This is a genomic window from Caldimonas mangrovi, from assembly GCF_023721835.1.
Taxonomy (GTDB): Bacteria; Pseudomonadota; Gammaproteobacteria; order Burkholderiales; family Burkholderiaceae_C; genus Caldimonas; species Caldimonas mangrovi.
The window spans coordinates 333502-388813 of sequence record NZ_JAMKFE010000001.1; the positions used below are offsets into that span (position 1 = coordinate 333502).

Here is a 55312-nt window from a genome sequence, read left to right on the forward strand (position 1 = left end):
TGGCTGCGAGCACCCGCGAAGGCGAGGAAGAGCCGCTGCTGGCCGCCTGGCGCGCACGGGCCTCTCCTCGCCCGCTGCTGCTGCTGGTGCCGCGTCATCCGCAGCGCTTCGACGAGGTCGCGGCGATGGTGCGCAACGCCGGCCTGCGGGCCGTTCGGCGCAGCGAATCGAAGAACCCGCCTGCTGAAGAGGTAGACGTCTGGCTGGGGGACTCGATCGGCGAGATGCCGGCGTACTACGCGGCCGCCGATGTGGCGCTGCTCGGGGGCAGCTTCGCGCCGTTGGGCGGGCAGAACCTGATCGAGGCGGCGGCTTGCGGTTGCCCGGTGGTGATGGGGCCACACACGTTCAACTTTGCCGAGGCGGCCGAGCTGTCGCTGGGGGCCGAAGCAGCGGTGCGCGCCGACGACCTGGCGGCGGCCGTGCCGCTGGCTTGCGGCCTGGCCGCTTCACCTGAACGCGAGGCGATGTCGCAGCGCTGCCTGGCCTTTGCGACAGCGCATCGCGGTGCGGCGCGCGCGATGGCACAACGCATCGCGGCGCTGGCCGAGCTTACGGCGTCAACAGCGAATTGATCGGCGCAAGATCGTCGGGCGCCAGTTGCCCGGCCACCTGGCGCAGGCGCAGGTTGCCGACCAGCACGTTGTAGCGCGCCTGCGCCAACTCGGTCTGCGTGTCGAACAGCTGCGTCTGGGCGTTCAGCACGTCGAGGTTGACCCGCACACCGACCTTGTAGCCGAGCTGCGTCGCTTCGAGCGCCAGCTTGCTCGACGACTCGGCGGCTTCAAGCGCCTTGACCTGGGCCAGGCCGGATTGCACGCCGGAGAAGGCCTGGCGCGTCGCCAGCGCCACGGCGCGCCGGGCGGCTTCGAGGTCGTTGCGAGACTTCTGTTCGAGCAGCAAGGTTTCTCGCACCCGGTTTTGCACCGAGAAGCCCGCGAACAGCGGCATCTTCAGTTCGATCCCGATGTTGGCGCTGCGGTAGGTGCCGGTTGGTTGCGTGGGTGATTCCGGGCTGTAACTGTTGCGGCTGCGGCCGACGCCGCCCACCAGGTCCACCGTCGGCAGGTGGCCGGCACGTGCTTTCTCGGTCTCGAGCTCCGCGATCTCGAGCGCAAGTTGCGCCTGCTGCACCGACGGCGATTGCTCGCTGCGCATCACCCATTCCTGTTCGTTCGCAGGCATCAGCGCGGGCAGCGTGACGGGGGCCGCCAGCGGGTGCGGGTCGACGTCGGTGCGGCCCACCAACTGGTTGAGGGCCGCCTGTGATGTCTGCAGGTTGTTCTGCGCGGCGATCTCCTGCGCCGTAGCGAGATCGAAGCGCGCCTGCGCTTCGCGTGTGTCGGTGATCGTTGCCGTGCCGACCTCGAAGTTGCGCTTGGCCGATGCCAGCTGCTCGGAGATCGCTGTCTTGTTCGACTGCGCCGAGGCCAGCGTGTCTCGGGCGGCGAGTACGTCGAAGTAGGCCTCGGCGACGCGCACGATGAGGTCCTGCTCGGCGTTGCGCAGTTCGGCCTGGGCGATCGCCAGCGAACGCTCGGCCTGCTCGATGCTCACACCGTTGGCACGGTTGAACAGCGGCTGCAAGGCGGAGATGCCCGCCTGACGGGTCGTGGTGTCGCGTTCGCCCACCGGTGACTTGCTTTCGTTGCGCTCTACAGTTGCCGACAGCCCGACGCTCGGCCGCCGCAGCGCATAGGCCTGCTCGGTCGCGTATTCGGCAGATTCCGCCTGTGCACGTGCTGCGAGGTAGGTGGCGTCGTAGCTGCGCGCCGCGTTGTACACGTCCACCAGCGTCTGTGCCTGCGCAAGGCCGGCTGCACCGAGCAGCGAGCCGAGGCCGATCGCGATCGAGAGCATCAGGCGGGTCGGCCGCAGGCGGGCGGGACGTGAGGAGGACTTCAGGGCGCGCTCGGACATGGTGCTTCCTTGTTGTTGGGTTCCGCTTCGGGCATGAGACTGCTTTAATAACGCGGCACGCCGGGGTCGATCTGTTCGGACCAGGCGTCGATGCCGCCCTGCAGGTTGATCACGTCTTCGTAGCCTTGCTGAACGAGGAAGTGCGCGACCTGCAGGCTGCGCATGCCATGGTGGCAAACGCAGATGACGAGGCGTTGCGCGTCAATCTCGGCCAGGCGGGCCGGAATCTCGCGCATCGGGATGTGCAGTGTCTCGGCCCCGGCCGAGCGGATGGCCGCCAGCGAGAACTCCCACGGTTCGCGTACGTCGAGCAACAGGGGCGCTGCACCGGCGTGGGCGGCGTCGATCAGTCGCGCGACGTCTTGTACGGACAACTCTCTGAGCATGTCGATGACCTAGTGCGCGTAGCGCTCGACGACCCGCGCATACCGAAGCTGGCCAAGCGGACGCCGCGGATCCGGCTCTGCCGGGCCGCTGGTGGCGCCCCCTTGAGGGGGAGCGCCGAAGGCGCTTCGGGGGTGGGTCATCAGAACTTGAATTTCGCAGGCTCGTCAAAGCCCTGCAGTCGGGGAGCGACGGTGTCGAATATCTCGACGGTGCGGAAAGCGCGCTCGTCGATGCGTGTGACGACGACGGCTCGCATGATCGGCTCCATGCCGACGATGGCCGCGAGCCGGCCGCCGACCTTCAACTGGTCCAGCAGCACCTGCGGCACGCTGGCGACCGAGCCGGAAGCGATGATCACGTCGAACGGGCCTTCGGCCTGCGCGCCGTTGGAGCCGTCGGCATGGCGCACGTCGGCGTTGACGACAGCCGCGCGCTTCAGGTTTTCCGAGGCGAGCTTCGCGAGATCGGGGTCGATCTCGAGCGTCAGCACGCGTTGCGCCTTGTGCGCGAGCAACGCGGCCATGTAGCCCGAGCCCGCGCCGATCTCCAGCACCTTCTCGTGCTTGTGCACGGCCAGTTCCTGCAGCAGCCGTGCCTCGACCTTGGGCTCCAGCATGCAGCGGCCCCTGGAGCCGCCGTCGATCAGCGGCACCGACAGGTCCATGAAGGCCCTGGCCCGATAGGCGGCGGGCACGAAGTCTTCACGCTTGACGACGGCCAGCAGCGACAGTACGGACTGATCCAACACGTCCCAGGTGCGGATCTGTTGTTCGATCATGTTGAAGCGAGCTTGTTCGATGTTCATGGCAGCCGTCCTGGCGTGGTTGGGGGCGGGGGAGGAAACGCGCATTTTATTTCGCCTCTCCCGGCAGGACGGGAACGGCCGAACGGGCGCGGCCGGTGATCTTGCGCTTGAACCAGGCGCCCAGGTCGTCCAGGTAACAGTAGACGACGGGCACCACCACCAGCGTCAGCAGCGACGAGGTGATCACACCGCCGATCACCGCCTGTCCCATGGGAGCGCGCTGCTCCGAACCTTCCGACAGCGCAAAGGCCAGCGGCACCATGCCGAACACCATGGCCAGCGTCGTCATCAGGATGGGGCGCAGCCGCACGCGGGCGGCCATCAGCAGCGCCGCTTCACGGTCGAGCTTCTCGCCGTCCAGGCCTTCGGCGCCGTGGCCGTCGCGGGCGCGGTTGGCGAAGTCGACCAGCAGGATCGCGTTTTTTGTCACCAGGCCCATCAGCATGATCACGCCGATGATCGAAAACAGGTTCAGGGACGAGCCGAACAGCAGCAGGATCAGCACCACGCCGATCAAGGTCAGCGGCAGCGACGACATCAGCGCGATCGGCTGCAGAAAGCTCTTGAACTGCGATGCCAGGATCATGTAGATGAAGATCACCGCCAGCGCCAGCGCCGAGAGGGCGAACCCGAACGACTCCTGCATGTCCTTGGTCGAGCCGCCGAAGCGCGCGCGGTAGCCGGGCGGCAGGGGTTCGGCGTCGAGCACACGGCGGATGTCGGCCGACACTTCGCCGAGCGAGCGGCCCGAGACGTTGGCGGTGATCTCGACCTCACGGCTGAGGTCGCGCCGATTGATCTGGTTGGGGCCGAACGACGGCACCACCTCGGCCACCTGCGACAGCCGCACGATGCGCGTGCTGCCGTCGGCGGCCGTCAGCGCCAGGCCCAGGCGCTCGATGTCGGGCAGCACCTGTCGCGCCTCGGGCTGCAAACGTACCTTCACGTCGTAGCTCTGGTCGTCGGCCGCGCGCCAGTTGCCGGTGGTCTGGCCGGCCACCAGCGCACGCAAGGTGCTGGTGATGCTGCCGACGCTCAGGCCCAGGTCGGACGCCGCCTCGCGCCGCACCTTCACATCGACGGTCGGCTTGTTCGGCTTCATCGTGGTGTCCAGGTCCACCAGGCCGGGGACCTGCTGCAGCTGCGTCGTCAGCTGCAGCGTCAGCCGCTGCAGTTCCAGCAGGTCGGTGCCCTGGATCGACAGCGAGATCGGCTTGTTGCCGCCGACGGCATCGAGCAGGCCGACGTGCGTGACGGTGATGCCCGGCACGCGTGCCAGGCGCTCGCGCAGCACCACCGACATCTGGTCGACGTTGCGCTGACGCTGCTCGCGGTCGACCAGCCGCACGTAGGCGTTCGCGTAGTTCTTGCCTTGCGCTGCACCGGTGTTGACGGTCATGACGGTGTAGCGCACCTCGGGGAACTCGCGCAGGATCGCGTCGACCTGGCGCGCCTTGGCTTCCGTCACTTCGATCGACGAGCCGGTCGGGGTATGGAAGCTGACGGTGGTCTCGGAGAAGTCGGCCTTGGGCACGAACTCGGTGCCCAGCACCGGCACCAGCGCAAAGCTGGCAACCAGCGTGGCGGCCGCGATGCCCAGCGTGGCGGCCTTGTGTGTCAGCGACCAGGCGAGGATGTCCTGGTAGATGTCGCCCAGGCGGTGCGAGAGGCGATCCACCGCACCGGTGACGCGGCCCAGCGTGCGGTCGTACAGCGACTTTCGACCGGGCTGGCCGTTCGGGTGCACGGCCGGGTCGTGCCACACGCTGGACAGCATCGGATCCAGCGTGAAGCTGACGAACATCGAGATCAGCACCGCCGCGACGATGGTGATGCCGAACTGGTGGAAGAAGCGGCCGATGATGCCGCCCATGAAGCCGATCGGCAGGAACACCGCGACGATGGACAGCGTGGTGGCCAGCACTGCCAGCCCGATCTCGTGCGTGCCGTCCAGCGCCGCCTGGTGGGCGTCCTTGCCCATCTGCACGTGCCGGACGATGTTCTCGCGCACGACGATGGCGTCGTCGATCAGCAGGCCAACGCACAGGCTCAGCGCCATCAGCGTGATCATGTTGATCGAGAAGCCGAACCAGTACATGAACAGGAAGGTGCCGACCAGTGCGATCGGCAGCGTGAGCCCGGTGATGACGGTCGAGCGCCAGGAGTTGAGGAACAGGAAGACGATCAGCACCGTCAGCACCGCCCCTTCGATCAGCGTCTGCCGCACGTTCTTGACCGCCACCCGGATCGGCCGCGAGTTGTCGCGCACGACGTCGACGGCGACGCCGGGCGGCAGCTGCGGCTTGAGTTCCTCGACCACGCGGTTGAGCCCGTCGACGACGTCGATGGTGTTCTCGCCCTGGGCCTTCAGCACGTCGAGCGCGAGCGTGCGCCGGCCGTTGTACAGCGCCAGGCTCTCGATCTCTTGCGGGCCGTCGACCACGTCGGCGACCTGCCACAGCTTGACCGGTACCGTGCTGCCGGCCGTCCCCTTGCGCGCGACGACGAGTTGCTTGAAGTCTTCGGGGCGGCCGACGCGACCGGCGATCTGCACCACGCGTTCGCTTTCGCTGGAGCGCAATGCGCCGGCGGGCAGGTCCTGGTTCTCGGTGCGTACCGCGTTGACGACCTGGTCGACGCCGACGCCCAGGGCTTCCATCGCATCAGGCCGCAGGTAGATGTTGATCTCGCGCTTGACGCTGCCGACCAGCGTGACCGAACCCACGCCGCGCACGTTCTCGAGCCGTTTCTTGACGACCTGGTCGGCATAGGTGGTCAGGTCGACCGGACTGCGCGAGCCGTCTGGAGAGGTGAGTGCGAGTGTGTAGATCGGGCGTGAGGCCGGGTCGAAGCGCAGCACCCGCGGCTCCTCGACCTCGTCGCGCAGCGACGGACGGATCGCCGCCACCTTCTCGCGCACGTCTTCGGCGGCCTTGCGGCCGTCGGTGTCGAGGTTGAACTGGATGATGACGACGGAGCTACCGTCATAAGAGCGCGAATAGAGCTGGTTGATGCCGGCGATCGAGTTGACCGCTTCTTCGACCTTCTTGCTGACCTCGGTCTCGACGATCTCCGGCGAGGCGCCTGGGTAGTCGACCTGCACCACCACGACGGGAAACTCGACGTCCGGGAACTGGTCGACCTTCAGCCGCTGGTACGAGAACACGCCGAGCACGACGAAGGCGAGCATCACCATCGTGGCCAGCACGGGGTTGCGGATCGAGACGCGGGTGAACCACATGGTGGGGTGCTGTGGCCGTCGTCAGGGGCCGGCCGGCGCCGCGATCGCGGTCAGCCGCACCGGCGTGCCGTCGCGCACCAGGCCGACACTGCCGGCGAGCACCTGTTCGCCGGCGCGCAGGCCGGCGCGGACAGCCACGAGGCCCGGGCCGCCGACCTGGGCGTAGCCGCGCGTACCGAGGGTGACACCGCGCTGCATCGCCTTGCCGTCGCCGACCACCAGCACATAGGGCAGCGGCTGGTCCAGGCGCACGGCCGATTCAGGCACGGCCAGCACGGCCTGGCGCTCCAGTTCCAGCCGGCCGGTGGCGAACAACCCGTGCCTCAGCGCGGGGTGCGGTTCCACCGCGAAGTACACCATCACGGCCCGGGTACCGGCCTGGGCGCTCGGGTTGATGCGTGCCACGCTGGCCGGGACCGGCTCGGGCAAGCCGTCGATCTTCAGCTGCGCCTGCTGCCCGACGCGCACGGCGCCGACGTCCTCGGGCGCCACCGCGGCTTCCAGCTCGATGCGTGTCAGGTCCACCACTTCGAGCAGCTTGGCGTCGATGCCGACGCGTTCGCCCGGCTGTACCAGCCGCTGCGAGACGTGGCCGCTGATCGGCGCACGCAGCACCGTGTCGTCCATGGCCTTGCGTGCGAGATCGGCGTTGGCCTGCGCCGCCAGCAGCGTCGCGCGTGCGGCGGCGGCGTTCGACACCGACGTGTCGAGCGCGTTCTTCGAGATGAACCCCTGGTTCACCAGTGCGCGATTGTTCTCCAGCGTGCGCTCGGCAATCTCGAGCTGAGCCTCGGCCGATGCCGCCTGCTCGCGGGCCTGCCGCAGCCGCGCCGCGTATTCGGTCGGGTCGAGGTGGCCGATGACCTGACCGGCCTTCACCGCGTCACCTTCGCGTACCGCCAGGTCGCGGACCTCGGCGGCGACCTTGGCCTTCACGACCGCGGTGTTGACGGCCTTCAAGCCGCCGGAGACCGCCAGCGTGCGCACCAGTTGCTGCTCCCGCACCTCCAGCACGTCGGTGGGCGCCAGCTCGAGCACCGGCGCGGTGCGGGGCTCGGCGGCGCGTTGCTGCTCCGCCTTGCGTGCCGTCAGGCCGCGGCCGACGGCCAGCACCAGCAGCATCACCAACAGCAGTGGAACCGCCCATTTCAACGAGCGCTTCATCGCATCCCTCATGTGCTTGTTCGTGGGGTCAGTCCCGGCGTCAGCCGGCGCGCGGCACGGACAGGCCATGCAGCATCAGGTCGATGTGGTTGGCGATAAAGCCGCTCGGATTCTTGGCGATGGCTTCGGCGGCCGAGCAGGCGCCGATCGAGTGCTTGTGCAGACACAACATCAGCATCGGGAAGATCAGCGAGTGCGCCGTGTCATACAGATTGGTGGGCCGGAACTCGCCCCGGTCGACGCCGCGTTGCAGCAGGCGCACGATCAGGCGCTCGCCGGGCTCGATCACTTCTTCGGCGTAGAACCTGGCGAGGTCGGGGAAGTTGCGGACCTCGGTGATGATGAGCTTGAAGATGCCGGAAGCCTGCGTCTCGCCGACGCGCTCCCACCAAGTGTTGGCGACCAGCCGGATCAGGTCGGCGGTCGGGCCATCGAACTGTGCGACGATGCCGTCGCCCTGTGCGATCGTCAGCGACAGGTTGTGCCGGATCACGGCCTTCAGCAGCTCTTCCTTGCTGGGGAAATACAGATAGACCGTGCCCTTGGACACGCCAGCGCGTGCTGCGACGTCGTCGATCTTGGTCGCGGCAAATCCCTTCTCGACGAACAGGTCGAGCGCAGCGTCCAGGAGTTCCTGCGGACGCGCCTCCTTGCGCCGGCGCCGGGACGGCTCGGGCTCGCCCGGGAGGGTAGAAGTGGTGGGCTGTGAGGGCATCTTAAATAAATGACTGACCGGTCAGTAATGTAGCGGCGCGGTGGCAGCCGGTCAAGGACAGGGGCAAAACCCGGCGGGTGCACCGCCGAGGAGTGTGTACGACCCGGGGTGTCTGTTGCCGGCTCGTGCGGTAAAGATCGGTGAAGTCTTGCTGCGCCCGGTGCCGGGCGTCAAAGACGCTTCCTAGAATCGGCAGCATGAAGCACAAGTTGTGGTGGTGGATCGTTGCGGCAGCGGTTCTGGCCGCATCCGCCGGTGTCTGGTGGTCCGCGCAGCGTGACGGGTCTCGGACCAGCTACCGGACCGCAGCGGTCGAACGGGGGGCGTTGCAGGCTACCGTTTCCGCAGCGGGCACCGTGATGGCGGTGTCGCAGGTTCAGGTCGGCAGCCAGGTCTCCGGGCAGATCATGGAAGTGCTGGCCGACTTCAACTCGGAAGTGAAGCGCGGCCAGCTGATCGCGCGGCTCGACCCCAAGAGCTTCGAGTACCGCGTGCAGCAGGCCAGCGCCGACGTCGAGGCGGCTCGGGCGGCCGTGCTGACGGCGCAGGCGAGCGCGCTTTCGGCGAATGCCAGTGTCGCGCGTGCGCAGGTCGAGCTGCGGCAGGCCGAACGCGACCTGGCCCGCAACCGCGATCTGGTGGCGCAGGCGTTTCTGTCACCGGCGGAACTGGAGCGTACGCAGGCCACGGTGAACACGCTGCGCGAGGCGCTGAACGTGGCGCAGGCGCAGTTCCAGGTGGCCCAGGCGCAGACGCGCAATGCCGAGGCCACGGTAAGGCAGCGCCAGGCGCAACTGGCGCAGGCCAGGGTCGACCTGGAGCGCACGCAGATTCGCTCACCGGTCGACGGCATCGTCGTCAAGCGCAGTATCGAGCTGGGGCAGACGGTGGCTGCCAGCCTGCAGTCACCGGAGCTGTTCGTCATTGCGCGCAATCTCGACGACATGCAGGTCGAGGTGCCGGTCGACGAGGCCGACATCGGCCGCGTGCAGCCGGGACAGCAGGCCTCGTTCACGGTGGACGCCTTTCCAGGGCGTGGCTACGACGGCCAGGTGCGGCAGGTGCGCAAGTCGGCGACCAACACTCAGAACGTCATCACCTACACGGTAGTGGTCAGTTTCCGTCAGCAGCGCGGCGAGTTGCTGCCGGGCATGACGGCCAATGTGCGCATCGTCACTGACGTGCGCGACAACATCCTGAAGGTGCCCAACGCCGCGCTGCGCGTGCGACTGCCGGGACCCGCCGGTGAAGACGCGCAGCCCTCCGGGCCGCGGCGCGAGGCCGCCCGGGCGACGCCGCGCGATACCGGCGGCGACGGCCGGGCGCGCCAGGAAGTGGGCACGCGCGGCAAGCTCTACCTGCTGCCGGCCGGGCAGCTCGAGCCGCATCCCGTGGCCGTGCGGCTCGGCATCAGCGACGGGCAGATGACCGAAGTGCTGGCGGGCGACGTGAAGGAGGGCGACCTGGTCGTGACCGGCGTTTCGGCAGGCGAGCAGGGTGGCGGGCGGTCCGCCGGGGGCCCGCGGATGCGGCTGTAGCGCAATGGCCCTGATCGAAGCACGCGAGCTGACCAAGACCTACCGCATGGGCCAGGACGAGGCCACGGTCGTCCATGCGTTGCGCGGCGTGTCGTTCGACATCGGCGCCGGCGAATTCGTTGCCATCATGGGCGCTTCCGGCTCGGGCAAGTCGACGCTGATGAACATCCTCGGCTGTCTCGACCAACCCGGCACCGGCAGCTACCGGCTTGCCGGCGAGAACGTCGAGACGATGACGCCCGACCAGTTGGCCGCTGTGCGCAACCGTCGCATCGGCTTCGTCTTCCAGCAGTTCAACCTGTTGCCGCGGACTTCGGCCCTCGAGAACGTCGAGTTGCCGCTGGTCTACGCCGGCGTCGGCAGCCGCGAGCGCCGCGAACGCGCGATGGACAGTCTCGGGCGCGTCGGGCTGGCCGGCCGCTGGGCGCACACGCCTTCGGAGCTGTCGGGTGGGCAGCAGCAGCGGGTCGCGATCGCGCGGGCGCTCGTGAACCGGCCCGAGCTGGTGCTGGCCGACGAACCGACCGGCGCGCTCGACACGGCCACCTCCGAAGAGGTGATGCGCTTGCTGGGCGAGTTGCATCGCCAGGGCATGACGGTCGTGCTGGTGACACACGAACACGACATCGCCGAATGGGCGTTGCGCCGCATGGTGTTTCGCGACGGGGAGGTGATCGACGACAGCCGCCAGCCGGGGCGCATGCATCCACAGGAGGCTTCCGCGTGACCCTGCTTGCCGCAGTGCGCGCCGCCTGGCGCGCACTGCTCGCTCACCCGATGCGCAGCATGCTGACGATGCTGGGCATCATCATCGGCGTTGCGGCGGTCATCACGATGATCGCGATCGGCACCGGCGCGCAGCAGCGCGTGTCGCAGCAGATCCAGGCACTGGGCTCCAATCTCATCAGCGTTTCGCCGGGGGCGCGTACCGCGTCGGGAGCCCGGATCAGCGGCGCGACCAACACACTGACCGAGGACGACGCGCTGGCCATCGTGCGCGAATTGCCCGAGGTGGTTGCAGCGTCCCCGCTGTCGCGCACCACCACGCAGGCCATCGCGCTCAATGCCAATTGGCCGACCACCGTGATCGGCTCGAACAACGACTACTTCGCCGTGCGCGATTGGATGCTCGTGGCGGGGCGCTACTTCGAGCCCGCGGAACTCAGCGGGGCCGGCAAGGTCGCCGTGATCGGCCAGACGGTGGTGCGCGAGCTGTTCGGCGATGCCGACCCGATGGACCAGGTGATACGCGTCAACCGGGTGCCGTTGACAGTGATCGGCGTGCTCGACCACAAAGGGCAGAACGCGTTCGGCGCCGACCAGGACGACGTCGTCATCGTGCCGCTCGCCACGCTCCACAAGCGCATCCAGGGCCGGCCGACGAGCCGGCTGCGCAGCATCGGCACGATTTCCGTCAAGGCGCGCGATGCCGGCAGCATGGCAGCCGCGGAAGTAGGGGTGCGCGAGCTGCTGCGCCAGCGCCACCGCCTGCAGCCGCAGCAGGAAGACGACTTCAGCGTGCGCAATCTCTCGGAAGTGCTGGCGGCGCAGGAGGAGTCGACCCAGGTCATGACGCTGCTGCTCGCCGCCGTGGCCGGTATCAGCCTGATCGTCGGCGGCATCGGCATCATGAACATCATGCTGGTCAGCGTGACCGAGCGCACCCGCGAGATCGGCCTGCGCATGGCGGTCGGTGCGCGAGGGCGCGACATCCTGACGCAGTTCCTGATCGAGGCGGTGACGCTGAGCCTGGTTGGCGGCGCCATCGGCATCGGTCTCGGGGCGCTGTCGACCTGGGCCGTGGCCGCCTTTGCCGGCTGGCAGGTGGTGTTGACCGCGCAATCCATCGTGCTCGCGGCCGGCTTCTCGGCGGCCGTCGGCATCTTCTTCGGCTTCTATCCGGCGCAGCGCGCGGCTTCGCTGTTGCCGATCCAGGCGCTGCGATATGAATGAGGCGCGGGTTCCTCGTGCACCGGGCGTCGGGGGGATGCTCCGCCGCCGCGCAGTCGTGCTCGGCGGCGTGGCGGCATGCGCCGGCTGTGCGTCGCTGGGCGGCCTTCGCACCGTCGAGGTGTCGCAGGCGCAACTGCTCGACGCCATTGCACGCCAGTTCCCGCTGCGGCTGGGTGGGCCCGAACCGTTCGAGCTTGTCGCGGTCTCGCCACGCCTGCGTGCGATGCCCAAAGAAAACCGGCTCGCCACCGAGGTCGATCTCGACATCGGGCCGGGTATCGCCGGGCGTGTCTTGAGCGGAACGGTCGGCTTCAGCTATGGGCTGCGCTATGAGCCGGCCGACCACACGGTGCGCATGAACAGCCTGCGCGTCGACCGGCTCGATCTGGGGCCGTACGGCGACCTGCTGCGCCTGCGGGCCGGCAGCTTGGCCAGCCTGTTGGCCGAGGAATTGCTTGAAGGCCTGGTCGTCTACGCACTGGGGCCCGAAGACGTGCGCCGGCTGGACGCAGGCGGCTACCAACCAGGCGACATCCGCGTGACGCCGGCCGGGCTGGCGATCACCTTGGTGCCCCGGCGCTGACGGCGACGGCCTCGAACGGCCTCGGTTGCGAAGCCAAACAGCTTTGTATCGAGCGCTGGGTATCATCCGCGGCGTCTTCCAAGAGAGGGTTCGGTTTGGACATCGTATTGCTGTTGAAGGCGGCCGTGATGGGCATCGTCGAGGGGCTCACCGAGTTCCTGCCCATCTCTTCCACCGGCCACCTGATCCTCGCTTCCTCGCTGCTCGATTTCACCGGCGACAACGTCAAGGCTTTCGACATCGCGATCCAGACCGGCGCCATGTTCGCCGTCGTCTGGCAATACCGAGAGCGCCTGCGCTCGACGGTGTCCGGCCTCGGTCGCGATCGGGTCGCGCAGCGCTTTGCGGCCAACGTGATCATTGCTTTCCTGCCGGCGGTCGTGTTTGGTCTGCTGCTGGGCGGCTGGATCAAGGAGCACCTGTTCTACCCGGTGCCGGTGGCGATCGCGCTGGTGGTGGGCGGCTTGCTGATCCTGTGGATCGAGCGGCGCCACAAGCGGCTGTACGGCGAGCGCGATCTGCAGGGCGCGCGGTTGGCCAGGGTCGAAACCATCGACGACATGACCGCACTCGACGCGCTGAAGGTCGGCCTGCTGCAGTGCCTTGCGCTGATCCCCGGCACCAGCCGTTCCGGTGCCACCATCATGGGCGCCATCGTGCTCGGTTTCTCGCGCAAGGCGGCCACCGAGTTCAGCTTCTTTCTCGGCATTCCGACGCTGATGGGGGCGGGCGTCTACTCGCTATGGAAGCAGCGTGACGGCCTCAGCTGGGCCGACATGCCGATGTTCGCCGTCGGCACGGCGCTGTCCTTCATCAGCGCCCTGGTCTGCATACGCTGGCTGATCCGCTATGTGTCCAGCCACGACTTCACGCTGTTCGCGTGGTACCGGCTGGTGTTCGGCGGCATCATCCTGCTGACCGCCTACACCGGCTGGATCGAGTGGCACGGGCACGGCTGATGCCTCCGCCTCAACGGCGCGTGAAGACCAGGTCCCACACGCCGTGCCCGAGCTTCAGGCCCCGGTTCTCGAATTTCGTCAGCGGCCGGTATGCCGGCTTCTCGGCATAGCTTTCGGCCGTGTTCTGCAGCGCCGGCTCGGCAGACAGCACCTCCAGGATCTGCTGCGCATAGGGCTCCCAGTCCGTCGCGCAGTGCAGGTAGCCGCCCGGCGCCAGACGCGATACCAGCTTCGTGACGAGCGGCGGCTGGATCAGCCGGCGCTTGTGGTGCCGCTTCTTGTGCCACGGGTCGGGGAAGAAGATGTGGACCCCGGCGAGCGATGCAGGCGCGATCATGTGGTCCAGGACTTCGACGGCGTCGTGCTGGATGATGCGCAGGTTCGTCAGCCCCTGCTCGCCGATGCGCTTGAGCAGCGAGCCAACGCCCGGCTCGTGCACTTCGCAGCCGATGAAGTCGTGCTCGGGCCGCAGCGCCGCGATGTGCGCGGTGGCGTCCCCCATGCCGAAACCGATCTCCAGGATCGCTGGTGCACGCCGGCCGAAGACGGCCGCGCAATCCAGCACCTGCTGGCGGTAAGGCAGCACGAACTGAGGCCCCAGCGTCACCAACGCTCGCGCCTGGCCTTCGGTGGTGCGCCCTGCACGCATCACGTAGCTGCGGATCGAACGCGGATGCTCGACGTCGGCCGGTGGCGGCGTTTCGGGTGGGGAGAGGGGAGCTTTCTGTGACATGGACGCGCATTTTGCCGCCGTCGGCGGATGGCGGCATTGCGTGATGCTGACTGCCGCTGCCGACTCGGCGGGCGATGATCGTTCCAGCTTCGAAGAGCACCAGCGCTCGACGGACCGAGTGACGCCCCTATAATCGCTGCTCAGTGCGGGTGTAGTTCAATGGTAGAACGGCAGCTTCCCAAGCTTCATACGAGGGTTCGATTCCCTTCACCCGCTCATCCATAGAGGCCGCGGACGTCTACGAGGCCCCATATAGGCCGTCTCATCGCCTTTTGGTGTATGCCAATGCTCTTCTCGTGCCGCTCTCGGCGGGAGCACGACGCTGAATACATGTGGAATTGCCTTGCGCAATTTCGCCTTGCTCGGCCGGGCCGGGGCCCTTGTTACCCAAGCGCAATGGGCCGAGTGGGCAAAACCCGATGAATCTCGTCGGCCAAGACATGAAGACACATCGGTTTTGCCAGGTAGCCGTCCATCCCGGCTGAGAGGCATGCTTTCCGACGGCTGGCGTCATCGTTGGCTGTCGCCGCGAGGATGGGAAACGGTGGAAGGCTGCCTGCTTGTTGGCAGGCACGCAGGCGCTCGGTGGCCTCCATCCCGTCCATCACCGGCATGTCTATGTCCATCAGCACCATGTCAGGCGGGTGCGCGCGGCAGAGCTCGATGGCCTCGACCCCGTTGCTCGCGATCGCCACCTCGTATCCCAGCAATTCCAACTGCCCGCGCGCGATCAGCTGATTGACGGCGCTGTCGTCGACAACGAGAACAAGCCCCGCATCTTCCGCGTACAAGGGGCTGGGCGAGGTTTCACGGGATTCGACTGTGGAGGTACGCCAGTCCACATGAGCGGTGAGCCGCTCGAGTTCGAGAGGGCTCAATGGCAGGAGGCGGACGTCGACCGAAGTGGAGCCGCGCGCCTGCACGGTAGGTGACCCGGCAAGTACGGCCAGCACGGTCCACATGGCCGGTACCGAGGTTGCCATCCTCTCCATTTCTGCCAGCTCCGTCCCCGTGAACTCTGCGACGATGAGCAGCATGGGAAGGCGTGGTCCCTCGGCGTTGCCCGCCAAGTCGACTTGCTCCGAAACTTGCTCCAGTGACCGAAACGACCTGATACGCCAACCGAGGCGGCGCAGGCGCCGGTGCACTGAGTCCAACGCGCCGGGCACCGGACTCACCAGCCACGCTGTCACGCCGGCCGCATCTGGCAGCGGTTCTGCACCAGAAACCTCTACCGCGGATATCCATGTCCGCAGGGAGAGGACCAGGCCCTCCGGCCCGGAATCGAGGAACGTCACGTCTCCGTGGGTCACCGGGCAAACACCAAAGGCCTCCACTGCGTTTGTCCCAAGTGGAGCTGACTGCACGGGTCGCAGCTCCAGGCGCTCCAGGACATGAGCAACGGTCTCGTCTGACGCCTTGGTGCCGGTACCCGCCGCATGCACAATAACTTCACTTCGGCCGGCTTGGGGCGTTTCGACCTCGGCGCTAAACATCACGAAACCCGCATCGATGCAATCGGTCATCGCGATCAGAACTCGGTGTATGGCTGCCCGCAAGCCCGGATTGCTGGATGGCAACTCCAGATAGGGGCCGCGGTAATCCAAATACGAGATCAGCTTCTTCGAGCGTGCCAGCGGCAAGACTTCTCGCGCGCTCTGCGTAAAGAGTTCCGAGAATTCCGTCATGGTCTGGATCCCAAGGATTGCGCACAGAATGACGCGCTTGCGGGAATCGGTGTGGCGCGAAGAGGGTGCCGCTTCCACATCGTGTTCCAGTCACGGTCGAAGGCAGCTCGCTCAGGCGTTTGCGAGCAATCGGGGCTCCCGCTCGATCGTCCTGATGTCCTAGTGGTCGGTCAGAGTCAGCAGGATGTCCGCATACCACGCGCATTTGAGGCCGAGTGTTTCATCCAGAACAACGTCCCGGCTTCCCATGTCGATCCGTGAGGAGTGGGTCCCAAGCAGCTTGCACGGCAGTGCCGCCGAGCTGGAGCTTGGGGTCGGATCTCTCATCGGGGCGGGGGCGCCGCTGGTCCCACGGTGCGTGCGCGCATCAGTCAGAAAGTACCCTTGCCCCTGAAAGCGCACGCCGAAAGACGAGGCAACGCAGGCAAGACGAGCGACAGGCAGGTGATGGAGCGTGTCGTGAAAACCGAGCGGGAAGCCGATCACCAGCAGCGGACTGCCGATCTCGACATCTGAGTGGGCCGCTTGCAGATTCGCCGGTGTCAAGGCAACGAAGGCGCACCGCACCGGCATGACGGCGCTCCAACTCGATGACGGCGACATCAATGTCGCCACCCGTGTCGGTTCCCTCCCGCCAGACGGCAGTGTCGTCGCGGTACGGCAGGATGGAAAAAAGCGGTAGCCAGTTGAAGTTCTATCTCCACGCGGTCCGGCTCATGGCCGCTCTTGGCTTCGCACAACACATGCCGGCTGGTTACCAGATCGAGCCTCGAATCCCGTTCGAAAAAGAAGCCGCTGGCGCTGCTGAGGAAGTTTGCCCCCGAAACGTGCTGACGCGAGTGGACGTCAGCAACACGGATTCGATCATGGCTCGTTTATTCATATGAGGCTTTTTTGCTGGGGATGCCGGCCGGTGACATCCGGGACGTCGTCGCTTCTTAAAGATGCTGACACGGAAAGCCGTTGCGATCTGCCTGATTGTGTGCGTGGGCGTACCGACACCTCGCACGAAGACCGGCATAGTGCTTGCCCTGTTTGCCACAAGCCGTGGAGCAGCCGCATGTCGGCGTCGTCTCGAACCTCGCATTCCCCCCTGAATCTGGCCGACTTGCTCACCGCGCACGCGCAGAGGACGGTGACGAAGGCCCAACAGCACGGAGCGCAGCTCTATTTCGACTATCGAGGCCCGGTCTGCTTTGCAGATGCCGACGCTGAACGTGCTGAACAGTGTGCGGGCGCATCTGCTAGCTGAGGCGTTGAAGGCGGTGAACGAGGGGGCCGAATGCTTTTATTTACCGTACACGCGGTCGTGTTGTCGGACAGCTTGTGCCGGGTGCGGATTCAAGTCGCCTTTCCTGATGCGGACACGGATGCGACCTTTCACGCCATGCGCCGCAATGCTCGAAGCCATGCGACAGAGGCCGCTGCTCAAGACATGGAACTCCCTGCCTCGTTCGCGCCGCTGCCCGCGTGGTTCGAGCCGCGCTACAGCAAGTTGCGGTCCCCTGGCATCGGTGCAATGCTCCAGCTCTCGATGACGTTGAGATTGGCTGAGGACAAGGTGTTCGACGAGATGGCGGTGCTCGCCATTCCTCAAGCCTGGCTCATCGGATCGCCGGCAGACGAGAACGAAGCCCTGGCCAGCCGGCTGCAGCGCGACGGCTGGCTCGTGCGCATCTTCGGCAATGTGGAGGCGGCTCGCGCTCAACTTCGAGGCATAGACCGCGCCCCGCCTGCGCCTGCCTTTCTGTTTGCTCGCGAGGGTCCCAGTGCGAGCGTGCAGGAGTTGCGAGCGTGGGCGGCGGAACTCCCCTCCACAACACGCGTCGTTCTCGGCATGCCGAGCGAGTCCGACCATCGCCGCTTGGCCCAAATCGGCAGGCTGGAGATACGCAAGATTCCGTTCAGTCCTGCTGACCTCGGGGACATACGTGAGCAGGCACGCCAATGGGAAATCGACCGCGGCGACGAAGTCGCTCCCGCTCCACGCGATGCGGAGCATCGTCCGCGCGTGCTGGTCGCGGATCACGATCCGGCGAACCTCGTCCTTGCCAGTGAGATGCTTCGGGTACTGAGCTATGCATCAGACACCGCGGTCAGTGGACTGGATGCGATTGAATACTGTCAACGCTTCCGGCCCGTTGCCATTCTCATGGATGTGCAGATGCCTGACATGAGCGGAATCGAAGCCACACAACGATTGAGGCGGATGGAAGCGCACCAGACAAGCGACGCGCTGCATATCATCGGCGCAACGACGCAGAATGATGAGGAGACACGCGCTGCGTGCATGCTGGCGGGGATGAACGGATTCCTGCACAAGCCGCTCGGGCCGTTGAACCTGGCTCACCAGATCGGCACGGCGGTGCCCCGTGCCGCCAGACCCTCGCGCGTTGGCGTCACTGTGGCACCGCTCAGGTCGCGGTTCGATCCGGCAGCAAGCGATCCGTCTCCCGCTTGACGACGGCATAGCACTCGCAAGCCTGCGCCTCGAGTGCAGGCCTGTCGAGCACCGTGATGTGGCCGCGCCGGTAGCTAATGATTCCGGCGTGCTGAAGGTGGCCTGCGGCTGCAGTCACTCCCTCGCGCCGGACCCCTAGCAAGTTGGCGATCAACTCCTGCGTCATCACCAACTCGGGGCCCGGCAAGCGGTCCAGGGTCAGCAGTAGCCAGCGACACAGTTGCTGCTGCAAGGAATGATGGCGGTTGCATACCGCCGTCTGTGCCATCTGAGTGATCAGCGCCTGGGTATAGCGCAGGAAAAGATGCATCGCAGGCCCTCCACGTTCGAATTCCTGTTGCAGCACCGGCGCCGGAAGCTTCAACGCATGCCCTTCGCTCTGGACCACCGCGCGGCTGGGCGTACTGCCACCGCCCATAAAGAGGGACACGCCCACGACGCCATCGAACCCGACCAGCGCGATTTCGGTCGATGCGCCATTCTCCAGGACGTGCAACAGCGAAACGATGGCGGTTGTCGGGAAGTGGACCTGCTTGGACACGGCGCCGGATTCGTACAAGGCGGTACCGAGCGGAAGGAACACCCACTCAAGGTGAGGCGCTATGCGTTGCCACACATCGTTGGGTACCACCCGAAGCAGACGGTTGGGGCAGTATCGAGGACCGCGCGAGGTCAGACCTTCGAGTGGCATGTGCGGCAGCGGGGGGCAGAGACTTGTACGGTAGCGCACATTGCGCCCCACGGCCCCGTCTCCTTGCGCGCGGCGAGGGCATACGCGCCTGCGTGCAGTGCAGAACCGTGTCGCTGCCTCGCGCTCCGCTCAACGCCTAGCCTCTTCCGGCAAGAAGCCCAAGCACAAGGCCGACCGCTGCGGAAGCAAGGATCGCTCCCCACGGGTACACGCGCACGTAGCTGTCCACGTTCTGCGCTGCATTCCGGGCGCCATCGGCAACAGCGTGTTCCAACTGCTCCATCCGCGACTCCGCGGGCGAAACAAGCTGCCTCGCCTGCACGGACGGAGTGGTATCTGGCCGAGGATCGTCGTCGACCGCCATCGGCGGGACCGTCCCCGGTGTCGTTCCCGGGGATTGTGGTGTTCTCGGATCGCTAGTCATGATTTCTCCAATCTGGCTGGGTATCCACAAAATCGGTGTGGCCGCCGCCGCGCCGGGCGGGCGCAGTTGGCATCCATCGGGCATCAGTACCCGGCACCAGCCGCGTCCGTCCGCACTCTTCCAGGGGATGCGCGGGGCCCGGTTTGCGAGATCCTGTCAGGACGAACCAGCTGAACGTGAAGATGGCATCTGACGGCTTTTGCATGAGGGCATGTTGCCCTGAGAGGCCTTCGCCGTATGTGCGGCGTCGCACCAAATGCGCAGGGCGTCCATCGGAGCAGCTCTTCAGGAGTCGGTGCACAGCGCTTGGTGGTCATGGACGCCTCTTCACGCTGCCGATGTGTCCGAGCGCACCGACGCCCGGGCTCTGCTCGGCCAAGCTGCCTCATCCCGCGGGATCAACCGCTGAAGAGGAGCAACGCGATGAACGACATGGAAAATGGGCGGCGGCCCTTTGCATCGCCACCCGGGGAAGCCGGGGACAGGTTCACCTCCGAAGGTGGGGCGGTCGGGCCGCGGCATCCGGCCCCTGCGCCCGCGGAGAGCCGATCCATCGTGTCGGCTGAACAGCGCAGCCACCGTGCGGTGGCCCGGGCGTCGTGAAGCAGCCGCGAGCTCCGCTCAGCCACCGACTCCCGGTCAGATGGAACTGATGCAGGACATGAACCTCGACTTTTGCCATGGGTCGTACCTCCACGACCACCAGCGCTTCCTTCGTTTCGAGGACGCTATCGATTGCGCGGAAACTGCCCGCCGCACCCGTGCTCGTCACGGCGAGTAGCGCTGTCAGTGAGTGCAAGCGACTGGTCGCTTCCTGCGTTTCAGTGCCCAATGGGCATGAACGCCAGCAGGAAACCGGTGCCCGCCGCATCGCGACTGATCGCAGCATGCGCTTGACGTCCCGGTGTGCCCCCCACCGACGGCAGGTCCAAGGTGCAGCTGCCGCTGCGGTCGCCCCGGGCCGCCTCCGACAACATGCTCTTCAATACACCGGTGCCCTGCGGCGTAAGCAGCCGATACAGCGACTGGCCTTGCAGCGCATCCGGGTCGCTTTGAAAAAGTGTCGCTCCTGTAACGTTTGTTTCCTGCACGATTCCATCTTTGTCCACGGTGAACAGGCCGACGGGTGCCGCATCGTAGAGATCAGTGTGCCGTTGCAATGCCGCCTCTGCCTCCGAATGCAACCTGCGCAGTTCTTCGGCCTGCAGTTCGAGTTCCACCTGATGCACCTGCAGTTCGTGCAGCACGGCCAGCGCATCCACTGCTGTCTGCGGCGACGCTGCCAATTCATAGAGAACACGCAGCGCCGCGGCGCTGCGTTTGACGTTGTCTTCGGTGTCTCCCGTCAATCGCGAGACGGCACGCTTGCGAAGCTCTTCTTCGCTGGCCGGATTGTTCATCCCGGTTTTCATGGGCACTCCCTTGAGGCGGTGACTTGTGGCCGCCTGCAAATTTCACTTTACTCCTTGCGCAGCCGCGCTTCGAGTTCCTTGGCGGTCGTGATGTCGACGAGGGTGATGACCGTTCCCTGGATCACATTGGCCAACGTGCGGTACGGCATGATGCGCACCGAATACCAGCGTCCGTCGGTGGTGGCAGCGTCCTTCTGCGAAAACGCCAGCGTCTGCAAGGTTTTCTGCGCATCAGCGATCAAGTCCGGATAGAGCAGGGTGGTGGCCAGATCGCTCAGCGGCCGGCCGACGTCCGTCTCGCGCAGGTGGATCACGCGCGTGACTTCGTTGGTGAAGCGACGCACGTTGAGGTGGTTGTCGAGGAACAGCGTGGCGATGTTGGTGCTGTTCAACAGGTTCTGCATGTCGCTTTGCGCGAGCGCGAGGTCATCGAGCTTGGATTGCAGCTCCGAGTTGATCGTTTGCAGCTCCTCGTTCATCGATTGCGCTTCTTCCTTCGACGTGGTCAGCTCTTCATTGGCGGACTGCAATTCCTCGTTGGTCGACTGGAGCTCTTCGTTGGCCGCCTGCAACTCCTCGCGGGAGGTGAGCATCTCCTGGCGAAGCGCGCGGATTTCATCGTGCGCGCGCGCCAGTTCGGCCGCTGTGACCGGATCGGCCGAACTGGTGGATTTGCGCCGGCTCTTCTTGCCGTTCGCCGGCGTGGGCACGTCGCGGAAGACGACCATCACCATGCCTTCGAGCGGCTTGGGTTCGAGCAGGGGTTGAACCGCGATGTCGACAACGGCTCCATCCGGCTCTTCGCCCAGACGAAGGCTGCGGAGTTCGACAGGCATGCGACTTTGCAGCGCGTTCTGCAGCGCCACGCCCAGTTGCGCCCGTATGCTGGGCCGCGTCATCACGTGGATGTTCCAGTTGGCCTTGCCTGCCGCCGGCTCCAGGTATTTCCCGGTATGGCCGTGGATGTAGACGATGTCGCCGCCGGCCGTCACCAGCACCGCGGCAGGTGTGAACGCCTTCAGCAGCACTTGGTCTGCATGCGTCTGGAGATTGACCGAGGAGGACATGGGGTGTGACACCGTGGTGGTTTCTTCGGCCGGAGCCGACAAAGGTCGACGGCTGTGGAAGTGAAGCTGCGAGGCATTGGCGCGATTGTCCTGGCGCCAGTACAGGCGCGACTTCGGGTGCGTCGGCGTGAACAGCGCGTGCGATCGACCCACGGTTTCCGAACTGCCGAGCACCAGCAGGCCGCCCGGGCGCAGGCCGTAGTGGAACAGCGGCACCAAATGCTGCTGCAGCGTGGCGTTGAAGTAGATCATCAGGTTGCGGCAGCAGAGGATGTCGAGCTTGGTGAACGGCGGATCCCGGCTGACGTCGTGCCGGGCGAACAGCACCATCTCGCGGATGCGTTTGTCGACGGTGTAGCCACCTGCCTGCGCAGTGAAAAAACGCGCCAGGCGCTCGGGCCCCACGTCGGCCGTGATCGATGCCGGATAGTGGCCCTTGCGGGCTGCTGCAATGGCGTCGGCGCTGAGGTCGCTGGCGAAGATTTGCAGTGTGCGGCCTGCAGCGCCCGCCGTTCCTTCGGTAACCTGCTTGAAGACCATCGCGAGCGAGTAGGCTTCCTCGCCGGTGGAGCATCCCACCACCCAGGCGCGCAATGGCTCCTGCGCGGATGTGCGGCGCGCCAGCAGTTCCGGCAACGCGGAGTCTTCGAGTTCCTGCCAAACCGGCGGGTCGCGGAAGAAGCGTGTCACACCGATCAGAACCTCGCTGAAGAGCAGGTCTACCTCGGCCGGGTTCTGCCGCAAGAAGCCCGCGTAGGCATCGATGCCGGCCAGACCATGCACTGCCATGCGCCGCTCGATGCGGCGGATCAGCGTGCTTGACTTGTACAGTGAGAAGTCGTGCCGCGTGCGCGCACGCAGGAGCGCCAGGATGCTCCTCAGTGCCATCGCGTCTTGCGGGTGGTCGTCCAGGGTGTGCGTTCCGCGCAGGCCTGCCTTGTCCGCCAGGGCGCGGGCGAGGATCGCTGGCAACTGTTCGGGCGGCGCCACGAAATCCGCGTGCCCGGCCGCCAGCGCGCTGCTGGGCATCGAGTCGTACTGGGAAGACTCCGGCTGTTGCACCAGCGCCAGTCCACCGTGCTTCTTGATCGCCCGCAATCCCAAGGTGCCATCGGATCCCATGCCAGACAGCACGATGCCCACGGCCTGGTGCCCGCGCTCGCGGGCCAGCGAATCGAACAGCGCGTCGATGGGCAATTGGCGGTGTGCTCCTGACGGGCGCGTCGAAACACGGAGATGGTTGCCGGAGATGGACAGTTCTGCGGCCGGCGGAATGACGTAGACGACATTGGGTTCGATGGATTGCGCGTCTGACGCTTCGCGCACGGGCATAGCCGTCACCTTCTGGAGCAGCTCGCCGAGCATGGATTTCTGCTTCGGGTCCATGTGCTGGACCACGACGAACGCCACACCAAGATCGATGGGCGCGTGCGTGAAAAAGCGCGTCAGCGGATCCAGTCCGCCCGCGGAGGCGCCCAGTCCGACAACGCGAGTGCCGGGCAATGCAGCGAGGGTCATCTGAGGATAGGGGGTGGAGCTCCAGAGCGGGAGTATCGGGGGTTGCGAGCCGGGACCGGGCCCGCGCTATGTCGGCGACCGCACAGACAGCCTGCCACGGGAGGTCCAACGTGGTCCGATGCAAAGCAAAGGGTCCTCTCAATGACGCACTCAGTCAACGCCAATGCCGCACAGGACGATGCGGGTACAAGGACGGCCACCGAACTTGCCCAAGCCGGCATGTTCAAGGCCTCGGGCGACGTGCGGCGCGAGCGCCTGCGGCATCTGGCCGCCCTCGACGGTGGCGCGGTCGCGGGAGCGGATACCGAGAAAGCCGACGTCCTGGCCCTGGTGGCGCATGAGTTCCGCGGCCCGCTATCGGCCATCAGTGCGGCTCTGGTGCTGATCGATCGCCGCATCGGTACCCAGTGTGCGCGGGAGCGCGCCATCGTCGGGCGGCAACTCGGCACGTTGGTGCGGCTGGTGGAGGATCTCCTCGATGCCAGGCGCACGGCGCGCGACGGGATGGCACTGTACTGCGAGCACGTCTCGCTGCGTGAGGTGGTGACCCATGCGCTGGAGACCACAGCTCCCCTGCGCCACGCCATGCGTCACCGGCTCCGGGGCAGGCTGCCCGATGCCAAGCTCCTTGTGTACGCCGACAGGACGCGGTTGGCGCAAGTGTTCGCCAACCTTCTGTCCAACGCGGCGCGTTACACCCGGAAGGGGGCTGTATCGAAATCGACGTCGAGGTGGCGGCCGGCAGTTGTTGCGTGCGCGTGAAGGACAACGGCCGGGGCATCGAGGCTGATGTGCTCCGTCATCTGTTCGAGCCGTATTTCCAGGGCACAGGGAGCGAGCAGGCGATGCCTCGCGGCCTGGGGCTGGGGCTCGCCCTGGCCAAGGCGATCACCGAGCGCCACGGTGGGGCCGTGACCGTGCACAGCGACGGCCGGGACCTCGGCAGCGAGTTCTCGGTGCGGTTGCCCCTGGCGGCCCACGTCACCGTCGCAACCCCCGCCGTTGACAGCAACCGGAGGAGGTGCACATGAACACATTTGCAGCGCGCGCCGGGCCGGAGGCTGCTTCTGCTAGCCCTCTCTACAAGGAAGGCGAGGACATGCCCTCATCCCCCGCCGAGCCGGACCACCGGGCTTTCAAGGAAGCGCCGAGGGGCGTGCCGGCGCAGGACAGCGAGGACCTCATGGCGGAACTGAAGATCCGCTACAACGGTCGCCACTTCTGCTTTCAAGCGTATCGATACGACCACCTGGAAGACGCGCTTGCGTATGCGCGGTTGCAGCGTGACCGTGCCTTGCACGGCTTGGATGAGGATGTGACGCCTGAAGGCGCAACCACCGGCGAGCCGGAGTTCCCGGCAACTTCCGATCGGCCCGAGATGGAGGCGCTGGGCGTGTCATACGAGGCGGGCAGGTACGTCTTCCAGGGCTTTCACTACGATCACCTGCGAGATGCCCTTGCGTACGCCCGGCTGGACAGGGCACGCGGCAGCACCTGATGCCCTCGGCGCGGCCACTTCAGCCCGGGCGCGGGGGGGAGGGGGGCGTTTCCGCGAGGGCCTGCTTTACGAGCCTGTCGAGTTCGCACTCGAGCGATTCGGCCAGGAAATACGCTTCGAGGTACTTTTCCTGGCGCCCCGCGGCTTGCCACGCGGTTCTGTCGCCTTCGGCCTTGGACAAGCGGTACTTGACAGATGCGATTTGCTGCTCGGTGATCAGCTTACTCCGCGGGCGACCGGCGTGGCGGCGGGTTTGGTGTTTGCACGGACCATGCTCCCCTGACCAGGCCACGGCGTCTGTGTGACGCCACACCGATGAGGTCGAGCGCTCACTGTCGCGCCGGGGGCGGATCCATGTGCTCTGACGCCGGGTCTGCTCGAAGAAGAATCGCAGCATCTCCGCGGTGGCGTCGGGGCCACGGGCGTCTCTCTACCTCGGGCTCTGAGGTTTGAGGCCAGGCATATTCTCATCAGCGCATCGTTTCCGATGGATATCTCATGCCGGGTCCACATGGCGTCAGCGAGAAGAGGGGGCCGGAACCTGGGGAGGTACTCGGCTCAACAGAACAAGCCCGGCCACCGCGGAGAAGGCGGAAGCCAGGAAAATGCCCAGCTTCGCGCTGCCGATGAGCGGCGCAGCAAAGGCGAGGTCCGCAATGAAGAGCGCCATCGTAAAACCGATGCCCGCCAAGATGCTTCCTCCTGCGATCTGCCTCCAGCTGAGGTCCGGCGCCCGCACGGCAAATCCCGCCCGCACGGCCAGCCAGCTGAACGCAAAGACGCCCAGTGGTTTGCCCACGGCGAACCCCGCGAACACGGCGGCCGTCACCGGATGGGCGAAGTCGTCCCAAGATAGCGACAGTCCGGCGTTGGCGAACGCGAACAGCGGCATGACCGCAAAGGCCACCCAGGGGTGCAGCCCCATTTCGAGCCGCTCGACGGGTGCCAGCGTCTCTCTCGCAGCCACTTCTGCAATTTGCAGGCTCTTTCGATCCCGAGTACTGCCGCTGCGCAGGTCTTGGGTGGGATGGGCGACCACCCTTTGCAGGATGGCGTACAGTCGCTTGTCGCTGACCCAGCGGCGGGCCGGTGTCATCAGTCCGAGAATGACGCCGGTGGTTGTCGCATGAATTCCGCAAGCGTCGATTGCGACCCATGCAAACCCGCCGGCGACGAAGTAGAGCGGGAGGGCCCTGAAGCCGGCCATGGCCATGGCGCGCACAGCAGCTATGCACAGTGCACCTGCACCGAGCATGGCCCAGTTCAGTCCATGGCTATATCCAATTGCGACGACGAGGATAGCGCCGATGTCGTCGACGATGGCCAGCGACAGCATGAACACGCGCAAGCTTTTCGGAATGCGATCCTTCAACAGTGCCAGACAGGCCACGACAAATGCCGTGTCGGTGGCCATCACGGTGCCCCAGCCGTGCTGACCAGGCAGTCCCCATTGAAGTGCCAGATACAGCGCAGCCGGCACCACCATGCCTCCGATTGCTGCCACGACCGATAACGCGGCAACCCGCGGCTCGCTCAACTCGCCCAGCACCAGCTCTCGTTTGAGCTCTAGCGCGACGAGGAAGAAGAACAACGTCATCAAGCCGTCGTTGATCCAATCCTTCAGCGAGCGCCCATAGTCGAGCGGGCCCACCCGGAATCCGACGTGAACGTCCCACGCGCCGAGAAACTCGGCACTCCACGGCGAGTTGGACAGCGCGAGCGCCGCCGTCGTAGAGAGCAGAAGGATGGCGCCGGCGGCTGCCTCGATGCGCAGGAACCTCGAGAGCGACGGAGCGAATCGATCAACAAGCGCTTTCGGTAGCCGAGCAAGATCGCGGTCGTACGCCGCCCGAGAACTGTCATCGCTCATATTCGGCTCGCCGGGCACGGCCGATGGCAGTCAACGCGCCCGACTCGATCTGTCCGCCCTTTTAGCCGCTGTTGACGAGCAGCGCGGCACACGCACCTGCGACAGCAGATATCTGTTCTGGCGTATGCGTACCGGGCACCCGGGCCCAGCCGCCTCTCTCCACGAATTCTCCCTGCGACCATGTACGGGTTTCCTTCAGTGCAGTGAGGTGGGTACGTGCATCGCCATCTCGTCTAAATTTCTCGACGCAGACGGGCGCTAAGGCAGCGGTCACCGCATGGTCGGCACGCATGTTAGCTGCGGTCTCCGCATCTGTGCGCGTGGCCCATCCTGCCCACGTGAACCCGGCGATGACCGTGGCAACGGCTCCGGTAGCGGCACCGATCAGTGCAGGCTTGATTTGCATGGAAATAGTCATAGCGGTCCTCCAGTTGCATCAATGTTGATGGCTCGGCAGGTGATCCGGACGCCCGGCCAGGCACTGAGCATTCGACCTCAATTGAGGCGGCACTAACCAGGACTCAGGGTCGACTTTCCATGGGAATCCCCAGCTGGGCAGTTGCAGGGAGTGTTGTTGCAGAATGGGATGCGGATGTAGAAGCCGCGTGGGCCCACGCCGACCCCTGGCTGTCCGCCGACGAGCCTTGGCGCGCGCCGAGCAAGCCCCTACCTCGCAGGCAAACGGTTCGCATGCGGGATGGCATCGTCGTTGAACAGCAATGCAGCGCGCATCGCGACCATCTTTCTGCCGAGTTGCTCTGCGCCCAGCTTGCTCCGCCGGATCATGTCGAACAAGACCGACTGCTCTTGCTCGATGTGGCGGCGGACATTCGTGTCCAGAACGTCAAGGTGCGCGTTGTACAACTCGTCATCGGGCTCCATGTCGTCGATCTCCATGACGATCTGCATCGCCACTTGGTGTTCCACATCAAGAACGTTCATCAACGCGTCGTTTCTGACGGCTTCGCGTACGGCAGGGTAGAACACCTCATCTTCGATCTGGATCAGCAGGTTCAGCTCGCGCAACAATTCGCCTACTAGCCGCGCCTTGCGGTCTGGCAGCAGGGCCCCTTGATCGACAGCCGATCCGATGTCATCGAGATCGACGAAGAGACGCAGCAACGCGTCTTGGTATCCACGCAGTACGACCAGTGCGTCGGTATCGTCCGTCGGCGAGCGTACTCGTTGGGCCTGCACGGGAATGGCGCGGGATGAAGGTTCGTCTCGAACCTGAGGATGGTGACTCATGACTACTCCTTGCGATGCAGTGTGCGCCGCTGGTATCTCCAGGGTCGCATGCCGCACCTTCAGTGTCTGTGCCTCGCGCCACATAGCCGGCAGAGCGAAGGACTCTATCGAGTTCATGTTCTTGATTGAACCAAGAATGGCGGAAGGGCTTGCACTGAGTACATGGACATCAACGCCCTCGCAGTTTCCTGGCGTCGCGGGCCCGTCGCCTCAGACGCTCATCAGTAGCCGTTGAAAGATGGCCAGGGACGACCAGCCGTCGTCGGTCGTGAAGAGCTGGTACACAGTCTGGCCAATTCCGAAGTGCGAGCGGAATAAGGTTATTGTCAATCAACGGGTTGGAAGGTCGAACGTGTTCCCTTCACCCGTGCATCCCACAGAAGTCGGTGGACTTCTGCGAAGCTTGGTAGAGACCTGAGTGTGTACCTGGGTCTTTGCTGCGCAGTGCTCCACGCTTGCGAGCGGCCTGCGCGAAAATCATCCATTCGGGCCGCGTGCGGGTTTCCTGTTCGCTGGTGACACCGACCCTGCCGAGACGGTCTCTTCGATGGCGGCTGGCGGCAGCAGGTTCTGCTGGTGGGCCGGTAGCCGCGCTCGCAGTGCCGCAATCTGCGCCTGCTTCTGGGTGTCGTCGAGGTGGGGGTCATGGTTGATCAACACCGTCTGCATGCTCAGACGTGCCAACAGCATCTCTTGCTCGAAGAAGGCTGCGGCAGTCGTTTCACCCAGATGCTGGCGCTGGATACTCTCCACGCGCTCGAAATATTCATTCACCTCCTGCGACGTCTGCGGGGCTTCCATTTGGTGTAGCTGCCGGCTCATGTCCGCCGAGTATTCGCGGTAGTTCCCCAGCAGCTTCATCACCTCTTCCGCGTCATCGAACGGCAAGCCCTCACGCAGAGCCGCGCGTAGCCGTTCGAGTTCGTCCGCGGAAGGGCCCGCAGACATGTTCATAAGCAGTGTCTCGATGGCTCGCCGGGTGTCGGCGTTGATGATGAGCCCGCCACCGAAACCAATCTCGAACAACTGGGCCGGGTGGAGCCCGGGCATCGAGTTCGGCACGTCTGCGGACAGCCCCGTGAAGGCGACGGTCGGGTTCGGATGCATGGCGCCGGCCCCTGTATAGGCATCGGCAGGAGTGGGCGGCGCCAGATCTGCCGCAGCCTTCGGTTGATCTCTGGCAGACGAAGGTGGTTCCTTCCACCACCAACCGGCCGCTCCCATCAGCGCGAAAAGCAGACTGGCGACGACGATGCAGCCCCATCGAAAATCCGTCATGGCTTCACCTCATTGCGCGGCGCGTTGTCCCGAAAGCGTAGAGGATTTCGTCGCACAACGAGACATCCTCTGCGCAAACTCGACGAACGAAAGACATGGCGACGCCAAGGGAACTGACGCCGCCACGGTGACCCCTTCGTCGTAAGCATCTGCGCCGTTGATCAGAACCGGTCGAACCAGGCTTTGATGCCGCTGCGACCGACGGTCGGTGGTCCGAACTCGTGCCCGCCATAGTGCAGCTCCCGATCCGTAGGAACGCCTTGCGATTTCAGCTTTTCATGGTATCGGTTCATCGTCGTCACAGGAACGACGAAGTCGAAAACGCCGTGATAGAACTTCGTGGGCGGGTGGTTGCTTGGCAGCTTGTCCGGGATGAAGCACAGCGGGCCTGAACAGGTGGCGTAAGAACCGGCCACGATGGCCAGCGCGGACCACTCCGAGTTCTTGTTGAACGTCACTGCCATGCGGCTGGTGTTGTATCCCCCGCTCGAGATGCCGAACGCATAGCGCTTCGTCATGTCGACCGGCCCGTAGGCGCCCATCTTGGCTTCCTCGAACAGGTCTGGCAGAAAGCAAGCGTCGCTCGAGTACTCGTAGGGAAAAGGAACGTTGGTGTCCCAGAACTGCGTGACGAACCCCACGGTCGGTGCTTCCGCGGCAATGACCGCGTACTTCTTTCCGGTACCCCTCGGATCGTCGAGCAGCTCATGGAGGACTCGCGAACCGTAGACGGCGCCGAAAGGCTCCCACCATCGGGAGTCAAAGGGGTTCTGCTGCGGACTGCCGACCGCGACGAAACCGTTGTAGTAGAAGACCACCGGCCACCCTCCTGCGGGTGGCGTGCCTTCGGGCACTTCGTAGCGCACGTGCCGTGAGATCGGCATACCGACGCAGCCGAACAGCGAGTTGGAGTTGAAGGTGTGCTTGCGTTCCTGGAAAGAACATTTCCAGTTGCCGATACTGTCGCGGTTGCAGCGCGCAGCCTGTGCGTCGGGCACGTGAGCGATCGAGGCTGCCGCGGTGATTGCAGTCAATGCCAGCAGCTTCCCCAGTGAAGCGGCTGCCCCTCGCATTGATCTCAACATGAAAAGTCCATGCGTGCGTTCCATTGGATATGTCCCCTATGAGTGGATGAACGGAAGAGGCGAACACCCGCTTCTCCTGCTCCAGCAGGTCAAGGCCGCCTCTCTCGCTGTTCATGCGGCTGATGCGACAACGGTCATTGACCCGGGGACACGTTATGGGGACGGCTCGCTCGAGCCCATCGGACTATTCCGGTGCGGTTTCCGGAGTTGCACGCTGAGCGTTAACCCTGAACGTAGGGTGTCTCGGCGAGACGCGGAGCCTCCTATCCGATTGACCAGACCAGTACATGCGGCGAGTGCGTGCCGATGTCCCTCGGTTGACACCCGACGCACGATCGCGTCAATCGGAAGATTCCGAGTGGGCATCGGTACATGAACACGCTGCAGCGCCGGTCCTTGCTGGTCAGAATGGTCTACGGCGGGGCAACGAGTCCACGCCTGCAACACTAGGAGACGAACATGGATGAGTCACCTTCGCGCGCGGCCCGCTCGCGTGCCTTGGTTTACGCAGCACTGCTGCTCCTCACAGGCTGGCTGAGCATCGGGGTGGCGCATGCTGCCTATGACCGCAGCCTGACCCGCACGCTCGACGCCGGGCAGATCCACGGCAAGGTCGATGCGAGCGATACGCACGCCTTTCTCGGCATCCCATTCGCCCAACCTCCAGTGGGTGAACTGCGCTGGCGTGCGCCGCAACCGCCTGCCCCCTGGGGCGGCTCGCGTCCGGCGACCACGATGGCGCCGATGTGTGCACAAGTCGGCAGCTTCTTCGGCGAACCCGACCCGGCCACCTTCGGCCACCCGGTCGGCAGCGAGGACTGCCTATATCTCAACGTCTGGCGGCCCAATTCGACCGCCGACGACCTGCCGGTGTTCGTGTGGCTGCACGGTGGCAGCAATTTGAAGGGCACGGCGCGAGAGCCGACCTACAACGGCGCCTACCTGGCTCGCAAGGCCAACATGGTGGTGGTGACGGTGCAGTACCGCATGGGCATGTTGGGCTGGCTCAACCACCCGGCCGTGAAAACCGGCAATGCGTTGGACGACTCCGGCAACTTCACGACGCTCGACCTCGTGCGTGCCCTGGACTGGGTTCAGGCCAATGCGGGGGCCTTCGGCGGCGACAGGGACCGGGTCACGGTGGCGGGGCAGTCGGCCGGCTGCATCAACACCTGGGGGCTGCTGCAGTCGCCACTGGCCGCAGGAAAGTTCCATCGTGCCCTGTGCACGTCGGGCATTCCGAACGGCTACCCGCCCGTGATTGGGCATGTCGCGGCCAACTACCTGATCGATCGTTTGCTCGTGGACACAGGCCGTGCATCGGATCTGCTGCACGCCGCCGCGCTGCGCGTACTGATGAGCAATACCCAGATCGCCGAGCTGCTGCGCAGTGCGAGTGCAGCGCAGATCATGAAGTTCTCGCCAGCGCCCGTCGTGCCGGGGCACTTCACGGACGGCACGGTGATCCGGCGCAGCGGACTGGCCGGGCTGGTGGCCGGCCACTACAACCGCGTGCCGTTGATGATCGGTTCGACTCGCGACGAAGGCGCTTATGCCCTCTACCTGGCCGGCATGGGGCGGCCGACGCCGCAGGAGTACTGGCACCTGGCCAACTATGCGCCACCGGGCACCGTGACCTACGATCAGCTCATCAAGCCCGAGTTCCAGCCGATCTACACGCAGACGCACCAGGTGCTCAGCTATGCTTACGGTCTCATCACCGACAACACGCTGCGGCTGATGCGCCTGACGAGCGGGCCGAACATGCTGTTCCGCTACAACTTCGACTGGGACGACACACCCGCACCCTGGAAGCAGGCCCTGGGCGCCTTTCACGGGATCGACGTTGCGTTCCTGTTCGGGAACTTCGTGACCGACCAGCCGCACGTCATGAGGTTCGCGTGGACCAGCGCCAACGAGAGCGCAAGCAGGGCGCTGTCGGACAGGTTCATCCGGCACGTGGCCAGCTTTGCACGCTACGGCCGCCCGAGCAGGCTGTTCGACGGGCAGACCTACTGGAACGACTGGACCAACTTCACCTGGGGCGACAAGCGCATGGTGCTGGACAACCGTTCCTACATGTCCTCCGACGACCATCTGTTCTTCTGGCCTCGCTACTCGCTGCTGTCGGCCGAGCAGAAGGAGTTCATCCGGAAGGCGATCGACTTCGACGCACTGCCGGCCAACGTCGACCCGTTCCGTGGCGGCATGCGGTGAGCTTCGGCTTGGCAGGCTCGCCGAGCAGGACTGCCGGCAGCTTGCCGGTCGCGCCGCGCTGTGCTTTGCAACCGGCCGCCTCGGCGGCACGGCTGCAAGCCATGGCGCGGTCCACAGATCGAAAACGGAGACGACGCATGAGGCGGTTCCGCGGTTCGATGGACGAAGCTGTACGGCGCCCGGGCCGGGCTGGCCTGCCGCGCCTGCAGATCGCAGGAGCGGCGCTGCTGGCCTTCGCCGCCCTGCCTGCGGCGGCCTGCATCGATGGCAGCCGCGAGAAATTCTTCCTCGCGGCCCAATGGTGCCCATCGGCGGCGGGCGCCCGGGAAGAACACCCCGCCGAGCCGGCGCAGCAGTTGTCGCTGTACGGGCTGCCGGACACAAGACCGCGTACCGTGAGAGACGCTCGGGACCGGGCGCTGGTGCAGCCGGTACTGGCCGTGGTCGAGCGAGCCTCGCCGCCGGCCTCAGTGCCGCTCAGCATGCGCCGTGCGCTGCAACTTGTTCCCGACGTGGACGCGACGGCGCGTGCGCATGACATCGATCCGCTGCTGCTGCATGCCATCGCCGAAGTCGAGTCGCGCCACGACGAGCGCGCCGTCTCGCCGGCCGGGGCACGCGGGCTGATGCAGGTGATGCCGGCCACCGCGCGCCGCTTCGGCGTCCGTGAACCCCACCGCGAACTGCATGACGTGCGCATCAATCTCGGCGCCAGTGCCGCCTACCTCAAGTGGCTGCAACGCCGCTACGGCAAGGACCTGAAGCTTGTGCTGGCCGCCTACAACGCGGGCGAAGGCGCGGTCGACAAATACGGCCGGCGTGTGCCGCCCTACCCGGAGACGCAGCGCTACGTTACCGAGGTGCTCGATCGCTACCTGCGCTGGAAACGCCAGCAATCCGAGCTGGCCGTCTCGTCGACGCATCGTTGAATCGGCAGCCGCCGTCCGACGCATGAGCCTGTCTGCCTACTTTCGCTCGGCCGCACGTCCCGCTCCCGAGAGCGCCTTTGCACGCTACAGCGACCTGATGCTGGTGGCCGGCGTGATCGCGATCGTCGCGCTGATGGTGCTGCCGATGCCGGCGCTGGCGATCGATGCGCTGGTGGCGGTCAACATCCTGGTCGGCGTGACGCTGCTGCTGGTGGCGATCTACATCGCCGCGCCGCTCGAGTTCTCGGTGTTCCCGAGCCTGCTGCTGATCACGACGCTGTTCCGCCTGTCGCTGTCGATCGCGACCACGCGCATGATCCTGCTGGAAGGCCACGCCGGCCACATCATCGACACCTTCGGCAAGGTGGTTGCCGGCGGCAACCTGGTGGTCGGACTGGTGGTGTTCCTGATCATCACGGTGGTGCAATTCATCGTCATCGCCAAGGGCGCCGAGCGCGCGGCCGAGGTCGCGGCACGCTTCTCGCTCGACGCGATGCCGGGCAAGCAGTTGTCGATCGACTCCGATCTGCGCTCCGGCCTGATCGACAAGGACGAAGCGCGCCGCAAGCGGCGCGAGCTGGAACAGGAAAGCAAGCTGCACGGCAGCCTCGACGGTGCGATGAAGTTCGTCAAGGGCGATGCGATCGCGGGCATCGTGATCATCCTCATCAACCTGCTCGGCGGGCTGGCAGTGGGAGTGATGCAACAGGGCATGGCGATGAGCGACGCGATGGTGAAGTACTCGCTCCTCACCATCGGTGACGGGCTGGTGACACAGATCCCTGCGCTGCTGGCAGCCATGTCGGCCGGCCTGATCGTCACGCGCAGTGCCGACGACGAGCACGACAAGCACCTGGGCGATGCGATCCGTCGCCAGCTCACGGCCAAGCCGCGCGTGCTGCTGGTGGCCGGCGGCATCTGCGTGCTGATGGCACTGGTACCGGGCTTCCCCGCGCTGGTGTTCCTGGCGCTGGGCGCGGTGGTGGGTAGTGCCGGTGCCTTGCTGACGCCGGCACTCAGGCATCGCTTCGATCGCGTCTCTCGACCCGCGCTGGAGGCCGTGACCAAGCGCCGCGAGCATGCGCCGCAGGTACTGGCAACCTCGGTGCCGCAGATGCAGCCTTCGGTACCGCTGTTGCTGGAGTTGCCCGAGGGCGCACTCGACGCCGCGTCCGCCCGCGTGCTGGTGCATGCGCTCGAGGGTGTGCTGGAGCAGTTTCACCTGCATCTGGGCCTGCCCCTGCCGCGCATCACGCTGCACCTGGTGGGTGACCGTCAGGCGCAGGCATGGCGGCTGTTGGCCTTCGAGGTGCCGATCACCAGCGGCCGGATCGAAGGCGATGCGGCGCTGGCCGCGATTCCCGTCGCGGTCGAGCAGGCGCTGAGGCGACATGCGGCGCTGTTCCTCGGCATTCAGGAAACGAGCGCGCTGCTCACCCGTGCCGGTGGCGACTACCCCGACGTGGTGAAGGAGACGCTGCGCGCGATACCAATGCAGCGTCTGGCCGAGATCCTGCGCCGGCTGGTGGAAGAGGAGGTGCCGATCCGCAACCTGCGCGACATCCTCGAAGCGCTGGCCGAAGCGGGGCAACGCGAGAAGGACGTCTTCACGCTGACCGAGTTCGCACGCATGGCGCTCAAGCGCTCGATCAGCCACCGCCGTGCACCGCAGGGAACCATGCGCGCGCTGCTGCTGCAGCCCGGGCTGGAGGACCAGTTGCGCCAGGCGGTGCGCGTCACCGGCGGCGTGCACCAGCTCGCGCTCAATCCAGCGGTCGCGCAGCGCATCGTGCGCCGCATCGAACAGGCGGTGCAGGCACGCAAGCCCGATGCCATCGTCACGACGGTCGACGTACGCCGCCACCTGCGCAAGCTCATCGAACCGGAGTGCTTCGACATGCCGGTGCTGTCCTATCACGAACTGATGCCTCACGTGAAACTCGACGTGCTCGACCGGCTGGAGCTTCCGCCTCCGTCAGCCACCCTGCTGGAGGCGGCATGACGGCAGCGTCTCTGCGCTGTCTCATGACGACTCTGCTCGTACTGCTGGCCGGTGCCGCGCAGGCGATGCCGATCCCCTTCCCGGACCGGCGCGTGACCCTCACCGCGCGCGAGCAGCCGATCCAGGCCTTCCTGCAGGACCTGTTCGGCCAGATGGATCTGCCGGTGAATGTGAGCCCGAGCGTGCGCGGGCAGGTCAACGGCAGCTTCGACGGTTCGGCTGAGCGGGTGCTGCGCGACATCGGCCGCGCCTTCGGCCTGTTGACCTACTACGACGGTACGGTGGTGCACGTCTATGCGGCGTCGGACGTGCACACGCGCACGTTGCCTCTGTCGGGGCAGGCGGGCCGGCAGGTGGTGCGGCTGGCCCACGACATGGGGTTGCCCGACGCGCGCAACACCGTGCGCGCCGCGCGCGACGGCTCGGTGCTGGTGACCGGCACGCGCCGCTTCGTCGAACAACTCGAGGAGCTGGCGCGTGCCAGCCGCGGCAGCGCGGCGGCACCGGCGCCTCTGAGCTTCAAGGTGTTCTACCTGCGCTACGCGTGGGCGCAGGACGTGACGCTGCAGTTCGGCGGGCGGCAGGTGGTGGTGCCGGGGGTGGCGAGCATCTTGCGCTCGCTGGTCACCACCAGCGGTACGCAGCCGGCCTATCTCGCGCAGGCCGGCCCGCAGCAGCCGACGCTGCCGGGCTTGCGCGGCCAGGGACTGAACCGCACGCAGAGCCCAGGGCGTCTCGGCCTGCAGGACGAAGGGCGGGCACTCGCGGGCGTGGACCCGCTGGTCGCCGCCTACGCGGGTGGGGCGGCAGCCGCTCAGCACGCTCTCGCGGTGCAGTCTGCCGCGCCGAGCATGCTGCCCTTCGGCGACGCACAGCAGGTGCGTGTGCAGGTCGACCCCAGGCTCAACGCGATCATCGTGCGCGACGCACCCGAGCGCATGCCAGCCTACCAGCAACTGATCGACGCGCTGGATGTCGAGCCCCAGTCGCTGGAGATCGAGGCCACCATCATCGACATCGACACCGACCGCATGCGCGAGCTCGGCGTCGACTGGCGCTGGAGCAACGCCGGCAACTCCATCCTGTTCGGCCGCGGCGACGCGACCGATCTGCGCCTGCGGCCCGATGCCGACATCACGCCGCAAGGGCGCGGCGGTTTCGTCACCGCGGTGCTGGGCAGCGGCGACCAGTTCGTCGCCCGCATCTCGGCGCTGCAGACCGAGGGCGCGGCGCGCGTGGTGTCGAGTCCGCAGGTGGTGACGCTGTCGAACGTGGAGGCGATCTTCGAGAACAACTCGACCTTCTACGTGCGCGTGGCTGGTCGCGAGGAGGTGGACCTGTTCAACATCTCGGCCGGCACGACGCTGCGTGTCACGCCGCACGTCTTCAAGGACGGCGAGCAGGTGCGCATCAAGCTGCTCGTGACGGTGGAGGACGGCGCGCTGACGAACGACGCGGTCGATCAGATCCCCGTGGTCGAACGCTCGGGCATCAACACCCAGGCGCTGATCCGGGAGGGCGAGAGCCTGTTGATCGGCGGCATGGTGCGTGACTCCAGCGGCAATCAGGTCGACAAGGTGCCGCTGCTCGGTGATCTGCCGCTGGTCGGCAACCTGTTCAAGCGCCGCAGCGAAAGCTGGGCGCGCGTGGAGCGCATGTTCCTGATCTCGCCGCGTCTGGCCCGCTCGCGGCCGCCGCCACAGGTCCCGTCGTTCTCATCGCTCGACGCGGCGACGCCACCTTTGATCGTCGCACCTCCTTCCACCCCTGCTGAACGCGCTTCCGTGGAGACCGTGCAGCCATGACCCTGCTTGCCGACAACCTTGACGACGCTATCGAGTTGCGTGTTTTGCGAGGCGAACAGGTGGGCGCCCGATGCCCGCTCGTTCCCGGGCGCCGGCTGTGCATCGCGGCCTCGCTCGACGAGGCGCCCGACTGCGACGTGCTGGTGCGCGATGCCGAGGCGCTGCCCGGGCTGCGGCTGTACTGCACGCTCGGCGTCTCGGCGCAGGGAGCCGCCGACGCCTGGCTGGAGGTGGCCCAGGGCGAGGTGCAGGTGGGCGGGCGGCGAGTCGGTGAAGGCGAGAGTGCGCGGTGGCCTTTGCATGCGTCGCTGCGGATCGGCTCCACATGTCTGGCCTTCGGCCCCGAGGCGCTGCAGACCTGGCCGGAGGCCCCGCTGTGTGCCGAGCCTCCGGTGCCGCCCACCGCCCCCGGCGACGCCTGCGGCCCGGCTGCCGCAAGCGGGCCGGCGCACGCACCGGGCTGGTGGATGGCAGCGAGTGCTGCGGCCCTCGTGCTCGGCACCTTCCTCGTGCTCGGGTTCGCGTCGCTGTCGGTGCCCGCACGCTCAGAGTCCGGTGCCCACGCGCTGCAGCGCGTGCAGCAGGCCCTGCAGCAGTCGCGCGAGTTCCATCGCCTGCGGGCCGAGCCGCTGGCCGGCGGCGTCGTGCTGGTGCGCGGGCACGTCGAGACGCTGCCGCAACGCATGCGGCTGCAGCGCGCGGTGGCAACCAGTGGTGCCGAGGTGCAATTCGATGTCTGGGTTGACGAGGTGCTGGTGGACGCGGTGCAGGACGTGTTCCGCGTCAACAGCGTCGATGCACGCGCCTCGCTGCAGGCTGACGGTTCGGTGCGTGTCGACGCGCGGGAGGCCGATGCCGCCAAGCTGCAGCGCGTCGAGGCGCTGGTGCGGCGCGACGTGCCCGGCCTGGTCGCGCTCGCGGTTCGCAACGAGGCGCCGCCGCTGCCACCTTCGACGAGCGCCGCGCCGACGGTCGACGACCCCGGAAAACGCGTCGCTTCGATCGTGCCAGGGGACACCGCGTATGTCGTCACCGCCGACGGCGCACGCTATTTCATCGGTGCGCTGCTGCCCACCGGCCACCGCATCGCCGCGATCGAGGAGCAGCGCGTCTGGCTGGAGCGCGACGGCATGCGCACCGCCTTGCAGTTCTGAGCCGTGCATGACTTTCATTCACACACACCGAAGGAGATCGTGATGAGCAACGACATCAACTCCCTGTCCCTCCTGGCCGCGGCGCCGATGCTCGGCCGCAACGGCACCGGCGGCAGCGGCTCCGCAGAGGGAAGCTGGTTCGAGGCGATGGCCGAGGCCTGGGGCCGGACACTGGACCAGCAGGCCGGCCGCATTGAAACCCTGGCGCAGGAGATCGGCACCGGCAACGACAAGCCGGCCGCGCTCACGGAGCTGAGTGCCGAGTCGCTCAAGATGAGCTTTCTCGCGAACAGCTCGCACACCTCGCTGTCCAGCGTCGGCAGCGCGCTGGAGACGATGGCGCGCAAGCAGTAAGCCCGGTCGTTTCGAACCAAGGAGCAAGGCATGTCTTTCGAACTCGCAGCCCTGGCGGCTGTCGCCCCTGTAGCGCAGGGCGCGGCTCAGCCGCCGCTGTGGCAGCCTGCAGGCTACGGCGCATCGCTGACCGACGTGACGGCGTTCTCGCAGTCGCTGGAACGCGCGCAGCAGCGCGCGCAGGCGGTGCCTTCCGAGGCCGTGCGCAGCGTGGTCCGGCCGCTGGAGCACATCAACGTCGAGGCCAGCCAGCTTGCCGCGCACGCCAAGGCGGCGATGGCTTCCGGCAATGAGCTGACGCCCGGCGAGATGATCATGCTCACCGTGCGCTGTCACGAGTTCATGTTCCACTGCCAGCTCACGTCCAACATCGCGAACCGAACCTCGGACGGGCTGCAGCAGTTGTTCCGCCAGCAGGCCTGACCGCGATGGCACGCGCACGCTCTGCTGCCTGGCGGCCGCTCGCGGCCGCGGCCCTGCTTGCCGGCTGCGGCGCGCAGGAGCTCTACGGCCGCGTCGGTGAGCGCCAGGCCAACGAGATGGTGGCCCTGCTGCGCAATGCCGGGCTCGACGCCGACAAGGAGTCGCGCGAGAGCGAGACCTTCGCAGTCACCACTGCGCGCGGCGACTTCGCCCGCGCTGTCGAGCTGCTGCATGCGCACGGCTACCCGCGCGACAGCTTCGACACCATCGGGCAGGTGTTCAAGAAGGAGGGTTTCGTCTCCTCGCCGCTGGAAGAACGTGCCCGTCTGATGCATGCGCTGTCGCAGGAGATGGCAAACACCATTGGCAGCATCGACGGTGTCGTGATGGCGCGGGTGCACCTGTCGGTCCCGGAGAAGGACCCGCTCGCGCAGCAGGCCAGGCCGGCGGTGGCCTCCGTGTTCATCAAACATCGTCCGGGACGCGACCTGTCGCAGAACATGGGGCAGATCAAGTCGTTGGTGGTCAACAGCGTCGAAGGTCTGCCGTACGACAACGTCACAGTGGCGCTGTTTCCTGCCGAACCGTGGCCGGGCGGACAACCCGCAGCCGGCTCGGCGCGGGCCGGGGCCGACACGCCCCTGATCGTCGCCGCAGGCGGCGGTGGAGCTGCGGCTGCGCTCGGCGTGGCGGCAATGGTCGGATGGCGCCGCCGCACGGCGGCCGCTCCAGCTCGACAAGGAGGCAAACGTGCTTGAGATCGCGCGGGCGAGACAGGCTCGCTGTCAGTTGCATGAGGCGGCGAGGTGGTGGGACGCACGTCCGGCGCAGCCCGGCCTGCCCTGGGCGGTGCTCGAGGACTTGCCCGGCTGGTGCTGCTGGCCTGAGCCCCGGCGGGCCCGGCTGCAGCACCTGGCCGGCGCGCTGTTCTGCGGGCCTTCGCTGAAGCGCTGGATCGATGCCCGCCGCGTCGATTCGGTGCGCCGCCTCCTCGGCGAGGGCGATTTCGATGCGGTCTTGCAGGCGTTGCCCGGCATGCCGGCCGCGCCCGATCTGCCGCGCGAGGAAGAGCCGGTGCAGGCGGTGCGGCGCAGCGGCGCCTGTGTGATGGCGGCCGGCAGTGCGTCGCCGGTGCTGCGCGAGGCGCTGCTGCTTTGGCTGCTGCCACATGGCGGCGGCTTCACGGTTGCGCCCGCCGTCGCCGGCGCCTTGATGCAGCAGGCGCTGCACCTGATGCTGCCCCAGGAGGAAACGCGGTGAACTACCTGCTATGGACCGGTGGGCGCGACCTGCGCGTGGTGTCGCGCCGCCAGGTGGTGCCGGCCCACGAGGTGCCGCTGCTCGACGACGCACAGGCCCTGGTCGCCTCGCTGAGGCGGGCGCAGCACGCTCAGGCCTTGGAGGTCGAGGAGGCTGCCCGCGAGGCTGCCAGGCAAGCCGAGACGCGGGCGAACCAGGCGGCCGCCGCTGCTGCGCGGGAATCGCTCGCAGAACATCTGGTGGCGCTGGCCGGCCGGTTGCGCGACGAGCAGGAGGCAGCGCGCCGTCTGGCCGTGCGGCTGGCGGTGCAGATCGTGCGCAAGATTGCCGCCACTGTGGGGCCGGCCGACACCGTGGCCGCGCTGGCCGAGACCGCGGCTCGCAGTCTGCAGCCTGACGAGCCGTGCGTGCTGCACCTTCATCCCTCGCTGGCCGAGAGCGTGGGCGAGCGCTTGCAGCGTTGGTCGTTCCAGGCGCCGGGCGCGCGTCCTCTGCTCGAGGTGATGGCCGACGAGGACTGCGGGCCGTTCGACTGTCGCCTGGTCACCGCGCTCGGCTCGCGCAACGCGGGACTCGAGGTGCAGCTCACGCTGATCGAGAACGCTCTCAACCTGGCTGGAGACCCGCATGACGAACCGGCTTGAAGATCGCGCGCTGGACCGCCGCCTGACGCGCCTGCTGCAGCACACCCGCTCGGTGGTCCAGCGTGGCCGCGTCGTGCAGGCGGTAGGGACCACTTTGCGCGTGACCGGCCTTGCCGCGCGCATCGGCCAGCAGTGCCGCGTGCTCGACCCGGACAGCGGCGCCGACCTGCGGGCCGAAGTGGTGGGGGTGGCCGATGGCCACCTGCTGCTGGTGCCCTTTGCGCCGTTGCAGGGCATCACGCTGGAATCGGAGGTCGAGCTGCTCGGCAGCGATGCGCAGATGTCCTGCGGGGCCGCCTTGCTGGGCCGGGTGATCGATGCCTTCGGCCGGCCGCTTGACGGAACGGCCCTTCCGGCGGGGCTGCCTGCGCAGCCGCTGTACGGTGAGGCGCCCAATCCCCTGCAGCGCCGCCCGATCGGCCAGTCGCTGTCCACCGGCGTGCGTGCGATCGATGCGCTGCTGACCGTGGGCGAGGGTCAGCGGGTCGGCGTGTTTGCAATGGCCGGCGGCGGCAAGTCGACGCTACTGGGCATGCTGGCCCGGCACGCGCGCGCAGACGTGAACGTGGTCGCGCTGATCGGAGAGCGCGGGCGCGAGGTGCGCGAGTTCCTGGACGACAACCTCGGCGCCGAGGGGTTGGCGCGCTCGGTGGTGGTGGTGTCGACGTCCGAGCGGCCCGCGATGGAGCGTGTGCGCGCCGCTCATGCGGCCACCGCGATCGCCGAGGGCTTGCGCGCGCGCGGGCAGCGCGTGCTGCTGCTGATGGACTCCGTCACCCGCTACGCCCGTGCCCTGCGTGAGATCGGTCTGGCGGTCGGTGAGCCGCCGGTGCGGCGCGGCTATCCGCCCTCGGTCTTCGCAGAGCTGCCGCGCCTGTTCGAGCGGGCAGGCAATGATGCGCAAGGCTCGATCACCGCCTTCTATACCGTGCTGGTCGAGGACGAGGACGGCAGCGATCCTGTCGCCGAGGAAGTGCGCTCGATCCTCGATGGCCATGTGGTGCTGTCCCGGCAGCTTGGCCAGGCCGGGCACTACCCGGCGATCGACGTGCTGGCGAGCGCGAGCCGTGTGTTTCCCCGCGTCACGGCGCCTTCCCATCAGGATGCTGCGCGCCACGTGCGGGCGCTGCTTGCCCGGCATGCAGAAATCGAGTTCCTGTTGCGCGTGGGTGAGTACGAGCGCGGCAGCGACTCGCTGGCCGACGAAGCGATGGTGAAGCTGCCTCGGCTGCAGGCCTTCTTGCGCCAGCGACCCGATGAGGCGGATGCTTTCGACGCAACGGTGGCCACATTGCAGGAGCTCGCGGCATGAGCGCGAACACCGCAGCTTTCGCGCAACTGCTGCGGCTGCGCGGTCTGCGCGTGCAAGCGGCGGAGCGCGTCCTGCGCGAGCGGCAGGCCGAGCGCACGGCGGCGCTGCAAGCGGTTGCCGAGCGCGAACGGCGTATCGCGTCGCACCGCCGGCAGATCGATGAGCTCGCCGTGGCCACCGTGGACGATTGCGCCCTCCGGATCGGCCGCTGGGCCCCGTGCATCGGCGCGTGGCGGGAGAAACTCGATGACCTGCTGGAGCGCGACGAGCACGGCCTGATCGACGACCAGGATCATCTGGCCGAGGTCGATGAGCGCTGTGCGCAGGCCCGGCGCCAATGGCAGCGCGAGCAGGCACGCGAGGGCGTGGCGCGCGAACTGCTGCAACAGGCGCGCAAGCGCCGGTTGCGTGCAGAGCAGGCCGCCGCGGACCTCGAATTCGAGGAGCGCCGGCCATCCGGTGGCGAAACCCGGCGAGGAGTGCCGGCATGACGGCACTCACTGGCACCGCGCCCGCACTGCCGCAAGCGTCTGCAACCTTGCTGGAGGAAGCACCCTCGTTGCTGGGCGCCGAGGGGTTCGCCGCAGCCGTGGCCTTCGCGCAGCGGCAGGCGGCCATGGCGGCGGCGTCTCCTGCCGGGGCGCCGGTCCACGTCGCCGCAGTCCCGGAGCATGCAGGGTCTCGCGCGTCGGCAGGGCGGCGGCAGCCGATGCCGGAGGAGCCGGCGCGCGAGCTGGAGATGCCCGCCGTCCTGCTGGCCGCCGCTTCCCCGTGGCTGCCCGTGGCCGAGCCGGCGCCCGCGTCGGCCGGGCTCACGGCCCACGACGTGGCCGGGTGCGTGCGGCAGCTGTGGGCTCCGGCGAGCGAACGCGATCCTGTATGGCAACTGGCGTTGCAGGACGCCGGTGCGCCGGCGTTGCAGTTGACGGCAGTGCCCGGGGCGCAGGGCTGGGCCATCACGCTCAGCAACGTCCCGGTGCTCGCGTCGCTGAACGCCGAGCGCCTGCGAGAACGCTTGCTGCTGCGGGGCCAGCGCATCAAGGCGCTGCACATCGAGCCGGACGCGCAAGCGGAGGGGGAACGTTCATGACCCTCGTCGCCGAAGCGCCGCTGCAACTCGACAGTCGTCGCCTGCGGCTGCGCGAATTCGAGCCGGCCGACCGACATGCGCTGGTGGCGATGCATCGCGACCCGCGTGTGCGCGATGCGCTGCTCGACGACTGGCCTTTGGACCGCCACGTCGTCGCCGCGCAGTTCATCGAGCGCCTGCACGAGATGCGGCGCCAGGAGCCCGGGCTTGGCATCTGGTGCGCCGAGCGCGTCGACCGAACGGCCGATGACCGCACGCTGTACCGCTTCGCCGGCTGGTTCAGCCTGATGCGCATGCCCGGCCGCGACGGCGCGGTGGAGCTCGGCTGCCGGCTGCTACCAGAGACCTGGGGCAGCGGTCTCGTGCTCGACGGCGGCGAACTGCTGCTGGACCACGCACTGCACCGTCTGGCGCTGCCGGAGCTGTGGGCGGTCTGCCACCCTGCGCAGCGCTCGGTGCCGTACTGCCTGCATGCGCTCGGGTTCGACGACGAGGGCCACGCGCCCTACGAGGGCCTCGCCGCGCGCTGGTTCCGGCTGCCGATGACGCGCTGGCGCACTTGGCGCGGGCGGCCGCGCCGCGAGCGAGTGCGCGCGGCAGTGGCTGCGCAATACGCGCTCTGCAACGCCCGAGCCACCCGCAGCTGAACGAGAGCAAGAAAGGACCACACGTGCCCCCCCATGTTCAACGACAGCAAGCCACCCAGATCCTCGCCGCCGATATTGGCCGGCTGTTGCAACAAACCCTGCAACGCTTCGCCGCGAGCGAGAGCGAGGCGCCGCAGCTGTGGGTCGACGCGGCCGCCCCTCCGATCGCGCCCGCCCGCCTGGCCCGTATGCACCCAGGCGGCCGAAAGGCGCAGCAGCAGGCCGAGCAGCTCTACCTGCGCTGTCTCTCGCAGTACCGGCAGAGCGTGCGTCCGCAGGATCTGCGCCGCGGGCAGGACGACGTGGCCGCCGCGCTGGCCTTTTTCGTCGCTGCCAGCTGCCGTGCGCACCAGGGCGTCGAAGTCGAAGCCGCCGCGCTGCGTGCGGTGGAGCGGCAGATGGGCCGCATCCTGTGCCTGAGCGAGCGCTGGCATGGCGCGGAGCTGACCGAGAAACAGTGCTACGTCGAGCAGTCCGCCGTACTGGGCGTGCTGATGGCCGACTCGTGGACGCAGGCGCGTCCGGCCGGCGGCGCCGCGGTCTCGAACGTGCGCCGGGCCGCGCGCAGCTACCTCGGGCAGCTGGTCGGGCTCGACCCGGCGCGCATCACGCTCGGCCCGCAGGGGCTGGCCCTGCGCGACGCCATCACGCATTGAGCCTGCCGCCTCGATGAATCAGCCAGAGATCTTCCCGCCCGAACTGTTCGGTGACGCCGTGCTGGTGTTGCCCGAGCACGCCCACCAGCCGGTCGCCTGGGCCTCGACGCAGGCGCGCATGCGCTGGCCCGAGCTGGTGCAGGCGCCGCGCGCAGCGTGGGAGGCGTGCTTTCCAGCGCTGGCCGATCTGTGGTCTGCCGTCGAGGCACAGGGGAGCTTGTCGATCGCCGGTGCCGGCGCTGTGGAACGCTACGAACTGCAGTACGTCCGCCGGGAGCGCGGCTGGTGGACCCGCTGGCACGATCTGGCCGAGCGCGAGCGCCTGCTGCAGCGCCACCTGGAAGACCGCGAAAAGCTGCTGTTCACCTCGCGCGCGATCTCCATCGGCGAGATGGCCTCGACGCTCGCTCATGAGCTGAACCAGCCGATCGGAACCATCGTCAACCTGCTGCGCGGCGTGCGCATGCGGCTGCCGAGCGGCGACACCGACGACGCGCTCGCCAAGGCGCTCGAGAGGGCTGGCGAGCAGGCGCTGTTCGCGTCACGGGTGATCGCGCGCATCCGCGAATACACACATTCGCGCAAGCCGCGCAAGGACCGCGTCGACCTCGGTGCGCTGCTGACTGGCTCGCTCTCGCTGCTGGATTGGGAGATCCAGCGCGACGGCGTCTGCGCGACGCTCGACGTGCCGCCCGAACCGATGTGGGTGCTGGCCGACGCCGTGATGCTGGAGCAGGTGTTCGTCAATCTGCTGCGCAACGCACTCGATGCGATGCGCGGCTGCCCCGACCGCCGCCTGCATGTCCAGGCGAATGCCGACGCGGAGCAAGTGAGCGCGGCCATCGGCGACAGCGGCGGCGGCATCGACGGTGAGGCCGAACAGCGGCTGTTCGTGCCTTTTTCATCGAGCAAGCCCAGCGGCATGGGCATCGGGCTCAACATCTGCCGCTCCTTCATCGAGCTGCATCAGGGCCGGCTGTGGTTCACCCGCAATCCGCAGGCCGGCTGCACATTCCATATCGCGTTGCCGCCCGCTCCGGCGCGCGTGCGCATCGCCGTCACCCGCGAAGGAGAAGCTGCATGAGCCAGCGCACCGTCTTCATCGTCGACGATCACCGCGAGTTCCGCGAGTCGGCCCGCTGGTGGCTCAGCGGCGCGGGCTTCGAGGTCCAGGGCTTCGACAGTCCGCATGAGGCGCTGGAGCACCTGAGCCGCTGGAACGCCAGCGACCCGGCCTGCCTGCTGCTGGACGTGCGCATGCCCGGCATGTCGGGCCTGGAGTTGCACGATGCACTGCTGCAACGCTGCGTGGCTCTGCCGGTGATCTACATGACGGGCCACGGCGATGTGCCGCTCGCGGTGGAGGCGATGCAGCGCGGCGCGGTGACCTTTTTGGAAAAGCCCTTCGCGAATGCGGCGCTGGAAGAAGCACTGGAACGCGCCTTCCGCAGCCCGCCGCGCGTGACGGCCGTCACGGTAGGCGACGAGGAGGCGCCGGAACCCGCAGCTGCGCCTGAACACCACTGGATGCCGGCAGCGGACGACGAAGCGGCGCGCGAATACGTGCGCCGCCACGACAAGCTCACGCCGCGTGAGCGCGAGGTGCTGCAATGGGTGGTCGAGGGCAAGCTCAACAAGACGATCGCCGACCTGCTGGGCATCAGCATCAAGACGGTGGAACTGCATCGCTCGCGCGTGATGGCGAAGCTGCAGGCGCGTTCGATCACGCAGTTAATGCGCATGGTCGTGAGCCGGCGCGTGTCATGAGGGAGTGAACGAGCGATGGCAATGCAGGGGGCCTTTGTCGACGGCTGGAGCTTTCTTGCGTCCACGCCCTGGGGCGAGCTTCGCCTGGTGCTGCCGGATGCGGGCGCGGACGGGCGGGCGGCCACGCTGCAGGCTGCGGCCGCGCTGGAGGCCGCAGAGCCGAGACTGCAGGGGCTGGAAGACTGGCTGGGCCGCGGGCTGACCCCCCGGCCTTTGCTGGACGAGAGCGGGCAGCCGCGGCGCCGGTCGGCCGTGCCGGCGGCGGCAGCCTGGGCCTGCTGGAAGGAAGCCGGGGCAGGAACGATGCACCTCGCGCTGCCGCTCGCGCGCCTGCGCGAATGGCCCGCACCGCCTGCGGTGCTGCAGTGGCAGGCGATCGACTGCGCATGGACGCTTGGCAGCCTCGAGCCCGACGCGGACGACCGCGCGGCGCTGGAGCCCGGCGCCGCGGTCGTTCTGCCGCTATGGCCATCCGGTGGATGGCGCGGACGGCTGCATGCGCTGCAGGAGCCCGCTGCGCATGCTCTCGTGGAGGCGCAGTGGGATGCACGCCGCGCGCGTCTGCTCGGCCCCGCGGTCGACGAACGCCTTGCCGCGCTGCAGCTCGAATGCGTTGCGCTGGCGCCGCTGCCCGTGCCGGCCGATTGCCTCGCTGGTTGGCGCAACGACCCCTTCGAGCTGCCGCTGCGAGCCCCGCCCGTCGCGCTGCAGGCGCGCCGTGGAGGCGAGGCGGTTCGGATCGGCGGCGGGGTGCTGTTGCCCTGGTTCGACACCTGCGCCTTGCACCTCGATCAGCTCGACAACGACAGCTGGGCCCGCGCATGGACCTGACGCAGTTTTCACCCGCTTCGGCGCTGGTCACCGTGGTGCTGCTCGCGCTCGCGCCTTTCGTCGCCGTGATGGTCACCTCCTTCACCAAGCTGGTGGTGGTGCTGAGTCTGCTGCGCAACGCGCTGGGTCTGCAGCAGGTGCCGCCCAACGTCGTGCTCAACGGCCTGGCTCTCGTACTGACCGTCTACGTGATGTTCCCGGTCGGCCAGCAGATGGCGGCGCGCGCGGCCGGCATCGAGCAGCTCGGTCGCAGCACGGAGTCGCTGCTGCAGGCGGTGAACCAGGCCAAGGAGCCGCTTCGGGAGTTCCTGATCCGCCACAGTCATGCACGCGAGACGGCGTTCTTCCTGAAGACGGCGCAGAAGAGTCTGCCCGCGCAAGAGGCAGCAAAGCTGACCGAGCGCGATTTCATTGTGGTCGTCCCGGCTTTCACCGTCAGCGAGCTGGCGACGGCCTTCCAGATCGGATTCCTGATCTTCCTGCCCTTCCTGGTGATCGACCTCGTGGTGTCCAACATCCTGATGGCGATGGGGATGATGATGCTGTCGCCGACCACCGTCTCGCTGCCGTTCAAGCTGCTGCTTTTCGTGCTGGTGGACGGGTGGGTCAAGCTGACGCACGGCCTCGTGCTGACCTACCAGTAGGAGACCGGATGCTTGACAGCGATGCCCTCCAGCTGACGCAGCAGGCGCTGTGGCTCGTACTGCTGCTGTCGGCCCCGCCCATCGTCGTGGCGGCCGTCGTCGGGCTGCTGATCGCCTTCGTGCAGGCGGCCACGCAGTTGCAGGAGCAGACCATGCAGTACGTGATGAAGTTCTTTGCGATCGTGCTGACGATCTTCGTGACGGCCTCGCTGCTCGGCGGCAGTCTCTACCACTTCTCGGACCGCGTGTTCTCCGGCTTCGCTGGCATGGTGCGCAAGTAGGGGAGGCGCATGCAGTCGCTCGGCATCTTCGACCCGCTGTCGTCCTCGGCGCTGTTGCTGGGTCTCTCGGCCACGCGCATCGCGGTGGCCTTTCTGCTGCTGCCGATTTTCTCGAACGAGCTGGTGCCCGCGCTCGTCCGCAACGCGATCTTCCTGGCGCTTGCGGTGGTGGCGCTGGTGCTGCCGCCGCCGCTGGACGCCTCGACGCTACAGGCGGTGGACTGGATGATGCTGTTCGCGAAGGAGGCCTTCGTCGGCGCGGCGGTCGGTCTGCTGTTCGGCAGCCTGTTGTGGGCGTTCGAGGCGGCGGGGCAGGTGATCGACATGAAGGTCGGGGCGACGATGGCGCAGGTGATCGACCCGCTGTCGGGTCACCAGACCTCGCTCACCGGCGCCTTCCTCGGCCGGCTGGCGAGCTTCGTGTTCGTGTTCTCGGGTGGGCTGATGCTGCTGGCGGGGACGCTGGTCGAAAGCTATGCGCTGTGGCCCGTGGTCTCGCTGCTGCCGTCGATGGAGCCGGCCGGCGTCACGGTCTTTGAACGCGAGTTCGCGCGGCTGATGATGCTCACGCTGCTGATCGCCGCGCCGGCACTGGTGGTGCTGTTCGTGATCGACGGCGTGCTGGGCCTGATCAACCGCTACGCACAGCAGCTCAACGTGTTCGCGCTGTCGCTGTCCTTGAAGGCGTGGGCCGCCACGGCGGTCGTGCTCGTGACGATGGGCACGCTGGTGCAGTTGCTGCTGGACGATCTTTTCGGCCGCGGCGACGTCGTGCTGCGCACGCTGCATCGCTTGTTCGGCTGAGTCCGAACGAGCGGCTGGGGTCTGCCCCAGCTCGGGCACGCCATAGCTGGGCGTGTCCGGACGGGCCGCCTAACGTGTCGGAAGAACGCTGGCGCATCGGAGGACCGTCCCATGAGCATTCCAGATCCCGTTTCAGCCTGCAGTTCGGCTTCGACGACATTTCCGATCTCGGCCGGGCCAGTGAGCGGCGTGACCGCTGGATGGAGGAGCACCTCGAGCCGGGCGCACAGGTGATCTGGTCGTAGACAGGTGTGGGTGGGGTGGGCGGGAGTGCGCCCTAGGCGAATGCGAGCCTGACCGATGGGCGACCTGGGGTCCACCCTAGCTGGGGCTGCCGGCGCTTGTCGAGGCCGCAGCCGGCCACTATCGTCTCTGCATCGAGGTTCCCGTCATGAACGTCAACGACCCGTCCTTCCGCCCGCGCTTGCCGGGCGCCGCATCCTGGGCCGATGCCGGCGCGTCGCGCCCCCCTGCCGCAAGCTTGGGCTTGCGGGGCGATGCCGGGCTGTTCGACGCCGACGTGCTGGCGCATGACCTCGCTCATAAAGCCGGCCTGCTGACCGTGTCATCCCGCGGCACGATGGTTGACGTGAACGCGCTGGCGCACGCCGTCATCGGTCATCTCTGCGAAGAGTGAGGCTGCGCCGCGAACCCGATTGGCGCGCCGCCGCCCAGAGCCTGGTCGATGGCTGCGCCTCGCTGGACGGCGTCGAACCGCGCGTGCAGCTTGTGGAGCGCGTGTGCGTGCGTCTGGGTGACGAGCTCTATCCGGCCTTTCTCAAGGTGATGTGCCTGGTGGGAGCCTGCGGCGACGCCCAGGCACGCCGCCTCGTGGCCGGTGCGCTCGCGCATGCGGTGGCCACCGGGCGGCTGCCCAGCGGCCGGCTGGCCGCCTGGGGGAGCAGCGGCGGGCTAGAGCAAGCGCCGCGCACTGCGGGCCTGGGGCCGATCGAATTCCTCTGTGCGTGGTACGAGCGGCCCGCCGGTCCGCAATTGCTGTCGGCAGCCGCTTTCGAACGTGCCGCGGGTCCGCTGATCGAACTCGTGTCGACCGATGACACGGCCCGTTCACTTTACTGCGCCAAGCTGCAGGCCGATGCGGAAGACCCGCTGATCGGTGGAGCCTGGTCGCGCAGCGGCCGCACGGCGCTTGCAGCGCTCGCCCGGTCGTGGCGCGCGGGCGAGCCGGCCACGCAAGTGATCGAGCGCTATCTGGACGCCTTCAACGGTCCGGGCGCCTGGCCGCCCGCGGCGCCGGCGCGCTTCGGCTGACAACAACGGGGTCACGCGCGGGCCGGTGAGAGGGCGATGAGGACCCGGTGCGTCGGGGGGCGCAATGCCGCGGCCCGGGCGGTCGTCGGAATCCAGCGCCTGCATCACGCCGCTGGTGAGAGAGGGTTTCGGCAGCCTTCACGCCGACCAGCCGATGCTGCCGCTCCCCGATACCAGCTTGTCGCCGCGCGTGCGCAGCAGGTGCCCGGCGTTGATCGGCACCGTCTCTCCGGCGGCCACGGGCACGATGAAGACCACCAGCGAGCCGGTCACGACACCGACCTCGCCGACGGAGCCCAGGCCCAGGCAGGCGACGTGCTTGCCGTCGGGCGACCACACGGGGCGCACCTTGCGCAGCGTGCTCTCGGTCAGCTTCCATTGCATGCCGGCCTGGCGGTCGTGCACCCAGATGCGCTCCTCGAACTGGTAGGCGATGTAGCGGCCATCGGGGCTGGCTGTGGCGCCGGCGAGCAGGTCGGTCTCAGGGATCGGCAGCTCCTCGACGGTGTCGAGGGCGGTATTGACCAGGTGTACGCCGCCTTCGTCGCCGCAGGCGAGCAATTCGCCCTGCGCCGTGAACGCGGGGTCGCGCACGCCGCGCACGGCCCGCAGCAGCTCACCGGTGGAAGAGGAAAACACGAGCACCTTGTTGACGAATTCGCTGCTGTCCGGCGTGACCGTTTCGCTGACACCGCAGGCAAAGCGCGAGCCGTCTGCGCTCAAGGCGGCCTGATCCAGCAGGATGGAGGCGTAGTCCTCGCGCGAAATCACGTGCGTGCGCGCGGTGTCACCGTCCAGGTCGAGCAGGCTCACTCGCCAGTGGCCGTTGCCGCTCGCATCCCATAGCTCGGTGAAGAGCCTGTTGCGCGAGGCGCTGGTGCCGTCGCCGCCGTCGTCGCGCACTGCAATGGCCCGTGCATCGCCGCTTGCGAGATCGACGAGGGTGAACTCGTTGTCGTCGCGCACGACGATGGTGCCGCTGGGGTTCGAGCTGCCGCCGCCGTTGCCGCCAACATCGTCGCCCCCGCCCCCTCCACAAGCCGCCATCAGCGCGCTGGCGCCCATGCCGAGCAGCAGGTGGCGGCGGGTCGGACCGAGGGACAGGCGAGGAAGGTCGGTGGGAATCAACGACACGGGGCGGCGGCGTTGCATGTGCGACTCCTTGAACGGGGCATGAGAAGAAAAAGGGAAAACGCCGGATGGCGCTTTCCCCTCGAGATGCGTTGCGCTACCACCTCCCGGCGGCAGCGCGGGCGGGATCACTTGCGCACGGCAGCGGCGTTGGCGTCGCCGATCGTCTTGATGGCGTTGGTGAAGGTTTGCATCATGATGTCGAACTCCTTCGTCAGTGCCTGGTACTCGATCATCTCGGACGGGTTCTCGTTGTTGATGTTCTTTCCCATCTCGGTCAGCTCCTTGGCCTTGGCATCGGCCATCTTGCCGAAGGCCTGGGCCAGCGCGAGCAGCCAGCTCTTGCTGCCGGACTTGCCGCCGGCCGTGCCCGCCCCAGCCGCTTCCAACTCCTCGCGGGACTCCTTGGTCTTCTCCACGAGGTCGGTGGCGAGGTCGTTGGAGAATTGCTTCATGAAATCGCCGTACTTGCCCTCGGTGTAGTCGTCCACCTCCGGCGACGACGGCTGCTTCTGGCCGGGCAGTATCTGGTCGACGAGATCCGAGACGCAATCGCGGATGAACTTCGGCATGCAGGATTGCTGCATCAGCATGTCGACCGCCTGCTTGATGGCGCCGCCGACCGCATCGACCAGCATGTTGCTGAGCGAACCGAGCAGGGCAGCCGGCGGGAAGAACGTGGAGGCCACGTTGAGCGCGAGGCCGAGGATGTTGTTGCCGAACACGTTGTTCAGAGCAGAGGACATTTCGCTTCTCCTTCCTGGACTGAAGTGGGAGGAGGCCGCATGCACGGAACGGGCTTCCGGCCGCAACCGCCTTGCTGTTGCCGGCGATCCCCGCGGTGCATCGTGGCGTCGCCTGACGAAACGAATTAAAGGCGTTGCGGCGCATGGCGTGTAGTTGCGGCGTGCGCTAGCTAGGGTCGGCCCCAGCACTGCCGCGAGCGCAGGGCAGCGGCTTGCGCGAGAGCAGCGAGATCGATCCGGCTGTCACGCCCAGCACCCATTCCTCCCCCTCGTAGTGCAGCACGACGACCCGCTCGCGCGAACCCACCGGCAGAGCGCGCACGAAGCGCAGTCCTGGGTTGCCGCGTGCCGGCGCTTGCACGCGCCGCAGCAGCCAAAGGCTGCCCCAGGCGAGCGCCAGCACCAACGCCAGGGCCACGGTGGTGGCAGCCGCCGATGCGACGAAGGAGCCTTCGATCATCGCGGTGCTCCAGCTGCGTTTCCGTCGTAGCGGGTCTGGTCCTCACCGGGGACCGGCACGCGCGCCCGCCCCTGCAAGTCCGCACCGCCGCGCTGATGCTCCATCTCCTGCCGCGCCTCGCGTGCCCACAGGATCACTTCTGCGACGATTTCGAACAGGTCGGGCGGTACGGCGTCGCCAACGTTCGTGCGTGCAAGCAGGTCGCGTGCGAGATCCACGTTGCGAACGATGGGCACGCCCGCGTCCTCGGCGGCCTCGCGCATGGCGCGCGCCACATGGTCCTCGCCCTTGGCCGCCACACTCGGCACCGGGCAGGTCTCACGGTCGTAGTCGAGCGCGATCGCGACGTGCGTGGGGTTGACCACCAACACGTTGGCGGCGCGTACCGCTTCCACCGCGTTGCGCTGCGACCATTCCTCGTGCGCCTGGCGCCGCTGTGCCTTGATGTGTGGATCGCCCTCGTTGTCCTTGACCTCCTGCTGGATGTCACGCCGGCTCATGCGCAGCTTCTTGATGAAGGAGTGGTGCTGGTAGGCTGCATCGAGCATCGAGACCAGCGCGAACACGCCCACCGTCCAGCCCAGCGTGCGCAACGTGACGTCCCACAGCGCCGGCCCCAATGCAGCGACCGAGGCGAGATCCGCCCGGCGAGCGAGCGAGACGATGTCGGCCAGTGCGGCACGCAGCACCAGCCAGCCGATCAGGCCGAGAAGTGCGGTCTTGAACACCGCCTTGACGACCTCGACGAGGTTGTCCATCGTGAACATGCGTTTGATGCCTTCTGCCGGGTTGAGATGCTCCAGCTTGGGCTTGATCTTCTCGAAACTCAGCACCGGCCCGGCCTGCAGGTACTCCGCCAGCCAGCCGGCCGCCGCGACTGGAAGCGCGGCGATGGCAGTCAGCCACAGCAGCATCTCCAGCGACAACCATCCGATCGAGCGCAGTGAAGTGATGAAGCGGCCGTCGGCCGCGCCGGTTGGCACCAGCGCCAGCACCTGCTCGGTCAGCGCGCCCAGGCGAGCACCGAGCCCGGCGCTCACCGCCGCACCGAACGCCAGGACAACCACGAGCTGGAAGGTGCTGGTCACCTCGCGGCTTTTCGCGACCTGGCCCTTCTTGCGCGCCTCCTGCAGGCGTTTGGGTGTCGGCTTCTCGGTCTTGTCGCCACCGTCGTTCTTGTCGGCCAAGTCGCGCACCTCCCATGGGGACGAAAGTGAGCAAACGCCGAGGCGCGGTGTGGAGCCGGCCTGCGGGGTTTCGATGACATCGGTCCTGATGCTCCTGCCTGTGCACCAGCATCGTCGGCCGGGTCTGTCACGGCACGGCGGTTGCGGCGAACGCGGCGGAGCCTAGACCTCCAGCCACTCCTTGCGGATGGGGGCGTTCGCCATCAGGTCGGCGGGAGCGCCCTCGAACACGATGCGGCCGTGGCCCATGACGTAGCAGCGCTCGGAGATCTCCAGCGCAATCGCAAGCTTCTGCTCCACCAGCAGCACGGACACCCCGCGGTGCTTGAGTTCCTTCAGGTACTCGGCCACCAGTTCGACGATCTTGGGCGCCAGCCCCTCGGTAGGCTCGTCGATCATGATGAGATCGGGGTCACCCATCAGCGTGCGGCACAGCGTGAGCATCTGCTGCTCGCCGCCCGACAGCACGCCGGCTTCGGTGTGCTGTCGTTCCTTGAGCCTCGGGAACATCCGGTACATGTCGTCGAAGCTCCAGCGCGGCTCGCTCTTCCCGTTGCCGCGGCGCTTCTCGCCGAGCTGCAGGTTCTGGTGCACGGTGAGCGCAGGAAAGATGTCTCGGTTCTCCGGCACGTAGCCGATGCCGAGGTGCGCGATCTCGTAGGCCTTGCGGCCCTGGATCTCCTCGCCATTCCACTTGATCGAACCCTGCCCGTCCACCAGGCCCATGATGGCCTTCACGGCCGTGGATCGGCCCGAGCCGTTGCGGCCGAGAAGGCTCACGATCTCGCCGGGCTTGACGTCGAGCGTGACGCCGTGCAGCACGTGGCCCTTGCCGTAGAAGGCGTGCAGGTTCTCCAGACGCAGACCGCTGCTCATCCATGTGCTCCGGCCGCTGCGGCCTGCTGTTCGGCCAGCACCGAGCCCAGGTAGGCTTCCTGCACGCGGGCGTTGGCGCGCACCTTGTCGGGCGTGTCGAAGGCGATCACTTCGCCGTACACCAGCACCGCGATCTTGTCGGCCAGCCCGAACACCACACCCATATCGTGTTCTACCGTCAGCAAGGTCTTGCCCTCGGTCGCCTCGCGGATCAGCTGCACGAAGCGCTGGGTCTCGCTCTGGCTCATGCCCGCGGTGGGTTCGTCGAGCAGCACGACACTCGCGCCGCCGGCGATGGTCATGCCGATTTCCAACGCACGCTGCTCGGCGTAGGTGAGGTTCATCGCCAGCGCGTTGCGCTTCCTGTCGAGCTTGATCATCTCCATGACCTGTTCGGTGCGATCGTTCACATCGTGCATATCGGACAGGAAGCGCCAGAAGGCATAGTGCGCCTTCATGCTCCACAGCACCGCGCAGCGGATGTTCTCGAACACCGACAAGCGGGTGAACAGGTTGCTGACCTGAAAGCTGCGGCTGAGGCCTCGGCGGTTGATTTCGTACGGCGGCATCCCGTCGACGCGT

The 55312-nt window shown here is 67.0% G+C and carries 56 protein-coding genes and 1 tRNA gene (2 of these 57 running past the window's edge); 34 read left to right on the forward strand and 23 right to left on the reverse strand.

Translation table 11 applies throughout. The features are described from left to right. Nucleotides 1–575, forward strand: the end of a protein-coding gene (gene waaA, locus M8A51_RS01630) for a lipid IV(A) 3-deoxy-D-manno-octulosonic acid transferase (RefSeq protein ID WP_251776556.1). 709 nt of this gene lie to the left of the window's left edge; 575 of the gene's 1284 nt are visible here — the last part of the coding sequence; its start codon lies beyond the left edge, outside the window; it ends in the stop codon at nucleotides 573–575. Here waaA and M8A51_RS01635 read toward each other — a convergent pair. The 6 genes from M8A51_RS01635 to M8A51_RS01660 form a co-directional block, all read right to left on the reverse strand. Beyond that, nucleotides 553–1920, reverse strand: a complete 1368-nt coding sequence (locus M8A51_RS01635; RefSeq protein ID WP_251776369.1) for a TolC family outer membrane protein — start codon at nucleotides 1918–1920, stop codon at nucleotides 553–555. The genes waaA and M8A51_RS01635 overlap by 23 nt on opposite strands. A 44-nt stretch (nucleotides 1921–1964) precedes the next feature. Then, nucleotides 1965–2306 carry a rhodanese-like domain-containing protein gene (locus M8A51_RS01640; RefSeq protein WP_251776370.1) on the reverse strand — a complete coding sequence of 114 codons (342 nt, stop codon included), beginning with the start codon at nucleotides 2304–2306 and terminating at the stop codon, nucleotides 1965–1967. A 140-nt stretch (nucleotides 2307–2446) separates the two neighbouring features. Next, nucleotides 2447–3112: a protein-L-isoaspartate O-methyltransferase family protein gene (locus tag M8A51_RS01645; RefSeq protein WP_251776371.1), complete on the reverse strand. Its 666-nt coding sequence runs from the start codon at nucleotides 3110–3112 to the stop codon at nucleotides 2447–2449. 46 nt (nucleotides 3113–3158) lie between these two features. Continuing rightward, a complete protein-coding gene (locus M8A51_RS01650) occupies nucleotides 3159–6353 on the reverse strand; it encodes an efflux RND transporter permease subunit (protein ID WP_251776372.1) in 3195 nt (1064 codons plus the stop codon). A gap of 21 nt (nucleotides 6354–6374) precedes the next feature. Then, nucleotides 6375–7517: an efflux RND transporter periplasmic adaptor subunit gene (locus tag M8A51_RS01655; protein WP_251776373.1), complete on the reverse strand. Its 1143-nt coding sequence runs from the start codon at nucleotides 7515–7517 to the stop codon at nucleotides 6375–6377. Nucleotides 7518–7557: 40 nt separating this feature from the next. Continuing rightward, nucleotides 7558–8232 carry a TetR/AcrR family transcriptional regulator gene (locus M8A51_RS01660; RefSeq protein ID WP_251776374.1) on the reverse strand — a complete coding sequence of 225 codons (675 nt, stop codon included), beginning with the start codon at nucleotides 8230–8232 and terminating at the stop codon, nucleotides 7558–7560. Between the two features lie 197 nt (nucleotides 8233–8429). On the opposite strand from M8A51_RS01660, the gene M8A51_RS01665 reads away from it, so the two are divergent. The 5 genes from M8A51_RS01665 (at nucleotide 8430) to M8A51_RS01685 (ending at nucleotide 13265) form a co-directional block, all read left to right on the forward strand. Then, nucleotides 8430–9770, forward strand: coding sequence for an efflux RND transporter periplasmic adaptor subunit (locus M8A51_RS01665; protein ID WP_251776375.1), 1341 nt, complete (start codon nucleotides 8430–8432; stop codon nucleotides 9768–9770). A gap of 4 nt (nucleotides 9771–9774) precedes the next feature. After that, entirely contained in the window at nucleotides 9775–10497 is a 723-nt protein-coding gene (locus M8A51_RS01670; protein WP_280925954.1) for an ABC transporter ATP-binding protein, read from the forward strand. Beyond that, a complete protein-coding gene (locus tag M8A51_RS01675) occupies nucleotides 10494–11723 on the forward strand; it encodes an ABC transporter permease (RefSeq protein WP_251776376.1) in 1230 nt (409 codons plus the stop codon). The genes M8A51_RS01670 and M8A51_RS01675 overlap by 4 nt, the downstream gene beginning before the upstream one ends. A gap of 34 nt (nucleotides 11724–11757) precedes the next feature. Then, on the forward strand, nucleotides 11758–12306 hold the full coding sequence (locus M8A51_RS01680; protein WP_251776377.1) for a hypothetical protein: 549 nt from the start codon (nucleotides 11758–11760) through the stop codon (nucleotides 12304–12306). Between the two features lie 95 nt (nucleotides 12307–12401). Then, nucleotides 12402–13265 (forward strand): undecaprenyl-diphosphate phosphatase, encoded by an 864-nt coding sequence (locus tag M8A51_RS01685; RefSeq protein WP_251776378.1) that lies wholly within the window; start codon nucleotides 12402–12404, stop codon nucleotides 13263–13265. Between the two features lie 10 nt (nucleotides 13266–13275). On the opposite strand, the gene trmB is transcribed toward M8A51_RS01685, so the two are convergent. Then, the gene (gene trmB, locus M8A51_RS01690; protein WP_251776379.1) at nucleotides 13276–13998 is read right to left on the reverse strand and encodes a tRNA (guanosine(46)-N7)-methyltransferase TrmB; all 723 of its coding nucleotides are present in this window, start codon (nucleotides 13996–13998) and stop codon (nucleotides 13276–13278) included. A 145-nt stretch (nucleotides 13999–14143) separates the two neighbouring features. Here trmB and M8A51_RS01695 point away from each other — a divergent pair. Continuing rightward, a tRNA-Gly gene (locus M8A51_RS01695) sits at nucleotides 14144–14214 on the forward strand. 167 nt (nucleotides 14215–14381) lie between these two features. Here M8A51_RS01695 and M8A51_RS01700 read toward each other — a convergent pair. Further along, nucleotides 14382–15686 (reverse strand): response regulator, encoded by a 1305-nt coding sequence (locus M8A51_RS01700; RefSeq protein ID WP_251776380.1) that lies wholly within the window; start codon nucleotides 15684–15686, stop codon nucleotides 14382–14384. Between the two features lie 159 nt (nucleotides 15687–15845). Then, complete coding sequence (locus tag M8A51_RS26425; RefSeq protein ID WP_368408508.1) at nucleotides 15846–16259, reverse strand: hypothetical protein; 414 nt, start codon at nucleotides 16257–16259, stop codon at nucleotides 15846–15848. A 709-nt stretch (nucleotides 16260–16968) separates the two neighbouring features. Between M8A51_RS26425 and M8A51_RS01710 the strand changes: the two genes are divergently transcribed. Further along, a complete protein-coding gene (locus M8A51_RS01710; protein ID WP_251776381.1) occupies nucleotides 16969–18147 on the forward strand; it encodes a response regulator in 1179 nt (392 codons plus the stop codon). Here the strand turns inward: M8A51_RS01710 and M8A51_RS01715 are convergent. The 3 genes from M8A51_RS01715 to M8A51_RS01725 form a co-directional block, all read right to left on the reverse strand. Next, entirely contained in the window at nucleotides 18101–18838 is a 738-nt protein-coding gene (locus tag M8A51_RS01715; protein ID WP_251776382.1) for a Crp/Fnr family transcriptional regulator, read from the reverse strand. The two genes, M8A51_RS01710 and M8A51_RS01715, sit on opposite strands and share 47 nt — an antisense overlap. A 1245-nt stretch (nucleotides 18839–20083) precedes the next feature. Next, a complete protein-coding gene (locus M8A51_RS01720) occupies nucleotides 20084–20674 on the reverse strand; it encodes a PAS domain-containing protein (protein ID WP_251776383.1) in 591 nt (196 codons plus the stop codon). 47 nt (nucleotides 20675–20721) lie between these two features. Further along, a complete protein-coding gene (locus M8A51_RS01725) occupies nucleotides 20722–23259 on the reverse strand; it encodes a chemotaxis protein CheB (RefSeq protein ID WP_251776384.1) in 2538 nt (845 codons plus the stop codon). A 141-nt stretch (nucleotides 23260–23400) separates the two neighbouring features. Here M8A51_RS01725 and M8A51_RS01730 point away from each other — a divergent pair, with 141 nt between their 5' ends. The 3 genes from M8A51_RS01730 (at nucleotide 23401) to M8A51_RS01740 (ending at nucleotide 24757) form a co-directional block, all read left to right on the forward strand. After that, a complete protein-coding gene (locus tag M8A51_RS01730; RefSeq protein ID WP_251776385.1) occupies nucleotides 23401–24021 on the forward strand; it encodes a sensor histidine kinase in 621 nt (206 codons plus the stop codon). Then, the gene (locus M8A51_RS01735; RefSeq protein ID WP_368408509.1) at nucleotides 24012–24290 is read left to right on the forward strand and encodes a sensor histidine kinase; all 279 of its coding nucleotides are present in this window, start codon (nucleotides 24012–24014) and stop codon (nucleotides 24288–24290) included. Before M8A51_RS01730 ends, M8A51_RS01735 begins: the two co-directional genes overlap by 10 nt. A gap of 68 nt (nucleotides 24291–24358) precedes the next feature. After that, nucleotides 24359–24757, forward strand: coding sequence for a hypothetical protein (locus M8A51_RS01740; RefSeq protein WP_251776386.1), 399 nt, complete (start codon nucleotides 24359–24361; stop codon nucleotides 24755–24757). A gap of 517 nt (nucleotides 24758–25274) precedes the next feature. On the opposite strand, the gene nhaA is transcribed toward M8A51_RS01740, so the two are convergent. From nhaA to M8A51_RS01765, 5 genes are all read right to left on the reverse strand, one after another. Next, nucleotides 25275–26627: a Na+/H+ antiporter NhaA gene (nhaA, locus tag M8A51_RS01745; protein WP_251776387.1), complete on the reverse strand. Its 1353-nt coding sequence runs from the start codon at nucleotides 26625–26627 to the stop codon at nucleotides 25275–25277. A 61-nt stretch (nucleotides 26628–26688) separates the two neighbouring features. After that, entirely contained in the window at nucleotides 26689–27045 is a 357-nt protein-coding gene (locus M8A51_RS01750; protein ID WP_251776388.1) for a hypothetical protein, read from the reverse strand. A gap of 248 nt (nucleotides 27046–27293) precedes the next feature. Continuing rightward, nucleotides 27294–27875, reverse strand: coding sequence for a hemerythrin domain-containing protein (locus M8A51_RS01755; RefSeq protein WP_251776389.1), 582 nt, complete (start codon nucleotides 27873–27875; stop codon nucleotides 27294–27296). A 477-nt stretch (nucleotides 27876–28352) separates the two neighbouring features. Next, nucleotides 28353–29153 carry a lipase secretion chaperone gene (locus tag M8A51_RS01760; RefSeq protein WP_251776390.1) on the reverse strand — a complete coding sequence of 267 codons (801 nt, stop codon included), beginning with the start codon at nucleotides 29151–29153 and terminating at the stop codon, nucleotides 28353–28355. Between the two features lie 161 nt (nucleotides 29154–29314). Continuing rightward, nucleotides 29315–30262 (reverse strand): alpha/beta hydrolase, encoded by a 948-nt coding sequence (locus M8A51_RS01765; RefSeq protein ID WP_251776391.1) that lies wholly within the window; start codon nucleotides 30260–30262, stop codon nucleotides 29315–29317. A 435-nt stretch (nucleotides 30263–30697) separates the two neighbouring features. Here M8A51_RS01765 and M8A51_RS01770 point away from each other — a divergent pair, with 435 nt between their 5' ends. The 23 genes from M8A51_RS01770 to M8A51_RS01880 all read left to right on the forward strand — a co-directional run bounded on the left by M8A51_RS01770 (nucleotide 30698) and on the right by M8A51_RS01880 (nucleotide 50330). Continuing rightward, entirely contained in the window at nucleotides 30698–32455 is a 1758-nt protein-coding gene (locus M8A51_RS01770; protein ID WP_251776392.1) for a carboxylesterase/lipase family protein, read from the forward strand. 137 nt (nucleotides 32456–32592) lie between these two features. Further along, nucleotides 32593–33384: a lytic transglycosylase domain-containing protein gene (locus M8A51_RS01775; RefSeq protein WP_251776393.1), complete on the forward strand. Its 792-nt coding sequence runs from the start codon at nucleotides 32593–32595 to the stop codon at nucleotides 33382–33384. A gap of 22 nt (nucleotides 33385–33406) precedes the next feature. Beyond that, on the forward strand, nucleotides 33407–35386 hold the full coding sequence (locus M8A51_RS01780; protein WP_251776394.1) for a flagellar biosynthesis protein FlhA: 1980 nt from the start codon (nucleotides 33407–33409) through the stop codon (nucleotides 35384–35386). A 23-nt stretch (nucleotides 35387–35409) separates the two neighbouring features. After that, nucleotides 35410–37191, forward strand: a complete 1782-nt coding sequence (gene sctC / locus M8A51_RS01785; RefSeq protein WP_251776395.1) for a type III secretion system outer membrane ring subunit SctC — start codon at nucleotides 35410–35412, stop codon at nucleotides 37189–37191. After that, nucleotides 37188–38345, forward strand: coding sequence for a SctD/MshK family protein (locus M8A51_RS01790; RefSeq protein ID WP_251776396.1), 1158 nt, complete (start codon nucleotides 37188–37190; stop codon nucleotides 38343–38345). The genes sctC and M8A51_RS01790 overlap by 4 nt, the downstream gene beginning before the upstream one ends. A 42-nt stretch (nucleotides 38346–38387) precedes the next feature. Continuing rightward, nucleotides 38388–38699 (forward strand): hypothetical protein, encoded by a 312-nt coding sequence (locus tag M8A51_RS01795; RefSeq protein ID WP_251776397.1) that lies wholly within the window; start codon nucleotides 38388–38390, stop codon nucleotides 38697–38699. A 30-nt stretch (nucleotides 38700–38729) separates the two neighbouring features. Next, nucleotides 38730–39122, forward strand: coding sequence for a hypothetical protein (locus M8A51_RS01800; protein ID WP_251776398.1), 393 nt, complete (start codon nucleotides 38730–38732; stop codon nucleotides 39120–39122). Between the two features lie 5 nt (nucleotides 39123–39127). Further along, a complete protein-coding gene (sctJ, locus tag M8A51_RS01805; RefSeq protein ID WP_251776399.1) occupies nucleotides 39128–39880 on the forward strand; it encodes a type III secretion system inner membrane ring lipoprotein SctJ in 753 nt (250 codons plus the stop codon). Beyond that, complete coding sequence (locus M8A51_RS01810; RefSeq protein WP_251776400.1) at nucleotides 39873–40382, forward strand: hypothetical protein; 510 nt, start codon at nucleotides 39873–39875, stop codon at nucleotides 40380–40382. The genes sctJ and M8A51_RS01810 overlap by 8 nt, the downstream gene beginning before the upstream one ends. Beyond that, a complete protein-coding gene (locus M8A51_RS01815) occupies nucleotides 40379–41026 on the forward strand; it encodes a FliH/SctL family protein (RefSeq protein WP_251776401.1) in 648 nt (215 codons plus the stop codon). Before M8A51_RS01810 ends, M8A51_RS01815 begins: the two co-directional genes overlap by 4 nt. Beyond that, the gene (locus M8A51_RS01820) at nucleotides 41010–42338 is read left to right on the forward strand and encodes a FliI/YscN family ATPase (RefSeq protein WP_251776402.1); all 1329 of its coding nucleotides are present in this window, start codon (nucleotides 41010–41012) and stop codon (nucleotides 42336–42338) included. The genes M8A51_RS01815 and M8A51_RS01820 overlap by 17 nt, the downstream gene beginning before the upstream one ends. Further along, nucleotides 42335–42829, forward strand: coding sequence for a hypothetical protein (locus M8A51_RS01825; protein WP_251776403.1), 495 nt, complete (start codon nucleotides 42335–42337; stop codon nucleotides 42827–42829). The genes M8A51_RS01820 and M8A51_RS01825 overlap by 4 nt, the downstream gene beginning before the upstream one ends. Continuing rightward, nucleotides 42826–43428, forward strand: a complete 603-nt coding sequence (locus tag M8A51_RS01830; protein WP_251776404.1) for a hypothetical protein — start codon at nucleotides 42826–42828, stop codon at nucleotides 43426–43428. Before M8A51_RS01825 ends, M8A51_RS01830 begins: the two co-directional genes overlap by 4 nt. Further along, nucleotides 43425–44075, forward strand: coding sequence for a GNAT family N-acetyltransferase (locus M8A51_RS01835; protein WP_251776405.1), 651 nt, complete (start codon nucleotides 43425–43427; stop codon nucleotides 44073–44075). The genes M8A51_RS01830 and M8A51_RS01835 overlap by 4 nt, the downstream gene beginning before the upstream one ends. Beyond that, entirely contained in the window at nucleotides 43988–44731 is a 744-nt protein-coding gene (locus tag M8A51_RS01840) for a DUF6683 family protein (protein ID WP_368408510.1), read from the forward strand. Before M8A51_RS01835 ends, M8A51_RS01840 begins: the two co-directional genes overlap by 88 nt. Nucleotides 44732–44744: 13 nt before the next feature. Beyond that, a complete protein-coding gene (locus tag M8A51_RS01845) occupies nucleotides 44745–45815 on the forward strand; it encodes a sensor histidine kinase (RefSeq protein ID WP_251776407.1) in 1071 nt (356 codons plus the stop codon). Then, a complete protein-coding gene (locus tag M8A51_RS01850) occupies nucleotides 45812–46498 on the forward strand; it encodes a response regulator transcription factor (RefSeq protein WP_251776408.1) in 687 nt (228 codons plus the stop codon). Before M8A51_RS01845 ends, M8A51_RS01850 begins: the two co-directional genes overlap by 4 nt. Before the next feature lie 21 nt (nucleotides 46499–46519). Continuing rightward, a complete protein-coding gene (locus M8A51_RS01855; RefSeq protein WP_251776409.1) occupies nucleotides 46520–47329 on the forward strand; it encodes a hypothetical protein in 810 nt (269 codons plus the stop codon). Further along, a complete protein-coding gene (gene sctR / locus M8A51_RS01860) occupies nucleotides 47326–47973 on the forward strand; it encodes a type III secretion system export apparatus subunit SctR (RefSeq protein ID WP_407062192.1) in 648 nt (215 codons plus the stop codon). The genes M8A51_RS01855 and sctR overlap by 4 nt, the downstream gene beginning before the upstream one ends. An 8-nt stretch (nucleotides 47974–47981) precedes the next feature. Beyond that, entirely contained in the window at nucleotides 47982–48254 is a 273-nt protein-coding gene (sctS, locus tag M8A51_RS01865) for a type III secretion system export apparatus subunit SctS (protein WP_251776411.1), read from the forward strand. 9 nt (nucleotides 48255–48263) lie between these two features. Further along, nucleotides 48264–49058, forward strand: a complete 795-nt coding sequence (gene sctT / locus M8A51_RS01870; protein ID WP_251776412.1) for a type III secretion system export apparatus subunit SctT — start codon at nucleotides 48264–48266, stop codon at nucleotides 49056–49058. A gap of 391 nt (nucleotides 49059–49449) precedes the next feature. Beyond that, complete coding sequence (locus tag M8A51_RS01875; protein WP_251776413.1) at nucleotides 49450–49695, forward strand: hypothetical protein; 246 nt, start codon at nucleotides 49450–49452, stop codon at nucleotides 49693–49695. Further along, a complete protein-coding gene (locus M8A51_RS01880; RefSeq protein ID WP_251776414.1) occupies nucleotides 49692–50330 on the forward strand; it encodes a hypothetical protein in 639 nt (212 codons plus the stop codon). The genes M8A51_RS01875 and M8A51_RS01880 overlap by 4 nt, the downstream gene beginning before the upstream one ends. Nucleotides 50331–50468: 138 nt before the next feature. Here M8A51_RS01880 and M8A51_RS01885 read toward each other — a convergent pair whose 3' ends face one another. From M8A51_RS01885 to M8A51_RS01910, 6 genes are all read right to left on the reverse strand, one after another. Further along, the gene (locus tag M8A51_RS01885; RefSeq protein WP_251776415.1) at nucleotides 50469–51482 is read right to left on the reverse strand and encodes a TolB family protein; all 1014 of its coding nucleotides are present in this window, start codon (nucleotides 51480–51482) and stop codon (nucleotides 50469–50471) included. Between the two features lie 107 nt (nucleotides 51483–51589). Further along, nucleotides 51590–52207, reverse strand: a complete 618-nt coding sequence (locus M8A51_RS01890) for an EscF/YscF/HrpA family type III secretion system needle major subunit (RefSeq protein WP_251776416.1) — start codon at nucleotides 52205–52207, stop codon at nucleotides 51590–51592. Nucleotides 52208–52373: 166 nt separating this feature from the next. Beyond that, the gene (gene fliO / locus M8A51_RS01895; protein ID WP_251776417.1) at nucleotides 52374–52667 is read right to left on the reverse strand and encodes a flagellar biosynthetic protein FliO; all 294 of its coding nucleotides are present in this window, start codon (nucleotides 52665–52667) and stop codon (nucleotides 52374–52376) included. Further along, on the reverse strand, nucleotides 52664–53863 hold the full coding sequence (sctU, locus tag M8A51_RS01900) for a type III secretion system export apparatus subunit SctU (protein ID WP_407062188.1): 1200 nt from the start codon (nucleotides 53861–53863) through the stop codon (nucleotides 52664–52666). The genes fliO and sctU overlap by 4 nt, the downstream gene beginning before the upstream one ends. 153 nt (nucleotides 53864–54016) lie before the next feature. Beyond that, nucleotides 54017–54730, reverse strand: coding sequence for an ABC transporter ATP-binding protein (locus tag M8A51_RS01905; protein ID WP_251776419.1), 714 nt, complete (start codon nucleotides 54728–54730; stop codon nucleotides 54017–54019). Then, nucleotides 54727–55312, reverse strand: the 3' portion of a protein-coding gene (locus M8A51_RS01910; protein ID WP_251776420.1) for an ABC transporter ATP-binding protein. 206 nt of this gene lie beyond the right edge of the window; only the last 586 of its 792 coding nucleotides appear in the window; its start codon lies off the right edge, out of view — the gene reads right to left on this strand; it ends in the stop codon at nucleotides 54727–54729. The genes M8A51_RS01905 and M8A51_RS01910 overlap by 4 nt, the downstream gene beginning before the upstream one ends.

What these genes read in the sequence shown, in the direction of transcription:
- M8A51_RS01635 (WP_251776369.1), bottom strand. Translation starts at nt 1,920, where the DNA reads ATGTCCGAGCGCGCCCTGAAGTCCTCCTCACGTCCCGCCCGCCTGCGG.
- M8A51_RS01640 (WP_251776370.1), bottom strand. Translation starts at nt 2,306, where the DNA reads ATGCTCAGAGAGTTGTCCGTACAAGACGTCGCGCGACTGATCGACGCC.
- M8A51_RS01645 (WP_251776371.1), bottom strand. Translation starts at nt 3,112, where the DNA reads ATGAACATCGAACAAGCTCGCTTCAACATGATCGAACAACAGATCCGC.
- M8A51_RS01650 (WP_251776372.1), bottom strand. Translation starts at nt 6,353, where the DNA reads ATGTGGTTCACCCGCGTCTCGATCCGCAACCCCGTGCTGGCCACGATG.
- M8A51_RS01655 (WP_251776373.1), bottom strand. Translation starts at nt 7,517, where the DNA reads ATGAAGCGCTCGTTGAAATGGGCGGTTCCACTGCTGTTGGTGATGCTG.
- M8A51_RS01660 (WP_251776374.1), bottom strand. Translation starts at nt 8,232, where the DNA reads ATGCCCTCACAGCCCACCACTTCTACCCTCCCGGGCGAGCCCGAGCCG.
- M8A51_RS01665 (WP_251776375.1), top strand. Translation starts at nt 8,430, where the DNA reads ATGAAGCACAAGTTGTGGTGGTGGATCGTTGCGGCAGCGGTTCTGGCC.
- M8A51_RS01670 (WP_280925954.1), top strand. Translation starts at nt 9,775, where the DNA reads ATGGCCCTGATCGAAGCACGCGAGCTGACCAAGACCTACCGCATGGGC.
- M8A51_RS01680 (WP_251776377.1), top strand. Translation starts at nt 11,758, where the DNA reads ATGCTCCGCCGCCGCGCAGTCGTGCTCGGCGGCGTGGCGGCATGCGCC.
- trmB (WP_251776379.1), bottom strand. Translation starts at nt 13,998, where the DNA reads ATGTCACAGAAAGCTCCCCTCTCCCCACCCGAAACGCCGCCACCGGCC.
- M8A51_RS01700 (WP_251776380.1), bottom strand. Translation starts at nt 15,686, where the DNA reads ATGACGGAATTCTCGGAACTCTTTACGCAGAGCGCGCGAGAAGTCTTG.
- M8A51_RS26425 (WP_368408508.1), bottom strand. Translation starts at nt 16,259, where the DNA reads ATGCCGGTGCGGTGCGCCTTCGTTGCCTTGACACCGGCGAATCTGCAA.
- M8A51_RS01710 (WP_251776381.1), top strand. Translation starts at nt 16,969, where the DNA reads ATGCTTTTATTTACCGTACACGCGGTCGTGTTGTCGGACAGCTTGTGC.
- M8A51_RS01715 (WP_251776382.1), bottom strand. Translation starts at nt 18,838, where the DNA reads ATGCCACTCGAAGGTCTGACCTCGCGCGGTCCTCGATACTGCCCCAAC.
- M8A51_RS01720 (WP_251776383.1), bottom strand. Translation starts at nt 20,674, where the DNA reads ATGAAAACCGGGATGAACAATCCGGCCAGCGAAGAAGAGCTTCGCAAG.
- M8A51_RS01725 (WP_251776384.1), bottom strand. Translation starts at nt 23,259, where the DNA reads ATGACCCTCGCTGCATTGCCCGGCACTCGCGTTGTCGGACTGGGCGCC.
- M8A51_RS01730 (WP_251776385.1), top strand. Translation starts at nt 23,401, where the DNA reads ATGACGCACTCAGTCAACGCCAATGCCGCACAGGACGATGCGGGTACA.
- M8A51_RS01740 (WP_251776386.1), top strand. Translation starts at nt 24,359, where the DNA reads ATGCCCTCATCCCCCGCCGAGCCGGACCACCGGGCTTTCAAGGAAGCG.
- nhaA (WP_251776387.1), bottom strand. Translation starts at nt 26,627, where the DNA reads ATGAGCGATGACAGTTCTCGGGCGGCGTACGACCGCGATCTTGCTCGG.
- M8A51_RS01750 (WP_251776388.1), bottom strand. Translation starts at nt 27,045, where the DNA reads ATGACTATTTCCATGCAAATCAAGCCTGCACTGATCGGTGCCGCTACC.
- M8A51_RS01755 (WP_251776389.1), bottom strand. Translation starts at nt 27,875, where the DNA reads ATGAGTCACCATCCTCAGGTTCGAGACGAACCTTCATCCCGCGCCATT.
- M8A51_RS01760 (WP_251776390.1), bottom strand. Translation starts at nt 29,153, where the DNA reads ATGACGGATTTTCGATGGGGCTGCATCGTCGTCGCCAGTCTGCTTTTC.
- M8A51_RS01765 (WP_251776391.1), bottom strand. Translation starts at nt 30,262, where the DNA reads ATGGAACGCACGCATGGACTTTTCATGTTGAGATCAATGCGAGGGGCA.
- M8A51_RS01770 (WP_251776392.1), top strand. Translation starts at nt 30,698, where the DNA reads ATGGATGAGTCACCTTCGCGCGCGGCCCGCTCGCGTGCCTTGGTTTAC.
- M8A51_RS01775 (WP_251776393.1), top strand. Translation starts at nt 32,593, where the DNA reads ATGAGGCGGTTCCGCGGTTCGATGGACGAAGCTGTACGGCGCCCGGGC.
- M8A51_RS01780 (WP_251776394.1), top strand. Translation starts at nt 33,407, where the DNA reads ATGAGCCTGTCTGCCTACTTTCGCTCGGCCGCACGTCCCGCTCCCGAG.
- sctC (WP_251776395.1), top strand. Translation starts at nt 35,410, where the DNA reads ATGACGACTCTGCTCGTACTGCTGGCCGGTGCCGCGCAGGCGATGCCG.
- M8A51_RS01790 (WP_251776396.1), top strand. Translation starts at nt 37,188, where the DNA reads ATGACCCTGCTTGCCGACAACCTTGACGACGCTATCGAGTTGCGTGTT.
- M8A51_RS01795 (WP_251776397.1), top strand. Translation starts at nt 38,388, where the DNA reads ATGAGCAACGACATCAACTCCCTGTCCCTCCTGGCCGCGGCGCCGATG.
- M8A51_RS01800 (WP_251776398.1), top strand. Translation starts at nt 38,730, where the DNA reads ATGTCTTTCGAACTCGCAGCCCTGGCGGCTGTCGCCCCTGTAGCGCAG.
- sctJ (WP_251776399.1), top strand. Translation starts at nt 39,128, where the DNA reads ATGGCACGCGCACGCTCTGCTGCCTGGCGGCCGCTCGCGGCCGCGGCC.
- M8A51_RS01820 (WP_251776402.1), top strand. Translation starts at nt 41,010, where the DNA reads ATGACGAACCGGCTTGAAGATCGCGCGCTGGACCGCCGCCTGACGCGC.
- M8A51_RS01825 (WP_251776403.1), top strand. Translation starts at nt 42,335, where the DNA reads ATGAGCGCGAACACCGCAGCTTTCGCGCAACTGCTGCGGCTGCGCGGT.
- M8A51_RS01830 (WP_251776404.1), top strand. Translation starts at nt 42,826, where the DNA reads ATGACGGCACTCACTGGCACCGCGCCCGCACTGCCGCAAGCGTCTGCA.
- M8A51_RS01835 (WP_251776405.1), top strand. Translation starts at nt 43,425, where the DNA reads ATGACCCTCGTCGCCGAAGCGCCGCTGCAACTCGACAGTCGTCGCCTG.
- M8A51_RS01845 (WP_251776407.1), top strand. Translation starts at nt 44,745, where the DNA reads ATGAATCAGCCAGAGATCTTCCCGCCCGAACTGTTCGGTGACGCCGTG.
- M8A51_RS01850 (WP_251776408.1), top strand. Translation starts at nt 45,812, where the DNA reads ATGAGCCAGCGCACCGTCTTCATCGTCGACGATCACCGCGAGTTCCGC.
- M8A51_RS01855 (WP_251776409.1), top strand. Translation starts at nt 46,520, where the DNA reads ATGCAGGGGGCCTTTGTCGACGGCTGGAGCTTTCTTGCGTCCACGCCC.
- sctS (WP_251776411.1), top strand. Translation starts at nt 47,982, where the DNA reads ATGCTTGACAGCGATGCCCTCCAGCTGACGCAGCAGGCGCTGTGGCTC.
- sctT (WP_251776412.1), top strand. Translation starts at nt 48,264, where the DNA reads ATGCAGTCGCTCGGCATCTTCGACCCGCTGTCGTCCTCGGCGCTGTTG.
- M8A51_RS01875 (WP_251776413.1), top strand. Translation starts at nt 49,450, where the DNA reads ATGAACGTCAACGACCCGTCCTTCCGCCCGCGCTTGCCGGGCGCCGCA.
- M8A51_RS01885 (WP_251776415.1), bottom strand. Translation starts at nt 51,482, where the DNA reads ATGCAACGCCGCCGCCCCGTGTCGTTGATTCCCACCGACCTTCCTCGC.
- M8A51_RS01890 (WP_251776416.1), bottom strand. Translation starts at nt 52,207, where the DNA reads ATGTCCTCTGCTCTGAACAACGTGTTCGGCAACAACATCCTCGGCCTC.
- fliO (WP_251776417.1), bottom strand. Translation starts at nt 52,667, where the DNA reads ATGATCGAAGGCTCCTTCGTCGCATCGGCGGCTGCCACCACCGTGGCC.
- M8A51_RS01905 (WP_251776419.1), bottom strand. Translation starts at nt 54,730, where the DNA reads ATGAGCAGCGGTCTGCGTCTGGAGAACCTGCACGCCTTCTACGGCAAG.